Raw genomic sequence first — 57,671 nt, 5'->3', positions numbered from 1 at the left:
GCTCGGTCTCGGGGTCGTTCCCCAATCTCTCTTCGAGGATAGCGAGCAACTCCGTCGCCGACCGTCCGGTGGCGCACACCAGGTATACGTGCCCGAACTGTGCTTCGTACTTGCGATTGGCCTCGGCGAGCTCGGCCAGCACATCCGATCCTGCACTCTGGACAGCCGCCTGCTCGCGCTGGGAGGAGCTGTTGTCCGCCCGCCCGCCGATCCGGGGGTGGCCGTCGAGCGCCTGGTCGATCTCCGCTTCCGGGAGTTCGGCGAGCACTCGATCTGCCCGGTCCAGCAGTTGATCTCGGGACGAGAACGGCCGAGACCCGGCGACCCGTCGAGCCCAGATCGACGACGAGCAACACTCGAACAGAGCATGCATCGCCTGCCGGTCCGACAGTTCGTTGAACCCGTCCAGGCCTATCCATTCGTGTAACAACGCATCTCGCTATCTGTGCTCGGTCAGCCGACCGAAGCGGGCGGCGGCGATGGGGTTGGCGTCGGCGACGAGGTCGTCGAAGCGATAGTTCGCGATCTTGGCGATCTCGATCATCGCAAACGATCGCTCGGCCGCGGCTGCATTCTCCATGCGCGACCACCCATTGGCGAGAACTCTGTCGTAGCGTTCGGTCTCCCTGGCACAGATCACGAGCGGAAATCCGAAGTGCTGCCGGTACTCCGCCGCGAGTTGGACGATGCTGTCGTGCTCGTCTTCCTCCAGATTGGACAGGCCGACGTGATCTGCAGCGTGCAGTGTTCCCGTCGCATCCTCACTGCCGAGGTCGGGGTAACTGTTGATCAGCTCCACCTGCTCCTCCGTCGTCCCGGCCAGCAGAGATTCCTGGAACGCCTCCCGCAGGCTGTGCGCGTCGGCGAACGGTGCCTGCTGGTACGCACGCTCGACCACCCATGGTGTGCCCTGAACCAGACCGCCGAACGTCGAGGCGAATTCGTCGGGAATCATTGCGTTGACCTTGTCCAGGGTGATTCCCTTACCCGGTCCACCTGCCACGGCCTGGCCGCGACCACCGAGATGGAAGAACAACACGTTCAACACGATCGCCGTGACGGCTCCGAGGACGATACCGCTGCCGAAGAGCATCTCGAGCCATGCAGGCACGCCCTGGGACACCGTCGGTTGGATCGTCACCAGCATCGCGAGGCCCAGGCTGGTTGCCACGATGATCAAATTGCGGTGGTCGGTGAAATCGACCTTGGACAGCGTCTGGATTCCCACCACGGCAACCGTCGCGAACAGAGCCAGCGCCGCACCGCCGAGCACGGGCGGCGGAATCGACGCAACGACCGCGGCGGTTTTCGGCAGTAGCCCCAGCAGGATCATGATTGCGCCCGCCGCTGCCACGACCCACCGGCTCCGAACTCCGGTGAGACGCACCAGCCCGACGTTCTCCGAGAATGCGGTGTAGGGGAACGAGTTGAACGTCCCGCCGATCACCGTCGCCACGCCGTCCGCGCGCAGGGTTGCCGCTATGTCGTCCTTCTTGATCCGCTTCCCGACTATTTCGCCGGTGGCATAGACACTTCCGGTGGTTTCGACGGCAATGATCAGCATGACGACGATCATCGAGATGATCGCGATGAAGCTGAACTTCGGCGCGCCGAACAGGAACGGCTGCGTGAAGCCCACCCACGATGCTTCACCGGTGCCGTCGAAGCTCATGTCTCCCAGAACGAATGCGACGGCGCTCCCGATCACCAAACCGAGCAACACCGCGATGGTCGCCATGAATCCTTTGAAGAAGCGCTGAATCAGCACGATGATCAGCAGGGTGCCGATGGCGTACGCCATCCACCGTCCGTTCGTCGGATCCTGCTCGTGCGTAGCGGGATTGGTCACCGCATCGTTGACGGCGACGGGGAGCAGTGCGACGCCGATGATCGTGATCACCGTCCCGGTCACGACGGGCGGAAAGAACCTCAGAAGCTTGCTGAAATACGGTGCCATGAAGAACGTGACGAGGCCCGCGACGATGACGGCTCCGTAGACGTACAGCAACCCCTCGGTGCCGCCGCCGTTCGCCATCGCGATCGCGATCACCGGTGACACTCCGGCAAACGTCACGCCCTGCAGAAGCGGGAGGCGAACGCCGATCTTCCAGAACCCCACGGACTGAATGATCGACGCGATCCCGCACGTGAACAGGTCGGCATTGATCAGGTGGATCAACTGTTCGTTGGTCAGTCCGATCGCGCTGCCGATGATGATCGGCACCAGTACGGCGCCCGCGTAGAACGCGACGACATGTTGAAAGCCGTACGCAGCGAGTTTGGGGACGGGCAACACTTCGTCGACAGGATGAACACGGCGACGCTTGATCGGGAGAACGGACATGTGGACACCTCGCGGTAGCGAACAGGAATCGAAGTCCTGCCACGCTGCAGGAGAAGTGGTAACAGAATCCGCCATCGCGGGAGATGTCGCGAGTCGAGCGGGCACAATAATGATCGGCTGTCCGGCCGTAGTCGTTGTGCGAATGTCCAAACGGAGGGTGCGCAGTGGTTCCAGATGCAGTGGTTCCAGATGCAGTGGGAGTGCTGCTGGCCGCAGGTGCCGGACGCCGATACGGCTCACCCAAGGTCCTCGCCCACGACGGTGACTGGCTGGCAGCGGCCGTCCAGGCATTGGTGGACGGAGGCTGCGCCGAGGTCGTGGTCGTCCTCGGTGCCGCCGACACCGACGTTCCCGCCCCCGCTCGCGCCGTGTATGCAGCCGACTGGCAGGAAGGGATGAGCGCATCGCTGAAGGCCGGGCTCGCCGCGGCAGGTGACGCAGCCTTCGCCGTCGTCCACGTGGTGGACACTCCCGACGTCGGCGAGGAGGTGGTGCGCGCAGTCCTGGCAGCGGCAGACGCCACCGGGCTCGCACGAGCAGTGTTCGACGGTTCCCCCGGTCACCCGGTGGTGTTCGGACGCGAGCACTGGGCCGCAGTCGCCGCCGGCGCAACGGGAGACAAGGGCGCCCGAGAATTTCTCCGCAACCGCGACGACGTCATCGCCGTCGAATGTTCGCGCTGGGCAACCGGTGTGGATCACGATCATCGATGAAGCCGTACCCGGGTTGGTACCGTGATTGCCGTGATTCTCGGCCCCGACGACCCGATTCCATACCAGCCTGAACGAATTCTGGTCGCCGGGACGGCCGGTGCGGGTAAGACCACGCTCGCCGGGCTCATCGGAGAGTGCCTCGGCATCGAACACATCGAGATCGACGCGTTGTATCACGGACCCGGTTGGATCCCGCGTGAGTCGTTCGAAGCCGACGTCGACGCGTTCTCCGCTCGCCCGAGATGGGTCACCGAATGGCAGTACTCCCTTGTCCGCGACCGTCTTGCCGACCGTGCGGATCTCGTCGTCTGGCTCGACCTGCCGCGGCGCGTTGTCATGAAGCAGGTCGTCGTCAGGACCGTTCGGCGGCGGTTGCGGCGAGAGATCCTGTGGAACGGCAACATCGAGCCGCCGCTGCACCGGATCTTCGTCGAACGCGACCACATAGTTCGCTGGGCATGGACCACTTACCACCGCAATCGTTCGAAGGTTCGGTCGATGGCTGTTCGTCGCCCCGACATGCCTGTGGTGCGTCTGCGAAGCCGTGCCGACGTCGACACCTGGGTCGCGGGGGCCTGTGCGGGCACGTCGCGCCGCTAGCCCGATGCTGCGGTTCGGGTGTCGGATGCTTCGCGTTCCTGGATTGCAGAAACCTCGGAGCTCAACCTCGGCTCCGATAGTTTCGACTTCGGACGAGCAACCACACCGAGCCGAGGACGGCTGCGACGAGGGATCCGGTGAGCACACCGACCTTTGCGTGTTCGCCTTCCAGAGTGCCTGTTCCGAAACCGAGATCGGCGATCAGCAGTGAAACCGTGAAACCGATGCCCGCGAGCAGTGCGACACCCACGAGATCGGGCCAGCGGAGGTCGTCGTCGAGCCTGAAACCCGGAAGGCGGGACATCAGCCAGGTGGTGGCCAGGATCCCGACGGGCTTGCCGATAACCAACGCCACGATGATGCCCAGGGCGACCGGGTCACCGTACGCAGAGGCGAGGCCGCTCGCACCGCCGACGTGGACACCGGCTGCGAAGAACGCGAACAGCGGAACTGCGAAGCAGGACGACCACGGTGTCAGGGTGTGTGCGAGTCGTTCGCTGGTGCCACCGCGCACAGGAACGCAGAATCCGAGCAGCACACCGGCGATGGTCGCGTGCACTCCCGACGCGTGCATCAGACCCCACGTCGCCAGGGCCAGGGGGACCAGGATCCACCCTGTAGCGAAGCCGCGTCGGTACGCGAACGCGAACAGCGCTGCCGCGATCAGTGCACCCACGAGAGTGAGTACCGAAATGGACTGGGTGTATCCCAGCGCGATGATGGCGACGGCGATCAGATCGTCGACGACAGCCAGCGTCAGCAGAAACAGTCGGACCGGCGGCGGGAGTTTGGATCCGACAAGAGCGAGGACGGCGACCGCGAACGCGATGTCCGTGGCTGCGGGCACCGCCCACCCTGTCGAGACGCCCTCGGCAGCAGGGATGTTGATGGCAAGGTAAAGACAGGCGGGAACGAGAACGCCGCCCACCGCCGCCGCGATCGGGACGGCCGCGGTTCGCGGATTGCGGAGGTCGCCGGCGACGAATTCACGGGCGAGTTCCAACCCGACGACGAAGAAGAACAGGGCAAGTACCCCATCGGCCGCCCACTGAGTGATCGACAGATGGAGGTGCAGTGTCGACGGGCCGATACTGAAATCGCCCAGAATGGAGTAGCTTTCGGACCAGGCGCTGTTCGCCCAGGTCAGCGCGGCGACCGTCGCGAGTAGAAGGAGCGCGCCACCGGTGGTGTCGCGGCGAAGAATGTGCATGAGTCACCGAAATCCGTGAGTGAAGAGAACGAGGCGTCGGACATCGGTGACTGCGGGGGAGGGCAGCCGGCGAGCAACTGCCCCCACGTGGAGATGTACCCGTTGGTGCCGAGGTGTGTGTGCGCGTCGATCATGTCAGGAATCTCGGCGTCCGAGCACGTCGGCGAGTTCGGTGATCGAGTCGAGGCTGTAGGTCCAGTCCGACTCGGCGATGAGGTCGGTGGTCTGGGACGGACCATGCTCGGTGGGGCGGGCGATGAAGGCGGTCTGGAATCCGCATGCACGCGCCGCGTCGAGGTCACTGTTGTGCGCGGCAACCATCATGCAGTGCTCCGGTGGGACACCGAGGATGTCGGCGGTGCGTAGGTATGCCTCGGGGCTCGGCTTGTAGGCGCGCACCGGCTCGGCGCCGAGTATCGCGTCCCACGGCAATCCTGCGTTCTTCGCCATGTCCAACAGCAGCGAGATGTTGCCGTTGGACAGGGGAGCGATCACGAACTGCGATTTCAACCGCGAGAGCCCGGAGACCGAGTCCGGCCACGGCGTCAGTCGATGCCAGACAGTGTTCAACCTAGCGACGGCCTCGGCGGGCAAGTGCACACCGAACTCGTCGAGTACGGTCCGCAGGCTTTCGAGGTGAAGCACGTCGAGACGGACGAACTCCCGCGCGCCGGATCGGACGTCCTCCATCGATGGTTGATAGAGACTGCGCCAACGGTCGGCGAACGCGTACGAATCGACGTCGCCAGGCAGTGCGTCGGCGCAGTGCGCGGCAACGCTGGTTCTCCAATCGACGACCGTGCCGAAGACGTCGAAGAGAAGTATCTTCGCCGTCACCGATCGCGCCGCCTGGAGCGATCGCCACCGAACAGCAGGGCACCGGTCAGAGGAATGAGAAGGAAGAACAACCAGCTGTTGGACACCGGTACGACGAAGAACAGGATCAGCGCAACGATCGGTGCCGCCGCCATGGTGGCTTTTCGCCAATCCCAGCCGTCCACCACGGCCGGGGCTGCCGGCTCGATCGCAGGCTCTGCGGACTTGGAGATGTCGAGCGGCCGGGACGCCGTAGGAGCCAACGAGGGCGTGGGAAGGTCGGTGAAGACCGAATCCAGCTCGCCGCGGGTTGTCGCTGCAGTCACCACCGCGCTGCGCTCGTCGAATTCCGGAAGCGTCAGGCGTCCGTCGCTCAGGTGCTGACTCAGGTTGGAGAGCGCCTGCTCGCGTTCGGCGGTACCAATGCGAACGTCCGGGTTGTCGGCCATGACAGACAGACTAACCCGGACGTCGCTTTCTTTCGTACTACTTCAGTTCTGCGAGGACGGTGCCCTGGGTGATGGCGGATCCGGGTGTGACGGTCAGGCCGGTCACTGTGCCTGCTTTGTGGGCGTTGACGGGGTTTTCCATTTTCATGGCTTCGAGGACGGCGATGAGGTCGCCTTCGGCGACTTCTTGTCCTTCTTCGACGGCGACCTTGACGACGGTGCCTTGCATGGGTGCGGTGACAGCGTCACCGGAGGCAGCTCCGGCGCCTGCGCCGCCGCGTGTGCGGGGCTTGGGCTTGCGGCGAATTGCACCGTCGGTCGCACCTGCGCCGCCGCCGAGGGAGAACTGGCCGGGCAGGGAGACCTCGACGCGTCGGCCTCCGACCTCGACGACGACGGCCTGGCGCGGCAGCGCCTCGTCCTCGCCCTGCGGCTCGCCTGCGGTGAACGGGGGTACCTGGTTGTCCCATTCGGTTTCGATCCAGCGGGTGTGGACGTCGAAGGATTCTCCGTCACCGATGAATGCGGGATCGGAGACGACGGCCGCGTGGAACGGGATGACCGTGGCGAGGCCTTCGACGGTGAATTCGGCCAACGCGCGACGCGAACGCGCGAGGGCTTCCTCGCGGGTGGCGCCGGTGACGATCAGCTTGGCGAGCATGGAGTCGAACTGGCCACCGATGACCGAGCCGGATTCGACACCGGAGTCCACGCGCACACCGGGACCGGAGGGGGCTACGAACGTGGTGACCGGGCCGGGAGCGGGCAGGAAGCCGCGGCCTGCGTCCTCACCGTTGATGCGGAACTCGAACGAGTGTCCACGCGGGGCGGGATCTTCGGTAATGGAGAGCTCTTCGCCGTTGGCGATGCGGAACTGCTGCAGCACCAGGTCGATGCCGGAGGTCTCTTCGGTGACGGGGTGCTCGACCTGAAGTCGGGTGTTGACCTCGAGGAAGGAGACCAGGCCGTCCTGGCCGACGAGGTATTCCACGGTCCCGGCGCCGTAGTAACCGGCCTCTTTGCAGATGGCCTTGGCGGAGGAATGGATCTCGGCGCGCTGGGTGTCGGTGAGGAACGGTGCCGGTGCTTCCTCGACGAGCTTCTGGAAGCGGCGCTGCAGGGAGCAGTCGCGGGTGCCTGCGACGACGACGTTGCCGTGCTGGTCGGCGATGACCTGTGCTTCGACGTGGCGGGGCTTGTCGAGGTAGCGCTCGACGAAGCATTCACCGCGACCGAACGCTGCGACGGCTTCGCGGGTGGCGGAGTCGAACAGCTCGGGGATCTCTTCGCGGGTGCGGGCGACCTTCATACCGCGGCCGCCGCCGCCGAAGGCGGCTTTGATGGCGATGGGGAGGCCGTGTTCGTCGGCGAAGGCAAGGATTTCCTCGGCGTCCTTCACTGGTTCTGCGGTGCCGGGAACGGAGGGTGCTTTGGCGCGGGCGGCGATGTGGCGGGCGGTGACTTTGTCGCCGAGGTCGCGGATGGATTGGGGGGAGGGTCCGATCCAGATCAGGCCTGCGTCGATGACGGCCTGGGCGAAGTCGGCGTTTTCGGAGAGGAAGCCGTAGCCGGGGTGGATGGCGTCGGCACCGGACTTGGCTGCGGCGCCCAAGAGTTTGTCGATGACCAAATACGATTCCGCCGAGGTCTGGCCGCCGAGGGCGAAGGCTTCGTCGGCGAGGCGGACGTGGGGGGCGTCGGCGTCGGGTTCTGCGTAGACCGCGACACTTCTCAGGCCTGCATCTGCTGCTGCTCTGATCACCCGAACTGCAATCTCGCCGCGATTAGCGACGAGGACCTTGGTGATATGCGCACTGGCATGGCTGGGCACTGAGCCTCCTGTGGTGTCGAGTGTTCCGTGCTGGCCGTTTCGTGCCGCACTGGTACGAGCGTCTCTTCGGAGTTTAAGCACAGCCCCGAAGACAACCGAAACTGGATGGTGATTATGGGGAACCTCCCCAAAAATCGAGTCACTACCTACTGATTGGTAGCAATCGGGCCGGTACTGGACGCGTCGAGGTTGCGCTCACGCCCTGCTCGACCGGAGAGGGCGTAACTGCCGGTATCGACCACCTCGTCGACGATCCGGCGAAGTGCGCCGACGTACTGGTGCACGTTCGACGTCGCTTCCTCGGTGTTGGGGTAGCGCGCGGAGATGTTGATCCCGCGAGGCGTCCGGTTGATCCAGATGTAGACGTCGTGGTCGTACTGCCTGCTGCGCAACGCGCGAGCATTCCAGTCGTGCCAGTTCTCGGCCATGGGGGCGAAGCGCACGTCCATGAAGGAGACGACGAAACGCGGTTTCGCCGACGCGTCGAGCGCCCGGAAGACGCGATCCAGAGGTACCCGGGCTACAGGCTTCGTCGCCGTGACCTGCTCGGTCGCCTGAGCCACGATGGAGCCGAACGCTTCCGCGTCGGCGATGTCGAACGACAGCGGGCACAGCCCGACGAACCAGCCGAGCGAGGACACCCAGTGTGGCTGGTCTCGGGTGTGGACCGGTGTGATGGTGCGAAACCGAGTGTCGCCGGAAAGTTCTGCGCCCGCGACAGCCAACGCCGCGAGCAGGCCGGAGAACAGCCTGTTGCCTGTCTTCCGGCACGCCACCGAGAAAGCGTCGGCTCGCTCCGCATCGAGAATCCACGCCGACAGGCCGCTCTGCGGTGCGTGCACGCCGCCCGGACGACCGATTTCCAGCGGGAATGCCGGCAACTCACCGTTGCCCTCGTCCAAGAAATGCTTCCACGCCAGGACGGCGTCGTGCGTGTTCTCCAGTTCCTCGTGCACCCGCCGCTCGGACACGCCGAAGTCGAGGTAGGAACCTGCCTCGAACAACCCCGCGGGCACCTGATCCTTGGCCTCCGCATACAGGGCCGTGATCTCGTGCGCGACGAGAACGGTGGACAGTCCGTCGATGATCGAGTGGTCCGCGGCGAAGAAGACAGTGACGCGATTCGAGGCTTCCTCGGCCAGCGGCTCGAGCGTCACGAAAGCGTAGGCGGGCCACGCCAGCGGTGACGTGAATTCGTCGAACAGGTACTGAAGGTGCTCGTAGACCTCACTGGACTGAACGCAGCGTTCCTGCTCCACCTGCCAGACGTCGATGGCGCCCTCGGCTGCGGTCACACGAGACAGTGCACCGGAATCCTCGTCGATCGACGCGTGCGAGCGCATCGATTCGTGACGGTCGATCCACGCGAGGACGGCCCGCCGGAACGCGGGCTTGTCCAGCGGGCCGTCGATCTCGAATGCTGCGCCCAGCCAGCTCTCCCGCCCTCGCCTGGGGCTGGCGAGGCTGGAGCGTAGATGCGCCTCGTGGACGTACGACGTGGGTCGGTTGTCGGGCTGCCACCCGGCCAGAACCGGAGTGGTGGCGTGCGGCCCGACGCTGGGAATCCACTCGGTGATGGTTCCAGCGGGAATGGCGTAGTCAGCCAGCTCGGTGAATTCCATGCGGCACTGACCATCTTTCCCGGTGACTTGAACAGACAAGCCGAGTGTACCGAGCCCGAAGTGTATCGATCAAGACGGCCGGTCACCTCAGATGTCGTTTGATGCGAGCCAACATCGCGGACATCCCGCGCAGCCGGAGCGGGCTCACCGCGTCGCCCAACCCGAGCGCCAGATAGAAGTCGTCCGGCACGTCCAGAATGTCCTGCGCACTGTGACCGTCGAGGCCCTGGTGAAGGATCGACGCGAACCCGCGCGTCGTCGGTGCCTCCGGCGGCGCGCTGAAGTGCAGCTGCACATGGTCTCGGTCGTCGGCGTCCACGGAGAGAAACAGTGGGGACTGGCACTCCGGAACGGGCTCCATCGCTGCCTGCTCGAGGTGAGCAGGCAGCTCGGGAAGCTCACGGCTGAACTCGAGCAGTAACTGAAGCTTGTCCTGGCCCCCGACCGCCGCGAAATCCTCGACGATCTCGGCCAGGGTGTCAGGCATGCCCTGAGAATCGGCCACGGCGCTACTTCTTCGCCGGTGCGTCGCCGGGCTCCTCGCCACGGGCGATCGGAACACGAACCGCGTTGCCCCACTCGGTCCACGAGCCGTCGTAGTTGCGGACCGATTCGTGCCCGAGCAGATGCGTCAGAACGAACCAGGTGTGGCTCGACCGCTCACCGATACGGCAGTACGCAATGACCTCGTCGTTCGCGACGACGTCTCCGTAGATCTCGTCCAGTTCCGCGCGTGAGCGGAAACGGCCGTCCGCTGCCGCTGCCTTGGCCCACGGAATGCTCGTGGCGGTCGGGATGTGCCCGCCGCGCAATGCGCCCTCCTCCGGGTAGTCCGGCATGTGAGTGCGTTCGCCGGTGTACTCGGCAGGTGAACGAACGTCCACCAGCGGAACGGAACCGAGGGCCGACAGAACATCCGACGCATACGCCCGGATGGGGGCGTCGTTGCGTTCGACGACCGGGTAATCCGTGGCCGGGTACTCGGGAACGTCGAGCGTCGTCTCACGGATCTCCGCCAGCCACGCGTCGCGTCCACCGTCGAGCAGACGCACATCTTCGTGTCCGAAGAGCGTGAACACCCAGAGCGCGTACGCAGCCCACCAGTTGCTCTTGTCTCCGTAGATCACGATGGTGTCGTCGCGGGAGATGCCCTTCCGGCGCATCAACGCCGCGAACTGCTCGCCGTCGATGTAGTCGCGCGTCACGGGATCGTTCAGGTCCAGGTGCCAGTCGATCTTGACGGCGCCGGGAATGTGCCCCACGTCGTACAGCAACACATCCTCGTCGGACTCGACGACCTTGAGGCCGGGAGTTCCGAGATGTGCGGACAGCCATTGCGTGGACACCAGGCGATCCGGGTGCGCATAGTCGGCGAAGGCGGGGGTGGGATCTGCTGCTATGGGCACTTCTTCTTCGCTCCTACTGAGAATTCGAGAGGGAGATGAGCAGTTCGCCGGGTGACGAGCTGACTGCATCGATCCTATGCGCTCGGGCCGAGAAGCAAGAGGTCACTGGTGTTCACCGGGTCCGATGCCGCGGCACGGACGACCGACTGCAGTGCTCGGACGAAACGCTCGATCACCATGTGCGCCTGCGTCGTGTCCGGAAAACGTGAACGGAGCGCAAGCCCGTCCTGGGTCCGCGACACCCAGAACTGAGCGTCGTCGGCAGTGGTGACGTTGCTGATGTGGTGCGCGTTGCGGCCGGTGGCGTCGGCTCCGGGCAGGCGCCGGTAGTCGACGTAGGAGATCATGAAGACGTCGCCGCGCCCGCGCGTGAGGGTGTCGCCCACGGCTTCGAGGACGCGGGGTATCGGCACGGTCCCGAGCGCGAGTGCGTCCCGAAAGGACGACTGTGCCGAGGCGAGTGTGCCCGCGAACGTCTCGAACACCTCGACGTTCATCGGAGCGTTGGTGGTGAACCATCCGATCGCCTGCTCGTACCGGGCTTCGCGACGGGTGTGCAGTGGAAAGAGCAGCGGGAGAGTACTCGGGCCACCGATGTCCGCCGACGCCTGCGCCATCGCTGCGGCGACTGCGGCGAAACTACCGCCGCCCAGATCTCGACAGGCCTGTTCGAACGCGGCGGCCTCGGCGGCGTCGGCAAGGCGGTGCACGGTCGTGGCCTGAGGTGCGCGAGTACCGGACGGCACGCCGAGGTCGAAAGGAAATTCGGGTGTCCGGTTCCCGCAGCTCGCGAAGAAATTCGCCCACGCCTGCAGGCGAGGGTCCGTGAGATCGACCACGGGAGCGGCGATCTCGGTAGCGCAGAAGTCGACGAAACTCCCGACCTCGGGAAGGGCCGCCGCGTCCTGCACGTGGTGTGCCGCGTAGAGATGCGAGATCTCCTCGGCCGCGACCGTCATCGAGACCGCATCGACGTGAGCATGATCGAAACCGCACACCACGGTCGAGCGGCTCGTACGGCTCACCGCCGCGAGCGAATACGACGGAATGCGGGCGGGGTGGCAGAGGACGTCGAACCGCGCGCGAATGTGCGCGGTGAGCGCTGCGGATCCGTCGACGATCACCGACGTCGGTGTCATGACGTCGACCTCGTCCGGCTCGTACACGCGCCGAGCGACGACGCCGTCTCGCGCGGCGAACGAGGTCCGCAGAGCCGGGTGGCGGCGCACGAACGTACCGAAAGCAGAAGTGAGAGCATCGATGTCGATCGGTCCGTCGACGTCGAAGGCGACCGCGATCCATACCGATGCCGTGTCAGTGCCACTGCCGACCGCAGGCTCGAGTGCGGACGACAGATGGAAGCTCTGATTGAACGACGGCGGAACGGACGACGCAGTACCTGCGCGCATCACGACCGGCCACTCCAGATACTGCCCCGGTGCGGTGTGGAAGTCGGCTATCGAGGTCACTCGCACCGGTCAACCACCGACGACTTCGGCCACCCGTATCGCGTAGTCGCCGTCACGGGCAACCGATTCCAGGATGCTCTGCAGGTGCGAGTGATAGCGCTCGACCGACTCGGCGGCAACCGGATTGTCGGGTACCTGCGCGCACAAGTAGAGGTGGTCTGCGTCGCGGTTGATCCACATCGACGCGTTGGACGTCCTGCCTTCGCCGGTGAAATGCTCACCCCGAGTATCAGCAGGACGGCCGACACCGGGGAACCATCGAAAATCGATGTAGGACAGCATGTTCGGACTCACGGCCAATTCGCTGCCCAATGTTCCGTCGGCAGCAAGCGCGCCGAGGACGGCATGAACGGGTACCGCTGCGATCTTCTTCGAAGCCTCGAATCCGGCGTGAGCCCTGACGGCGACCTCGGAGAAGGCGTCGGCGTCCCCGACGGTGAACGCGACCGGCGCGAAGTTCACGAACCAGCCCTGCGATTGCGCGTAGTCACCGACGTGTCGGGTGCTGAGCACCGTGATACCGAAGTAGTCGGTGCGGCCGGCCAGTTCGAAATCGGCAATGCCGACGGCTGCGAACACGCCGCTGCTGATGCGGGCACCCGCAGCCTTGCACGCCCGGTCGAGCGCAGCGGTGGCGTCGGCGTCGAGCAGATGGCGTTCGACGATCCGCACCGGTCCGCGTTCGCCTTCCTCGAGGCCGAGGGTAAGAGGGAACCGCGGCATTTTCCCGTCGTTGTTTCGAAAGATGCTTCTCCACGCCGCGATCTCGGGGGCGTCGGGGCCGTACGTCGCCGCGAGCGCACGCTCTGCAGTCGCGTACTCGAGGTGGCTGCCCGCTGCCGCAGGTACGGGAGCGTCCTCGCCGATCTCCAGGGCGTACAGATCGGCGAGTTCGCTGATGACGAGCGCCTGTGAACCACCGTCGGTGAACGCGTGATCCGCACCGTAGTAGAGCGTGAAACCGTCGGAGCGATCGACGGCACCGACGACGAATCCCGGCCACTCGAACGCCGTGGCTTCGGCGGAGAAACGGGCACGGACGTAACTCTGGAACTGCTCGTCGGTGTCGAAGCTGCCTGCATCGCTCGGTTCGAACTCGGCGACCGCGTTCGAGGCGAGGTGTCGCACGACGTGCGTACCGTTCACCTCGAACCAGCACCGCAATCCCTCGTGCCGGAGCACGTACGCAGCGATCGCCCGGGAGAGGGCATCCCGATCGAGTGCCCCGTCGATCTCGGTCGCGACACCGGTGTAGGCGTGGTGAACGTCACCGCGAGCGGACGCTGCTGCAGCCGCGACCAGATGGTCTTCCTGCAGAAACGACGGCGGGGCCGAGTGCACCGGGGCTGCCAGCGCAGCGTCCGACGCCGCCCGACTGGGGTGCCACTCCACGAGCGTGCCCGGTCGAGGTGTCCAGTTGCTCAGCGCGGTGATGATCATCGATGCTCCTCCCGGATCTATTCTCGCCCTGCTCCGACGGCGGCGACTGCAGAATCGAGGGTTTCCGTCGGTTCCTCGATCACAGCGGTCACCACGGAGACGAACTCGGTGATGAACCTGTGCACGTTGGTCGTCGACACGTCCGAGCTGGGGAATCGAGCCGAGATGTTCAGGCCTTGCAGGGTGCGGTTGATCCAGAAGTAGACCTCGTCCTCCGCGTGGCACTCGCTGCGCAGTGCGCGGCCCTTCCGTTCCTGCCATTCCTCGCCGTCCGGAAGGAACCTCAGGTCGATGTACGAGACGACGAAGCGAGGAATCTCGGTGGAGGACATCAGGGATGCGATCTTCGAGTACGGCATTGCGGCGAGCCCCTTGTACTCGGTTGCCCCGATGTTGGCCCGATCGATTGCCTCGGCGAAGGTCGTTGCATCGTCCAGCCGGATTTCCATCGGCAGAATCCCGACGTACCAGCCGACGCTCGCAGCCCACTTCTCCGCGTAGCGAGTGTGCATGGGCATGATCGTCCGAAACGTGCCGTTGCCCGTCAATCGCGAGTTGACGAGAGCGAGTGCCGCAAGGATTCCCGCCTGCATGTTCTGGCCGGCGGCTCGGCACTTGGCGTTGAACGCCTCGACCTGCTCGGTGGTCAACAACCAGGAGGACACGCTGCTCTGACGAGTGGCGAGATCGGTCGGCGCCGACGAGTTCTCCGCGCGCAACGGGAGCGGAAACGCCGGGAACCGGCCGTCCTCGGCAGCCAGGAAGCGGTCCCAGGCCAGTACCGCGTCGTGGTCGGCGGTCAGCGATTCACCCAACGCACGTTCGGCTGCGGAGAAGTCCACGTAACTGCCCACCTCGGGGAGTCCGTGCTCGGCACCGTCCAGAACATGTGCGTACAGGCGGTCGAACTCGTTGATCGCGTAGATCTGGCTGTACGCGTCCATCACCGAGTGGTCGGCAGCGAACGCGACGAGGAACTTGTCCTGCTGCGGGACGGATGCGGCCACGTGCGGCTCGGGGACGACGGTCGCCAGAACGAAGTGCGGCCACGTCGTCGGTGAGACGACGTCGGCGAACCAGGATTCGAGATGTTCGAAGACCTGCGACTCGCTCCACGACGACGACTCGGCCCGGTCGTCGACCGTGACGGCGTCCGCGTCGACCGTGTAGCGCCTCCAGGCACCGGTTCGGTCGTCGCGCTCGACGCGTGTGCGGAACGCCTCGTGCCGTGCGATGTAGGCACCGATGGTCCGGCGCATGACCTCGACGTCGTAACGACGATGGATCTCGAAGACGGTACCGATCCACGAACCGTCGTTGCCTCGGCTGCAGTGGTCCTCGTGAGTGAAGGAGATCCCCCGCGGATCCTCGCGCCACGCCTCGGAGGCGACGGCGGGGACCCACTCGGTCAGCTTGCCTGCGGGCAGCGGGTAGTCCGCCAATTCGGTGTATTCCATCGAAAGCATCCAATTCCGAGCTCGGCCAGCAGCTACTGGCAACATGGGTGACGATTCGTGAAGCCGGACTCGACAGTCACAGCGCACGCGCATGACGTGACACCGTGCTTGCCGTTTGTAACGCGCATTCCGTGGTTCTCGCGGATTGTGCATTCGGTATTGGTTTCGCTGACGACACTAAGGCGAATCGTCCGGTAATTCGCTACGCAAAAAAGTGTTGTTCATCACCTGGTCTCGAGTTGACGACGGTGTCTGTTTCTGTCGTCCGAGAGCGTCTCGCCTGGGTGCATTCTGATGGTCGTTCGTAACCCGTTGTTCGGCAATGCAGTTCGACCGACCGCGTCGGCGTGGGCGTCGACTGCCGTCGCGTGATGCGGAGACGTCGGCCTCGCGATTTCAAGACTTTCGGGTCGGTATTGTTATGGCGTGCACCACATATTCGAAACGAACCAATCCGTACGAAGTTCTGTTTCGAATTCGTGAATTCCAATTCTCGACGCTGTTTTCGGTGCTATTCGATCGTCGTCGAACCTGCTCGGCCAATGGCTTTGTAGTAGATTTTCGCAGATGACCCGAATTGGATTTGCGGATCACCTATTCCTCCGAATGCACCATGGAATCGGTAATCCTGTGTTCAATCAGTTCGTGTGGCGGTTCGACGGCCCCGTAGCAGTCGCCGAGCTCGCAAAACTGCACGCGAACCTGTCCGCGGGGCTGCTCTCACGGCGGGTACTACCGCCGATCGTTCCGACGGCCAGGCACCGATGGGTCACCTCGAACGCGTCGCTACCGCTGGACTACTCCACCAACTCGGTCCCGACGGATGCGGTTCGCTGCTGGGCGGAACAGCGAATCTCCGCCGACATCGACCCGGAAGCGGGAACCGGATGGCTGCTGTCCGCAGCTCCGGTCGCAGACGGCGGCACGGTCGTGTCACTGGTCTGCTCGCACATGGTTGCCGACGGCGCGGCGATGGTCGCCGCCGTCGAGCGCGCATTTACCGGTGTGTCGGTGGGAGACTCCGCTCGTCTGGGCGAGAAGCCGTCGCTGGTCGATTCGGTCGCGTCCGACATCGCGGACACCGTGGGCCAGCTCCGGCCGATCGCGACGTGGCTCGCGGGGAAATCCGCGCAGGCTGTCACCTCCGTCGTCCGACCGGCGGCAGACGTGGCACCGTCATCGTCGGAAGCCTCGATCGCGCCCGACGGACCGAGTCGAACCGACGTTCCCGAGACGTCGGAGCCGTGGAGTCCGCCCTATGTCGTGGTCAGCTGCTCGGCATCCGAGTGGGCGTCGGCGGCCGCAGAGTGGGGTGGTACGTCCAACACTCTGTTCATCGCCGTCATGACGTCGGTGTCCGCTGCGCTGGGCCGCGCACGCCCGGGAGAAGAACTGCGGTGGTCGCTTCCCTACAACGATCGGGGCTCGACGGACATCGAGTCGAACTCCACGAAGATCATCGCTGTGCGAGTGCCCGTACCGGATCCTGCCGACCGTGATCTCACTCGTATACGAAAAGCGAGCAAAACCGCATTCCAGGAATTCTCGGCGCGACAGGCTTCGGGCGCGTCCACCCAGGCGGTCCCGTTGAACCTCGTCCAGATGTTGCCCGATGCGGTGGCGAGACGGCTGCCCGTCCCCGCGGACGGCGCCGAGGGGCTGTGTTCCAACCTCGGTCGGCTATCCGAGGACTTCGTCTCCATCGGCGGAGTTCGCGCCACGAGAGTGGCTGCCAGAGCCACGTTCTCGGGAGCGGACGCGGATTTCGCGCGACAGCTCGGCGGTGGCTCCACGGCATGGGCGACCGAGACCGACGCTGCGGTCACGATCAGTATGCACGGGATGGATCCGGACCGGATGGCAAGCGACGAGGACGTTCGAGCAGTCGTGTCGGAGGTTCTCGACCGGTGGGGGATCGGTCACGAATTCTGGTGAACCGCGCCTTCGATCAAGCGCACGGCGGCGCGACGGGTGTCGGCCGGAGATGTCATGGCAGCAGCCAACTGTCGTGCACGTGACGCGGTGTCGGGGCGCATCAACGTCTCGATGCCTGCGGCGAGAATGTCCCGGTCGAGTTCGACGAACTTCGCCGAGCATCCAGCGCCGGTTCTCTCGAGAGCGGCACCCCAGAACGGTTGATCCGCGCTGAACCAGCACACCATGGTGGGTAATCCCGCCCGGACGCTTGCCGCAGTCGTGCCCGCGCCGCCGTGGTGAACTGCCGCGCGACACAACGGGAACAAGGCGCCGTGGTCGACGGAGCCGACGACGGCAACGCTGCTGTCGGCATCGATACGTTCGTCGAGTGTGCTCCAACCCGAGCTCACGACCGCGCGATATCCGCCGCGCGCGCAGACGTCCTCGATCATGCTCACCAACCCCGTCGGATCCTTGACCGGCATGCTGCCGAATCCGAAGTACACCGGCGCAGTCCCGGATTCGATCCAGGATCGGAGCGGTGACCCCAGGATCGAACCGGAATCGAGAACTCCGGTGCTGCCCGAGGATTCGCCTCCGTCCGGCTCGAGGAACCCGACGAACGGTCTCCTGTCCGCCCATTCCTGCCGAAGACCGGGGAAGAACGCGGAGTCGTAGGCCTGGATCTCGATCCCGCCGTACGACGCGATACGTTCAGGGAGGGGGCGCGACGCGTTCTCCAGTCCGAGGGCGCGGCGCTGAGCATTCTCCCGCTTCTTCATCGAGCTCCACCGCATGGACTCGAGGATCCGCCACGTCGCCCGGTTGACGACACCCGGCATCGTACGCGACGGCACGACCGACATCGACCGATTCGAGCGGATGGGGCAGTAATGCAAGGCTGCGAACGGAATCGATTGTGATTCAGCGTAATTGAAGACCAGCTCCTGGCCGAGGGTGCCGGCGATCGCCATGTCCGCGTGCGCACCCATCGACAGCACGCTCTCGGCCATGTCGTCCCAGCCGAAGTTGGCCAGTTCCGCCAACGCGGCCCACCGCGTTCGAAGATTCTTCGACTTGATTCGGGTACGCACCAGATCCGATTCCAGAAGCGCTCGGGTATCCGGACCGAACGGCACCACGGACACGGACGTACGGCCTGCCGTTGCTGCCTCGGCGAACGCGACGAGGTTTGGAGGTGCGCCGAACGTGACTTCGTGCCCACGAGCGGACAACTCGGACGCCAGGACCAGGCCCGGTTGGACATCCCCACGGCTGCCTGTGAACGGCATCACGAACTTCATTTCCGCCCTCCTCGGCCGCGTCGTCGCACGCAGAACTGAAACCTACCGCACGGGTGGGGAACGTCGCGTAACACGCACGGGCGCAATGGTGTTTCGAACCACGCGGGTGTTTCGAACCACGCGTTCTCCGATACCCTTTCCCGGTGACCAGATTGACGTACGACGACGACCTGTTCCTCCGGATGGAGTGCGTCCTCGACGTTCCTGTCGTCAATCAGATCGTCTGGCGCTTCACGGGTCCGATCGACTCCGAGGTGCTGGACTCGACGTGGCGGAACCTCGCAGGCGGGCCGATCGATCGAGCCGTGCACCGAGTGTCGGTTCCGGGTGCACGGGACAGATGGGTGCGAGCCGCGTCGACCCTGCCCCTACTCCGTGGTGCGCGAGCCATTGCCGTGCACGCGCTGGCCGAGTGGATGGAAGAGCGCGCGGCGGTCCCTCTCGACCCCACGAACGGACCGGTGTGGCAACTCGCGTACACGGACCTCGAGACCGGAGGGTCCGCGCTGTCTCTCGTCGCCTCCCATGTAGTCGGTGACGGTGGAGCGCTGACGTCTGCAGCCATAGCAGCGCTGCGAGGACCCTCGGATCCCGACGACTTCGCCTCGGCATTCGACACCGCACCCACCTCCGACCTTCGCGATGCTGCCGGGCAACTCCGCGCCGCGGCGTCCGGCACCGCCAGAGCGCTCGGCCGAACGGTGCGCGGCGTGCTTCCGGGTGCAGGCACCCCGTCCGCTTCTAAGGCGGTCACGCACGCTGCGGCGCACAAGTCACCCGTGGCGGCACAGACAGCGGGGGAGTTCTCGCCCAGCACTGTCGTCGTGGATTGCCCGACGGACGAATGGGTGGCCGCAGCGTCGAGGGCCGGGGGTAGTGCCAACAGCCTCTTGGTGGCCGTCGCGCTGGGCATTCTGGCGGCCGGTGGCCGCGTGGACGAGTCGGATGCAGTCAAGGTGTCCCTTCCGGTGAGCACGCGCATTCCGGGCGACACCCGTGCCAACGCGACGTCGGGTGTATCGATCGTTGTGGACGGAGGCAGGGGCTACCTCGACGATCTCCGGCCCATTCGTCAGGACAGCAAGGCGGCGTTCCGAGCGCTCGCCGACACCACCCGGTCCACCACGTTCGAGCTGACGAAACCGCTGATGCAGATGTTGCCCGACGCCGTCGTCGCGCGCGCCGCCAAGTCGGCAACCGCACCGCTGTGCCTCTGCTCCAACCTGGGTGCACGCGGAAGCGCTCTGCGTTCGGTGGGTGGATCTGTGGCCGAGTCGGTCGCGATGCGCTCGATCACGCAGAACACCACGGCGGAGTTGCTGCGGCGTACCAAGGGCGGCGTGAGTGTCTGGTGGAACACGTGTGGCGAGACGGCGACGCTCTGTGTGACCGGCCTGGACCCGGACCTCTACCCCAGCCGGGAACATCTGAAAAACTTGATCGCCGACGAGTACACCAGGTGGCAGCTGACGCCCACTTTCTGGTGAGGCTATGCTTATCCACCGATTCCGCACCTTTTCGGTGCAGCGCTACGGACGAAGGGGAAGTGAACATGGCAGTAGTCGTGTTGTTCGGTTCGGAGACCGGTACCGCCGAGGAAGTGGCAGACAAGATTGCCGACATCCTGGTGGACCACGACGCCGAGGTACGCGACATGCTCGAGTACGAGGTCTCGGAGATCGACACCGACGCCTTCCACGTCATCATCTGCTCCACCTACGGTGACGGAGAGCTGCCCACGGGAGCCGAGCCCTTCTACGACGCACTCGTCGAGGACGCACCGGATCTGTCCGGGCTCAAGTTCGCGCTGTTCGGCCTCGGCGACCGCATCTACGAGGACACGTTCAACCGTGGCGGCGAGATCATCGCGGAGAAGCTCGTCGAACTCGGTGCGGTGCAGGTCCACGAGCATGCTCGCCACGACAGCTCGTCCAACATCAAGCCGAAAGCTCTGGCCGAGGAGTGGGCTCGCGAGCTCACCGGACTACTGCCGGGCTGACCACACATCGGACATCGTCACGCCGACCTCGTTCAGCAACCGCCGAACGAGGGGCAAGCCGATGCCGATGACGCTGGACGGGTCACCCTCGATGCGGTCGACGAACCACCCACCGAGACCGTCCAGCGTGAAGGATCCCGCGACCTCCAGCGGTTCCCCGGACGCGAGATACGCCTCCAGGTCGGCCTCCGAGGGCGTCGCGAAGTGAACAGTCGTCGAATGGCACGCACCGACCACTGCCGTCGCCTTACCGTGATGGACGCGAACGACCGAGTGGCCGGTGAGGAGCTCACCCGACGTCCCGGCCATGGCCTGCCACCGTCGACGTGCGACATCCACGGTGTGGGGTTTGCCCTGCAGCTCCCCGCCGATCGACAGCATCGAATCGCAGCCGACAACCACGGCGTCGATCGAGGGGGCATCGGTTCCCTCACCGCTCAGGCTGTTCACGACGGCCTCGGCCTTGGCTCGTGCCAGCGCCACGACGACATCCTCGGGCGACGCCGATTCACCGAGTGATGCCGTCAACGCATCCTCGTCGACGCCGGACACCCGAACGATGGGGTCGACGCCCGCCGCGCGGAGAACCCCCAGCCGAGCTGGGGACGCCGAAGCGAGAACGAAGGTCGTCATGGTGTGTCCACGTCCCGAGGCACGTGCCTCAGTAGCGGCGCGACGCAGCGAACGAGTACGGCGAGAACGGCGCGTGCGTGCGGTGCATGGTGACGGGAGATCCCCACAACTCTGCAGGACGCGTGTCCGCGGGTGCCGACCCCGAGCTCTGCGCGGCTGTCAGAACCGCAACCAGTGCGGCGATCTCCTCGTCGGAGGGATCACCCTTGACGATACGGATCGCCGACGCCGCTGCGGCGGTGTCGGCGCCCAGTTCTGCGGACTCGATCAGCTCGTCGGCGACGGTCAGATCTGTTTCACGTGCGGGTGCACTCATCTGTGCAAGCTCACTTCCGGTGGTCTTCGTAAGACGTGTCAGAGCGGGATGTTTCCGTGCTTCTTGGGAGGCAGGGTGACTTGTTTGCGTTCGAGCAGGCGCAGGGCGGAGACGATCTGTCCGCGGGTGTGGCTGGGGGGGATGACGGCGTCGAGGTATCCACGCTCGGCGGCGACGTAGGGGTTGACGAGGGTGTCTTCGTATTCCTGCTGCAGCTTCAAGCGCAGTGCGTCGACGTCTTCACCGTTCTTGGCGGCTTCGAGGAGTTGTTTGCGGTAGACGAATCCGACGGCGCCGGAGGCGCCCATGACGGCGATCTGCGCGGTCGGCCACGCGAGGTTGACGTCGGCGCCCATGTGCTTGGAGCCCATGACGTCGTAGGCGCCGCCGTAGGCTTTGCGGGTGATGACGGTGATCTTCCCGACCGTCGCTTCACCGTAGGCGTAGAGCAGTTTCGCGCCGCGGCGGATGATTCCGTTGAACTCCTGTCCGGTACCGGGCAGGAATCCGGGGACGTCGACGAGGGTGATGATGGGGACGTTGAACGCATCGCAGGTGCGGACGAATCGTGCGGCTTTTTCGGAGGCGTCGATGTCGAGGGTGCCGGCGAACTGGGTTGGTTGGTTGGCGACGATGCCCACCGAGCGGCCGTCGATGCGTCCGTAGCCGATGATGATGTTGCGGGCGCGGCCTTCCTGGACTTCGAGGAATTCGTCGTCGTCGAGGATGCGGCGGATGACCTCGTGCATGTCGTAGGGGGTGTTCGGTGAATCCGGGATCAACGTGTCGAGTTCGAGGTCCTCGTCGGTGAGGTTGTCTTCGATGGCGCCGTCGATCGGATCGCTGGGGATCGCGCGTGGTGCTTCGGCGCGGTTGTTGGACGGCAGGTAGCCGAGGAGGTCCCGGACGTAGTCGAGGGCGTCTTGTTCGCCGGAGGCGACGTAGTGGGCGACGCCGGATTTTTCCATGTGGGTGTGGGCGCCGCCGAGTTCTTCCATGGTGACGTTTTCGCCGGTGACGGTTTTGATGACGTCGGGTCCGGTGACGAACATCTGGGAGGTGCCGTCGACCATGACGACGAAGTCGGTCAGGGCGGGGGAGTAGACGTGTCCGCCTGCGGCGGGTCCCATGATCAGGGAGATCTGGGGGATGACGCCGGAGGCTTGGACGTTGCGGTGGAAGATTTCGCCGTAGAGGCCGAGGGAGACGACGCCTTCTTGGATGCGGGCGCCTGCGCCTTCGTTGATGCCGATGAGGGGGCGTCCGGTTTTGAGGGCGAGGTCCATGACTTTGACGATTTTCTCGCCGTAGATTTCACCGAGGGAGCCGCCGAAGACGGTGGCGTCCTGGGAGAAGATGCAGACTTCGCGTCCGTCGATGGTGCCGTAGCCGGTGACGACGCCGTCGCCGTAGGGGCGGTTGTCGGCGAGGCCGAAGTTCTGGGAGCGGTGGCGGGCGAGGGCGTCCATCTCCACGAAAGAGCCCTCGTCGAGCAGTGCGGTGATGCGTTCGCGGGCGGTGAGCTTGCCTTTGGCGTGCACCTTCTCGATTGCGGCGGCGCCTGACGGTGCCATCGCTGCCTCACGGCGGCTACGGAGGTCGGCGAGCTTGCCTGCCGTTGTATGAATATCGGGCTTGGCGTCCGTACCCTGCGCAGTCGAATCCTGAACACTGGTCATGAGGAAACACTTTAACCACGGGTGTGACCGGAGCCCTACCGAGGGCCACGTACCGGTTGGTAGCCCGAGCCGACGTCACCGGCCGTCGGACCGACGAGCCCATATGCTCTTGAGTCATGTGGACCAACCTCGATCGCCCCCCGCTCGACACCGCCGCTCTCCGACGGGCACTCGTCGACGGGCCACAAGCCTCCTGGTCCAGGCTCGATGTGGTCGAGCAGACCGGTTCGACAAACGCCGACCTCATTGCCAATGTGCACGGCCTCGCCGACCGGACTGCCCTCGTCGCCGAACAACAGGACAGCGGACGCGGACGACACTCGCGGCCGTTCGTGGGTCCACCGAGATCACAACTTCTGTTCTCGGTTCTCGTCAAGTTTCCAGGCATCGATCCGGCAGTTCTCGGATGGCTTCCGCTGCTCGCCGGTGTGGCCGTGGTCGATTCGCTCCGCACGGTCGCGGCCGTGGACGCGGCACTGAAGTGGCCGAACGACGTACTCATCGAGGGCCGCAAGGTCGCGGGCATCCTCGCCGAGGTGGCCGAGCACGGCCCCAACCCCTCCGTCGTCGTCGGAATCGGCCTCAATGTCACCATGACGGAAAGCGAACTGCCGGTCCCGACGGCAACGTCGCTTGCGCTCGAGAACGCCGCCGTCGTCGACCGCAGCACACTGCTGCGGTCGATACTCCGAGCGATAGGCGCGGAGATCGACTCCTGGCGTAACTCCAACTGGAACACCGAACACCTGGCCCACCGCTACCGCGAGCGGTGCGACACCATCGGCCGCCGGGTGCGCGTCGAGCTGCCGGGAGACCGCACGATGATCGGCGAGGCGACCGACGTCGACGATCAGGGCCGGATCGTCGTCCGCACCGACGACGCCGACACCGGAACCGTCGCGGTCGCTGCCGGCGACGTCACCCACCTACGAGCTGTCGACACCGACTGACCTCTCGAACGGCTTCCGATCGGCCACCGTTCGGCAGCGCGGTCGTGGCAGGATCACGGCGGAACCGGAGAAGGAGAGCGATCCGCATGGGCTATCCGCAGGATGCGTTGGCAGACGAAGAAGAGCTGCTACTGCATCACCACCCTCACTGGAAGATGCTCGTCCTTCCGGCGGCGACTTTCATCGTCGTCACCGCCCTGGCCGGATTCGGGATCGGAGTCGCCTCCGCTCGATTGGACGGCACTGCGTCGACGACCGCGGTCATCGTCGTCGCCGTGGTGTGGGCAGCCCTGGTCGCGTGGCGCTGCATCGCACCGTTGATCAGCTGGAAATGCACGCACTTCATCGTCACCGACCGCCGCGTGCTCATCCGACAGGGTGTCATCACGCACTCGGGGATCGACATCCCGATGAGCCGCATCAGCAACGTCCAGTTCCGGCACGGACTGGTCGACCGGATGCTCGGCACGGGCACGCTCATCATCGCGTCGGCGTCCGACGATCCGCTCGAGTTCGACGACATCCCACGGGTGCAGCGGGTGCACTCGCTGCTCTACCAACAGGTGTTCGACTCCCTGGAATTTCGGCGGTCCGGGGAATTTCGGCGGTCCGGGGAGTATCGGCCGGGGGAATACCGCAGTTCCGGCGACATCGACGGAGACGAGCTCGGCCACGAGGTGGACGGGCCGTCACCGGACGGTGCCAGGCCTGGTTGGCGGGCCGGTCGGCGTCGATGACGGTGCCCGCGCGACGGTAGCGGTTCCGTGGAGCGCGGGTGTGCGCGGGTAAATACATCATTCTCACAGTTTCCGGCCGTACGCTCACCGAGTGACCGATGTGCTCCTTGCCGAAGACGACGAAGCTATTGCCGCGCCACTGTCCCGCGCCCTCGGCCGCGAGGGGTACACGGTGACGGTCGAACAGACAGGCCCCGCTGCACTGCAGCGTGCTCTCGACGGCAACTACGACCTCCTGATTCTGGACCTCGGCCTTCCCGGGATGGACGGTCTCGAGGTCTGCCGGCAGGTACGGGCCAACAGCTCGGATCTGGCGGTGCTGATGCTCACCGCACGCACCGACGAGGTGGATTTCGTCGTCGGGCTCGACGCGGGCGCCGACGACTACGTCGGCAAGCCGTTCCGGTTGGCGGAGCTCATGGCGCGGGTACGTGCGCTGCTGCGCCGACGAGGAACCGGCGAGGACGGACCGATCGAGGTAGGCGACATCAGGCTCGAGCCTGCTGCTCGGCGCGTGCTCGTCGGTGGCAACGAGATCTCGCTCGCCAACAAGGAATACGAGCTGCTGAAGGTGCTCCTCGAGCATGCAGGCCAGGTCGTTCCCCGCGAAACCATTCTGCGCGAGGTGTGGGGTGACGCCGAACTGCGCGGTTCGAAGACACTCGACATGCACATGTCGTGGCTGCGCCGCAAGATCGGTGACGAGGGTTCGGTCGCCGAGCGTCGCATCGCGACGGTGCGCGGAGTCGGGTTCCGGATCAACAGCGACTAGTCGTAACGAAGCCGAGCAGCCGACACCATGCGTCGTCGCATACTCCAATCCATTCTGGCCGTGGTCATTCTCACGGCGCTCCTGCTCGGCCTTCCGCTGATGTACACCGCGTGGCTGTGGGTCGAGGACTTCACTCGCGACGACCTTCAGCGTCGACTCGATCGAATGGCGTCGGAGATCCTCTCCCAGGAGGGTGAAGCGGGAATGGTGATCGGCGACCTCGACATCGGGTCGCTGCGGCTGGCCATTCCGCAGTCCGGGCGCCTCGTCGTGGTGTTCCCGACCCCGCAGGATGCCGCGTCGCGGGTCGACATCGGCGAACCCTTCGTCTCACGTCCGCTGGTCGAGTCCTTGTCGATGGGGACGTCGGGCTCACTACGGCTCGAGGTGCCGTCCGACGACATGCGAACACTGCAGCGGCAGGCGGTAGGAGCCGTCGGGCTGGTGGTGCTGGCCTCGATCCTCGCGGGCACGGCCATCGCGGTCCTCACCGCGAAACGGCTCGCCGACCCACTGCAGGACGTGGCGCGGCGAGCCGCGCGACTCGCGGAGGGTGATTTCAGACCGGATCCCACCCGTCACGGAATCGCCGAACTCGACCGGGTGTCCGAGGTGCTCGACTCCGCGACGGTGGAGATCTCCGGACGCCTGCAGCGTGAACACTCCCTCGTGGCCGACGTGTCGCATCAGCTGCGAAGCAGGCTCACCGCCGTCCGCCTGCGCCTCGACGAATTGTCGGTCCACCCGGACCCGGACGTCGTGCAAGAGGCGGACGAGGCGATGGCTCAGGTGGACCGACTGACACTGGCGATCGACGAATTGGTCCGGTCGTCGCGTAGTGACGGTTCGGCCGGAGCCGAAGAAGTTCCCGTGATCGCCGAGCTGACGGGTCTCGTCGCCGAATGGCAGCGCAATTTCGACGACGCCGGACGCGAGCTGGTTCTGCGAGGCGACGCGGGGGTGACGGCGTCGGTGACCGGATCGCGGCTGCGAGAAGCGGTGTCCGTGCTGGTCGACAACGCCCTGTCGCACGGCGGCGGTACGTGCACGGTGGCTGTTCGCCTCGTGCCCGCGGTGGACACCGCCGAGCGGCGACGGGAAGCTCTCGCCTGTGTGGAGGTGTCCGACGAGGGGGACGGCGTCAGCAACGACATGGCGCCGCACATCTTCGACCGAGGATTCTCCGGTGCGGGATCCACCGGCGTCGGGCTCGCGCTCGCTCGGGCATTGGTGGAGGCCGACGGTGGTCGACTGGAACTGCAGCGTCGACGCCCCGCGATGTTCTCGGTGTTCCTGCCGGCCTCGCGGGATCAAAGCATGGGAGCGCCCCGCACTCGAGAGCCCCGGTAGCCGGCGGGACGTCAGCTGTGGCCGAGTTGTTCCTCGGCGGCTTCTTCCTCGGTGGGGTCGTAATCGGTGGATCCAGCGGCTGCTCCGCGCGCGTTCTCTTCCGGGAAGGCGAACTTGCGCAGCGCCCAGAATCGGAACGCCATCTGCATCAGGTTGCCGATGATGTAGTTCAGCACGAAGTCGACGATCACCAGCATGGTGAGGCTCGTGTGGCCTTCACGGATGTCGAACAGGTTGTTCGCGATGAACAGAGGCGCCGCGGCAAGAATCACGCCGATGCCACTGATCGTGAAGAACAGGAGCGCCTCATGGTGCCGTTCGCGCCCGCCTCGGTTCTTGAACGCCCACTCACGGTTGAGGATGTAGCTCAAGATCGTCGCCATCACACCGGAGATGACCTTGGCGACCACCGGCTTGGGTTCGAGCACCGTGAGGCTGAGCGAGTAGAAGATGGCGAGGTCGAACACCATCGTCGTGCCGCCGACGATTGCAAATTTGATCAGTTCGCTGTGACGAATCGCCAGCTCCCGAATTGGACCGGGGAGGCGGTGAATCACACTGTCGATCGAGGGCACAACGGAGAAGTCTACGAAACGACACCTCGATTTCACGAACCGGCGCGCAGATCATCAGACTTCTCTCAGGCCAACGACGGTCGAATCCTCCTCACATGACACGATAGGAAGCCGTGACCGGTCCACATTTCCCCTCCGACGCGGCGAACCCGCGTCCCAGTACTCCGCGTCCGTCCACCAACGGAATGCCTGTCGTGGCGATGATCGGTGGCGGCCAGCTCGCGAGGATGACCCACCAGGCAGCCGTTGCTCTCGGACAGACGCTTCGAGTGCTGTCCGCCGGTGCCGACGAGCCCGCTGCACAGGTCAGTGCGGACGTGGTGCTCGGACACCACGACGACCTCGACGCGCTGAGGGCCGCTGCAACGGGTTCGAACGCGGTGACGTTCGATCACGAGCACGTGCCCACCGAGCACTTGGAGACTCTCGTCGCCGAGGGGGTGAACGTGCAGCCACCGCCGTCGGCGTTGATCTACGCGCAGGACAAGCTGAAGATGCGCCGCAAGCTCGCTGATCTCGGTATCCCGAGCCCCGAGTTCGCGGAAGTGACCTGGGCCGGCGACGTTACCAAGTTCGGCGAAGAACACGGCTGGCCGGTCGTGGTCAAGGCAATTCGGGGTGGATACGACGGTCGAGGCGTGTGGATGCCCGCCGACGCCGAGGAAGCCGAGGAGATCGTCGGTCGACAGCTCGATCTCGGTGTGCCCCTGATGGTCGAGACCAAGGTCGATCTGCGCCGCGAGCTGTCCGCGATGGTCGGGCGCTCGCCGTTCGGCCAGGGTGCGTCGTGGCCCGTCGTCGAGACGGTTCAGCGACACGGACAGTGCGCCGTGGTGATCGCGCCCGCGCCAGGTCTCGACGAGGACACGGCCATCGACGCCGAGCGCATGGCTCTCGGCCTGGCCGCAGAGTTGGGCGTCGTCGGATCCATGGCGGTGGAACTCTTCGAGACGACGGACGGACGGATCCTCGTCAACGAGCTCGCGATGCGTCCGCACAACTCCGGGCACTGGACCATGGACGGCTGCCGGACCTCGCAGTTCGAGCAGCATCTGCGAGCCGTTCTCGACTATCCGCTCGGCGACACGTCCCCCGTGGCGCCGGTGACGGTGATGGCGAACATCCTCGGCGCACCCGAGGCGCCCACGATGAGCATGGACGAGCGGCTGCACCACCTCTTCGCTCGGATGCCCGACGCCAAGGTGCACCTGTACGGCAAAGGCGAACGCAAGGATCGCAAGATCGGCCACGTCAACGTGCTCGGCGCGGCGGGCGGACGCGCCGACGACGCAGCCTACGTGGCCGCGATCAGAGAAAAAGCAGAGCGTGCCGCACATTGGATGTCGCACGCGGAATGGACCGACGGATGGGATCCGCACGCATGAGCGACAACTCGACGGGCCCTCAGGTCGGCCTGATCATGGGAAGCGACTCGGACTGGCCGACGATGGAAGCCGCGGCGGAAGCCCTTGCAGAATTCGGTGTCCGCTTCGAGGTCGGCGTCATCTCCGCGCATCGCACTCCGCAACGCATGATCGACTACGCGAACACTGCCGCCGAACGCGGACTGAAGGTCATCATCGCGGGAGCCGGGGGAGCTGCTCACCTTCCCGGCATGGTGGCGTCGGCGACGCCGTTGCCGGTCGTGGGCGTTCCGGTGCCGCTGAAGTATCTCGACGGAATGGACTCGTTGCTGTCCATCGTGCAGATGCCTGCAGGTGTTCCGGTGGCGACGGTGTCCATCGGCGGCGCGCGTAACGCAGGCCTGCTCGCCGTACGCATCCTCGGCGCATCCGACGCTGCTCTCCGTGAGCGGATGGCCTCGTTCCAGGCCGGGCTCGAGCGGATGGTCGAGGACAAGGACGCGGCACTGCGCGCCAAGCTGCTGGGATAGTGCGGCTCTCGCTCCGGGCGCGCGTACGCCGAGCCTCACGCGGTCGGCGCCAGGTCGTCGTCGTGACCTGGCTGGCGCTTGCGTACGCGGGCCTGTGGCGAGCGAGAGTCGAGTTCGACGAACCGAGTGCACTGTTCGTCGCGTCCGGGATGCGGTACGGCTTCGGGCGCGGCGGGACGACGATCGGCGGTGTCTACCTGACGAACTCCAACGTGTCTCGTCGGGTATTGCGTCACGAGGCCGTCCACGCCGATCAGTGGGCGCGATACGGCATCGCCTTCGCGGCGCGTTATCTCGTCGAAGAGATCCGTCGACCGGGCGCGAAGAACAGATACGAGATCGAGGCAGGCCTGGCCGACGGCGGCTATCGCACCTGACGACCGGAGTCAAAAGGAAAGCCAGCTAGAGGGTCTTGGTGACCTTCTCCGTCGCGACGCGGCGTTCGGTCTTCGAGTCGTCGGGCGAGCTCACCTGAACCAGGGATGCGCCGGCGGCGAGCACCGAGAGCAGCCCGTCGATCAATTCGTCGGCCGTGGTCCACGGCAACGAGGACAGCACGCGGTCTCCCACCGCGATCGAATGCGCCTCGGCGCGGGCACGTGCGGCGCCGAGCACCTCGTCGACCGAACGACCGTCCAGAGCGCCCGATTGTCCCGACGGCCGAAACTGATCCCCGTGCACACGGACCGACGTCGCGTAATCGGTCACACCCACCGGTAGATCCGGGACCGGTCTACCGAAGGCGTCGAGCGACAGTGCCACGACCTCGGGCACGTCGCCTGCATCGTCGATGCGTCCGCCGTGTACCAGTGCGACCTCCACGTCGGGGTCCGCGCTCAGGGTGACGTCCGCGCCTGCCCACCACGCCCCGAGGAGCACTGCCGCCGTCTGCCAATGAGCGGGAAGCAGTACCGACACTCGTGTCCCCGGTTCCACACCCAGCTCGTCGCGGAGAAAGTTCGCAGTCTTCGCAGCCCAGTTGGCCAGCGTCACACCGGAGACCTCGACCCGCTCGCCGGTGGCGTCGTCGTAATACGTCACGCGCGGGCCGGCTGGGTCGGTTGTCAGGATGGGGTCCAGAAGTTCCTGCGTCAGAGTCGAAGCCACGCAGGGAACACTACCGCCTCAGTTGACGCACGCGGGGCCGGTGGAACCGGCGTCGATGGGGGGAGCGGGCGACTCGCCTGCCGAGCTGCCCGCAGTTTCGGAGGCAGCGGATGCGCTCGTCGCGGCCGGGGCGCCTGCCGTACCCGGTCCGGAGTAGTCGGACGCGAGGACCACGCGCACGGTGCCACTCGCCAACGAATCGTCGCCTGCCACGCTGACACCGCCGAGCGCGGCAGCGACGGCTCTCGCTTCGTCGCTCTCGGGATCGGCGGCCTGAACCGTGGTGGTGGACACCGTCGTTCCCTCGTAGTTGCCGACGGTGCCGCCGACGTACCCGAGCTCGCTCAACGTGGAGGCAACCCCGCCGGCCAGTCCGTCGATGCCGCTGTCGTTCGCGACATCGACCGTCACCGAGGACGGATCGACCTGCGGCGCATCGGTTGTCGGGGCATCGCTCTCGTCCTCCGACGAGCCGTCCAGAAGGCCCTCGACGTACCTCTTCACTGCGGCGGGATCCACCTCGACGATGGACTCGCCGTAATCGGTCACCCCGTTGATGTCGACCGCGGGAATCGTCTCGAACTTCACCTGGCCGCCTGCGAGATCCTGCAGGCGAGTTGCGAATTGCAGTATGTCCCAATCGGAGTCGAGCACCACCGACCGTTGTACCGCCGCGCTCAACTGGTTCAGTTTGCCGGGATTGCTCAGTGTCTGTGCACTCAGCACACTGCGCACGAGCGACGCCATGAACACTTGCTGCCGCACGATGCGATCCAGATCACCGCGCGGCAGATCGTGGCGCTGCCGCACGAAGCTGAGTGCGTCGGCACCGGACAAGGTCTGCTCGCCGGCAGGGAAATTCGCACCGGACAGGGGCTCGTCGACCGGAGCGTTGAGGCACACACCGACCCCGCCGACCGCGTCGGTGAGGAGAACGAAACCGAGCAGACCGACCTCGGCGTAGTGGTCGACGGTGATGCCTGTCAGATCGGCCACCGACGTGATGAGCGCCTCGCGGCCCGCCTCGGTGGACTGGGACTCGGCGTCGGCGTCGGACACGCCGCTCTCGACGAGTTCGAGGCGCTTGTTCTCCTTGGTGGCGCCGTACGCGGCGTTGATCTTCGACATCCCGATGCCGGGCACCTGAACATAGGAGTCGCGGGGAATCGAGATCGCCGTCGCCGACGACCCGTCGTTGGGAACGCGGATCAACACGATGGTGTCGGTGTTCGACGCCACCTCCTCGCCCGCGCGCAGTGAATCGAGTTCCGCCTGCGACAGTGCGTTTCCGTGCGCATCGGTGCGACTGTCGGTGCCCACCATCAGGATGTCCACGGCGCCGTCGGCTCCGCCGCCGAGGCCGAGCGCGCCTGCCGTCGCGATGTTGGAACGAAGGCCGTCGATGCTTCGCCACGCGAAACCGGTGACCACCAACACCATCACGGCCAGTGCCGCGACGAAGATCTGTGGTGCTCGCATCGTCTTCGCGGATCGCGCGGCAGGGGTCGACGGGTCCCGATGTGCCGGGCCGGGTCGACGGCGGTCCGTACGCTCCGTCGCGGGCCGGCCGGTCCGGCGCGGTTCGTCCTCACGGCGACGACGAGGAATCTCGCTCCTGCTCCGGTCGGCTCGTGACCTGCGGGACCCGGCCCGAGAATCACTCCGGGGCTCCCGGCGGGCACGGGACTCGTCGGAGCGACGGCGATACTCGTCGCGGCCGGGGCGTGGGAAGTCCCCTGGCTCGTCCGACTGACCTGGCACCTGAGCGGTTCCTTCCGTTGTACGACCTTGTTCGACGATCCTGGTTCGGATCCAGGCTACTTGTGAAATCTCACTGCCTCGCTCAAGCACGGACGGCGTGCCACACTTTCCGACTGTGACGAACATTCTTGTGACCGGCGCCGGGGGGCAACTCGGACGACAGATTCTGAAACGAGCCGAGCTGGCAGGGGTACAGGTGACGGGCGTCACCAGCGCCGAACTCGACATCACCGACAGGGACGCGGTCGGGGCTGCCGTGACCGCGGGGTCGATCGTGATCAATTGCGCCGCGTACACCGCCGTCGACGCAGCCGAGACGGACGAGGACCGCGCACTCTCGGTCAACGCCGTCGGACCTGCGAACCTGGCTCAGGCGTGTGCCGAGGCCGGGGCGCGGCTGGTGCACGTGTCGACCGACTACGTCTTCGACGGCACCTCCGACGTCCCGTACCGGCCTGGTGACCCCACTGCACCGCGCAGTGCGTACGGGCGCACGAAACTCGCGGGCGAGCACGCCGTTCTCGACGCGCTTCCGACGGCGACCGTCGTCAGGACCGCGTGGGTGTACACGGGCGTCGGTTCGAACTTCGTGTCCACGATGCGCAGGCTCGAACGCGAACGAGACACCGTGCGTGTCGTCGACGACCAGGTGGGGTCGCCCACCTACTCGTGGGATCTGGCGGGTGGACTGCTGGAACTCGCCGCCGCGGACTCGCCGATGCCCCCGATCCTCAACCTGACGAACGCAGGCACCGCCAGCTGGTTCGAGCTCGCCCGCGCGGTGTTCGCCGGAGTCGGAGCCGATCCGGAGCGGGTGGAGCCGTGCTCGAGTGCGGAGTTCGTCCGGCCCGCACCTCGGCCCTCGTACTCGGTCCTCTCACCCGATGCGTGGAGCGAGTCCGGTCTGACGCCGCTGCGGGACTGGCGTGACGCACTCGCCGATGCCTTGGACGTCGCGGTGCACGTGGACCGATAGGGTTGCCCGCGTGAGTTCCAAGCTGGCCGTCGTGACGGTGACCTATTCGCCCGGTGAACACCTTGACCAGTTCCTGACGTCCTTGGCGACGGCGACGTCCGAGGACCCGCAGGTCATCATGGCGGACAACGGCTCGACCGACGGTGCGCCGGAGGCCGCCGAGGCGAAGTACCCGAACGTGCGACTGTTCCGGACCGGCGCCAACCTCGGCTACGGAGGCGCGGTCAACCGAGCCGTCGCCGAGATCGACGACGGCGTCGAGTTCGTCGTCGTGGTCAACCCAGACGTCCGGTGGCATCCGGGATCGCTCGACGGACTTCTGGGCGCAGCCGAGCGATGGCCGCGCGCAGGCGCGCTCGGACCTCTGATTCGTGAGCCGGACGGTAGCCGCTATCCCTCGGCGCGGTCGGTTCCGGATCTCACGTCCGGCGCGGGTCACGCGCTTCTCGGGAAGGTGTGGCCGAACAACCCGTGGACTCTGCGATACCGGCAGGACAACGAAGCAGCCACCGAGCGGGCCGTCGGGTGGCTGTCGGGGTCGTGCCTGTTGCTGCGCCGTGCCGCTTTCGACTCCGTGAACGGGTTCGACTCGCGATACTTCATGTACATGGAGGACGTGGATCTGGGGGACCGGCTCGGAACCGGCGGATGGCTCAATGTGTACGTGCCGAGTGTGGAAGTGACCCATTCCAAAGGGCATGCGGCAGGTAGGCATCCGGAACTCATGCTTCCGGCCCACCACGCGAGCGCGTATCGCTTTCAAGCGGATCGCCACCCTCATCTGTGGCAAGCTCCCATACGATGGGCGTTACGCGCAGGTTTGGCGGCGCGCTCGAAGGTTGTTGTGGCTTCGGCACTTCGATCGCGACAGACAGACGACACTCGACCGGACCACGACAGAGAGGCCGACAATGCCAGCTGACACGGGCAAGACCACCGATGCCGTAATCCTGGTGGGAGGCAAAGGGACTCGGCTCAGGCCGCTGACGCTGTCGGCCCCGAAACCGATGCTCCCGACCGCGGGATTGCCGTTCCTCCATCACTTGCTCGCACGCATCAAGGCCGCCGGGATCACCCATGTGGTGCTCGGCACGTCGTTCAAAGCCGAAGTCTTCGAAGAGCATTTCGGCGACGGCTCCGAGCTGGGCATCGAACTCGAGTACGTCACCGAGACCGAGCCGCTGGGCACCGGTGGCGGAATCCGCAACGTACTGTCGAAACTGCGTGCCGACAACGTGGTGGTGTTCAACGGCGACGTGCTCGGTGGAACCGACCTGACCGCGGTGCTCGACACCCACGCCCGTACCGAGGCGGATGTGACGCTGCACCTGGTTCGCGTCGGTGATCCGCGTGCGTTCGGTTGCGTTCCCACCGACGAGGACGGACGGGTCACGGCATTCCTCGAGAAGGCTCAGGATCCACCGACCGACCAGATCAACGCCGGCTGCTACGTCTTCAAGCGCGACATCATCGAAACCATCCCCGCCGACAGGCCCGTGTCCGTCGAGCGCGAGGTGTTCCCCGCACTGCTCGCCGAGAACAAGCGCGTCTACGGCCACGTCGACAGCGCGTACTGGCGAGACATGGGAACACCCGAGGATTTCGTGAAGGGCTCGTCGGACCTGGTGCGCGGTATCGCCCCGTCACCTGCCCTGAGCGGCCCCCGCGGTGAGTTCCTCGTGCACCCGAGTGCCGGTGTGGCTCCGGGGGCGCTGCTGATCGGTGGCACGGTCGTCGGCCGCGGCGCCGAGGTGGGTGCAGGTGCCCGTCTCGACGGAGCGGTCGTGTTCGACGGAGCCGTCATCGAAGCAGGCGCGGTGGTGGAGCGGTCGATCATCGGCTTCGGCGCTCGCATCGGACCTCGCGCGTTGGTCCGCGACGGCGTGATCGGAGACGGGGCGGACATCGGCGCACGGTGCGAACTTCTGCGAGGGGCTCGCGTGTGGCCGGGCGTCAAACTCCCCGACGGCGGAGTGCGTTTCTCCACCGACGTCTGACCGGGTACGTCTGACCGGGGACGTCCCCGGTCAGCGCGCAGCCGCGAGGTCGACGAGGTGGGTGATGGTGTCCACCTCGGCGGACTCCGGCAACTCGTCGATCGGCCACCACCTCAGGTCCGTCGACTCCTCGCTGCGCACTGCTGTTGCACCCGCGGGAGCGCGCACGAGGAATCTGAGGTCCAGATGGCGCGTCGGCTTGCCGAGTGAACAGGTGATCGGATGCGTGTCCGCGGACAGCAGCACAGGATCGATCGTCAGATCGTCGATGCCGGACTCCTCGCGCGCTTCCCGGAGCGCGGCATCGACGACGGTGCTGTCGGACGGTTCGCAGTGACCACCGAGCTGGATCCATCGTCCGACGCGTGGATGAAGCGTCAGCAGTACCTGCTGTCCCGAGGAATCGAGTACCAGCGACGACGCCGTGATGTGGCCGGCTTCGTTGGAGCGAAGGCAGCCGTCGGGGCACGCCGCGAGAAACGCGAGCATGGTGTGCCGCAGCGCATCGTCGCGGGTGTCGCCGACAGGCCAGTCCTCCAGCACACGTCGAGCGGAGTCGTGCAGTGAGCGAGCGCTCACCTCACATCTCCAGCAGCTCGGAGCCCGGTGCAGTGCGCACGCGAGGTTCCGACGGTTCGGCCGGGTGCCCGATTGCGATGGCGCCCATGGCTTTCCAGTCGGCGCGCAAGCCCAGTTCGGTCCGGACGAGGTCGGAGACGAAGATGGTCGACCCTACCCAGCAGCTGCCGAGACCCCGCGCTGCCAACGAGACCAGCAGGCCTTGCACGGCGGCGCCGACCGCGACGGTGAACATCGTCTCCTCGGCTGCGGTCCGGCGGGCGTCGGCATAGGTGTGCGCCCCGTCGGGAACGCAGAACGGAATCACTATCTCCGGTGCGTCGACCAGGATGTTGCCGCGAGCGACTCGTGCATCGATCGCACTCGGGGTGAGGCCGTCCGACTCGAGATCCGTCCGCCATGCCTTCTGCATTTCGCTCAGCAGTCGGGTGCGCAACGCAGGAGTTCTGACCCACACGAATCTGACGGGGTGGGTGTGGTGCGGTGCCGGTGCGGTCAGAGCGTCGGCCACGGCTTCGCGAACCATGTCCGGGTCCACCGAGTCCGGAGCGAACGATCGAACCGAACGACGCGACGGGACGGCCTCGCGCCTGCCGCGTGCGATCGACTCCTCCGTCCCGAGCCAGAACAGATCGTCCTCGCCCGGGCGCACGAGATCGCGTGCACGCGAACCGTTGTCGACCGGAGTCAGTCCGCGGACGACCGCCACCGGAACCGAACCGAGCTTGCCCTTGACGAGATCGCCGGCCGCAGCGATTTCGTCCGCGACGGCGACCTCGGTGACCACGAGTTCGTTTCCCTGACTGTCCTCGGCACCGGCGTACGCGTGTACCACGGCGAGGCCTGCACTTCCGATGGCCGCGTCCGTCTGCCCGACCCGCCACGCACGCCCCATCGTGTCGGTCACCACGACACCGACCGTGACACCGAGAGACTCCGCCAGGGCAGCCCGAAGACCGGCCGCGCTCGCGTCGGGATCCTCGGGGAGAAGCGCGAGTTCCGTCCGGTCCACGTTGGACCCGTCGATCCCCGACGCGGCCTGGACGATGCCGAGACGGTTCTCGGTGATGAGTGTGCGGCCCTTGCGCGCGACGACCCGAACGGCTTCCTGATCGACGAGCACACGCCGCGCGGCATCGCGTTCCTCCGGATCCAGCGGAGCGGCGACCAGTCGACCCTCCACCTTCGAGAACGCCTTGCTCGTCACCACGAGAACGTCGTCGTCGCGGATCCACGGCGCGGCCGTCGCGATGGCCGCAGCCAGGTCGTCGCCGGGGCGGAACTCGGGAAGTCCGGTGACCGGCAGGATCTCGATGCCGCCGCCCGGAGCGTGATCGCCGGGCACACGGGAGGCCGCCTGTTCGGTCACAGCGTCAGCCCTGCCGAACGTAGAGCAACGGCAGCCATCTCGGCCGTGGTGGCCGGATCGGTCATCAGCAGAGGCACGCTGAGAACGTCGACGCCGGGAATCACTGCCGTGTCGGTGGAATGGATCATCCAAGAATCGAGGATGCCCGTGTCGGTACGAGCGCCGTAGTACTTGCCGACCGCCTCGGCAGTGGTCTCGACGCCGATGACCGACAGGCACTCGTCGGCCATCCCGCGCAGGGGTTTGCCGTCGACGACAGGGGACAGGCCGACGACCTTGGCCTTCGTGGTGCGCAAGGCGCTGCGGATCCCGGGAACGGCAAGGATCGCCCCGACGCTCACGACCGGATTCGACGGAGCCAGGATGACGGCGTCGGCGTCGGCAATGGCGTCGAGCACGCCGGGGGCAGGACTGGCCTGCTCCGCACCGATGTGGGCGAAACTGTGCGTCGGGATCCGAGCCCGGTAGCGAACCCACCACTCCTGGAAGTGAATTGCGCGCTGACTCTCACCCGACTCGTCGTCGGGGTCGGTGACGACGACGTGCGTCTCGCTCCGGTCGTCGGAGACGGGAAGGAGCCGCACTCCGGGTTGCCACCGGTTGCACAGCGCTTCGGTGACGGCGGAGAGCGGGTACCCGGTCCTCAGCATTCGGCTTCGGATCAGGTGTGTGGCGATGTCGCGGTCGCCGAGACCGAACCAGTCCGGGTCCGCTCCGTACGCGGCGAGCTCGTCGCGCGCGTGCCACGTTTCCGCGATCCGGCCCCATCCGCGGTCGGTGTCGATGCCCCCGCCGAGTGTGTACATGCAGGTGTCCAGATCGGGGCAGATCCTGAGCCCGTGCATCCACACGTCGTCTCCGACGTTGACGATCGCGGTGATGTCACCGCCACCGCCGAGCAGTTCTCTGAGGCCCTGGAGAAATCGCGCTCCACCGACCCCACCCACCAAGACAGTCACTTTCACAGATGAGGAGCCTATGCCTTGCCGGACGCCTGCGTGTGGGCGCCTCGTGTGCGGACGTGCTCGAGGCATGGTTAGCTGCCTGTTCACGGGGACGACACGCGCGAAACGGCCGTGTATTCGGGGTGTCGGCCGATTTCGGGTCGTAGATGGTATTGGAAATGTGCCCATCAGCTTGACCGCACCACTGTGCGGCGTGTCTAATCACATGTATGTCATTCCAGGGTTGCCGAGCGAGTTTGCTTGGTGCCGACCTTGATTCGAACACGCGTTCCCATGTGGCGCCATTTCGTGGATACGTGTAGTAAAGGTCGAGAGTTCAGAGTGATTACGAATACCGGCGTGGGGCAAGGTGTTCGGACCGACCGGATGTATCTGCGCTAGAAGAAATGGTGAGGAGGCGGAAGCGATGTATGACCAGCACGTGACACGTGAACAACAGGGCGAGGCTCTTGCTCACCTCAGCGCAGTCGACGGCGCGCCGCAGACCGATTCCCAAGCGGGCGCAGCACGAAGTGACTGCGACAACACAATTCAGAACAGTGCTCGAGGAGTCGAGGTCGTTCCGGTGGACGCGGGTGCCGCGTACGTCGATGCGACGCCGACCGACGACACCGCGTTCGTCGACGCCGATTCCAGCGAGACCGATTCCGGCGAGACCGATTCCGACGAGACCGATTCCGATCTCGATGTCGTTCGGGAGCCGGTGAAGCCAGTACTCAGCTTGATCGCGGGCTTCGACCAGATGTTCGAGGAAATCGAGGATCAGTGGCAGGAGCGCGCACTGTGCGCTCAGACCGATCCCGAGGCTTTCTTCCCGGAGAAGGGCGGCTCCACGCGTGAGGCGAAGCGTATCTGCCTCGGCTGCGAGGTGAAGGACGAGTGCCTCGAGTACGCGCTAGCCAACGACGAGCGCTTCGGAATCTGGGGCGGACTGTCCGAGCGTGAGCGCCGACGCCTCAAGCGCGGCATCGTCTGACCCTGCCGCGATCCACAGCGGCTGTCTGCACCGACGTCCGGGTCGCTCCGGGTCTGCGCCGGTGATCCGTCAGTCCTCGTCGGGCAGCGGGTCCACCACATCCGGGTCGACGCCCAGGTAGGTGGCGACCTGCTCCACCAAAATGTCGAACAGCAGATCTTCCAGGTCCTCGGGATGTTTCGCACGTCTCTCCAGCGGACGGCGGAACAGCACTATCCGAGCGCGTGTGGTTTCTCCGCGCTTGTCGATTCCCGCCGGTACCAGCCGAGAGAGCGGCACCGGCCCTTCTGCTACCACCTCGGGTGGCCAGTTCACCGATTCCGGGTCCTTCGCGCGAATCTTCGGGACCTCGTCCACTGCTATGTCGAGACGTTCGAGCTTGTCGTGCCACCGGTGGTCGATGCGCGCGAATGCTTCGAGGACTGCGCGGTCGAACTTGTCGGCTCGTGATCGATGACCGGGAAGCGACGCGGGGAGAATCGGACCGCGAATACCGCGGCCTCGTCGTGATGCGGATCGGGAGGTCGTTCTGCGTCCGGAGCCGGTTCGAGCCATGCCGAGAGGCTATCGGTGCCGTTGCGCGGTGTGTCGAGCGGCTCGGCGTCGGAGTGGGGGACTACTCTCTTGCGTGTGAGATCTATGCGTGGATGCTGCCGCCCTGGGTGCAACCGATCGGCCGTTGCGACGCTCACGTATGTCTACTCCGATTCCACCGCCGTCGTCGGACCACTGGCCACCGTCGACGAGCCTCATTCCTGGGATCTGTGCGAGGTGCATGCCTCGACCACCACGGCACCCAAGGGATGGGAGATGGTTCGGTACGAAGGCGGGTTCACCACGTCGACTCCCGACGAGGACGATCTGACGGCGCTGGCGGAGGCCGTCCGCGAAGCAGGCCGCGGAGATCGCGTCCGCGACGACGTCCCCGGACCCCGTTCCGGTGTCCGGTCCGCTACGGAGTCCACGCAGGACCGCCGCGCAGCCTCGCCCGTCAGAACCGGGCGACGCGGCCATTTGAGGGTGCTTCCCGATCCGACGGCTTGATCGGTAGCCCGAAACTGCAATTGCGGTCCGCTGCTTTGTCGTTCGGATGATCGACCCAGGCATCATTTCTGTCACATCTGGTGTGAGTCATCGCGACGTCCACCTCCATCTGTGACACATTCGTAGGTGAGTGCGGCCTCGATTCGCGCTCGCAGTTGAACCATTCGAAACCCCGAGGAGTCGTTCGTGGCACGCACTGCCGAAGCCGTCAATGCAGTCATCAAGGCCTACGACGTGCGGGGGGTGGTCGGCGAGCAGATCGATGCCGAGTTCGTGCGCGACGTCGGTGCTTCCTTCGCTCGTCTGGTGCGCGAACCCGGCGTCACGCGCATCGTCATCGGCCACGACATGCGGGCATCGTCACCGGAATTGTCGCGTGCGTTCGCCGACGGCGTCACCTCGCAGGGCCTCGACGTGGTGTTGATCGGTCTCGCGTCGACGGATCAGCTGTACTTCGCTTCGGGATCGTTCGACTGCCCGGGCGCGATGTTCACGGCGAGTCACAATCCGGCGAAGTACAACGGCATCAAACTCTGCCGTGCCGGTGCCAAGCCGGTCGGTCAGGACACGGGTCTCGCGACCATCAAGTCCGAGCTCGTCGAAGGCGTCCCGGCATACGACGGGACGCCGGGCTCGGTCACCGAACAAGATGTTCTCGTCGACTACGCGAACTTCGTCCGAGGCCTTGTCGACCTTTCTCAGGTGTCCGGAGTCAAGATCGCTGTCGACGCGGGCAACGGAATGGGCGGCCACACGGTTCCAGCCGTGTTCGACGGATTGCCCGTCACCGTCGAACCTCTGTACTTCGAGCTGGACGGCACGTTCCCCAACCACGAGGCCAACCCTCTCGATCCGGCGAACCTGGTGGATCTGCAGAAGTTCGTGCGGGAGACCGGCGCGGACATCGGGCTCGCCTTCGACGGAGACGCCGACCGATGCTTCGTCGTCGACGAGAACGGCGACCCGGTGTCGCCGTCCGCCGTCACCGGCCTCGTCGCCGAGCGTGAACTGCGCGGCGAACCCGGAGCGACGATCATCCACAACCTGATCACGTCGAGAGCGGTGCCGGAGCTGGTGACCGCGCTCGGCGGTACCCCTGTGCGTACTCGCGTCGGTCACTCGTTCATCAAGCAGCAGATGGCGGAGACCGGAGCGATCTTCGGCGGAGAACATTCCGCGCACTACTACTTCAAGAACTTCTGGGGCGCCGACTCCGGCATGTTGGCTGCGTTGCACGTCCTCGCGGCACTCGGTTCACAGGACCGTCCGCTCAGCGAACTCATGCGCGGGTACGAGACGTACTCGGCGTCCGGGGAGATCAACTCCACCGTCGACGACGCCGCAGCACGGACGTCGGCCGTGCTCGACGCGTTCGCCGAGCGCACCGCGGGCGTCGATCGGCTCGACGGAGTGACGGTGGATCTGAACGGAGGTGCCTGGTTCAACCTGCGTGCGTCCAACACCGAGCCGCTTCTCCGGCTCAACGTCGAGGCTCGTACCTCCGACGAAGTGGATGCCTTGACGACCGAGATCCTCGGCATCGTCCGAGGCTGATCGGCGGAGTATCACCTCGAGCCCGAACTGTATTAATGGACGCGGCGGTGGGTATGCGGGCACCATCGGTGGGAGAAACGGCGAGTCGGATCAGGAAGGACGGTGGCACGCGATGACCACTCTTACGCCTGCACTGGATCTGGACGACTCGGACGCCCTCGCCAAGGCCGACGTCGAAGGCTGGTTGCGCAGCGCGGCGCTGGCCGGCGCACAGACCCGCGCGACGATGTCCTCCTACGAGGACGTCGTCGGTGACCGATTGTCGGATCTCCGTCCCCGCAGTGTGGTGTTCGTGGCCGGCGGCGGCCGAGCCCGCCGAGCCACCGCGATGGTCGTCGCTGCCGTGGGCGCCCGTATCGGCGTCCCGTTGGTCGTGTCGGACGGCACACCGCCGTGGGTCGGACCCCTCGACGTCGTGGTGATCTGTGGAGACGACGCTGGAGATCCCCGGTTGTCCGAGGCCACGTCTGCCGCCGTGCGCCGCGGCGCGGAAACCGTACTCGTCACTCCCGACGAGGGGCCGCTCCGTTCGGCGGCGGCCGGACGTGGGCTGTTCCTGGCGCCGCGCGTGTCGGTGCGTGAACCCAACGCACTGATGCGCTACGTCGCTGCTGCGGTGTGCGTTCTGGGCGCGTTGTCGTCCGGCGCCTACCGAGCGTTGCTTCCCGATCTCGCTCGCCTCGCCGATGCGTTGGACGAGGAAGCGTCGCGAAATCACCCTCGGCACGAGGTCTTTCACAATCCCGCCAAGTCCATCGCGTCGCGCATCTCAGGGCGCCGGGCGGTGTTCACCGGAACGAGCGCACTCGCGGTGGAGACGGCACGGCACGGCAGCGAAGTGCTGTTCCGCGTAGCGGGGGTGGCGGCGGCCTCCGGCGATCTACCGGACGTGGTGGCAGCCGGAGTGCAGGCCACCGGTGCCTCGTCCGAGATGCCGGCCGATTACGACCCGTTCTTCCACGACGACCAACTCGACGGTCCGAAGCCGCAACCCGGCGTCCGGGTGTTCGCGGTGGCCGCGCCGACGGGTGCCCTGGACACGGACCGTCGCACCGCGGCGCTGGACGACGTGGACATTCTCGTCGCGGGGGGCGACGACGCCGTCACGGCGTCCGTTCCTGCAGCGGGCCCTGTCTCCGATCGGGTCGGTCCGCAGACTCCACTGCCGTCCGGGACGGTCGGGGAACTCGAATCGATGACATTGGTGGCCACGCGGCTGGAGATGGCTGCCGCGTATCTACATCTGATGGGCGGTAACTAGTGCAACCACTGCACGGTGCAGTTCGGTCGTACGCGTGGGGATCGAGAACCTCGCTTGCGCAGTTGCAGGGACGGCGAGTGCCGTCCGAGCATCCCGAGGCGGAGATCTGGCTGGGTGCACACCCCGCCGACCCTGCTCGAATCGGGCCGGGTGATTCCGCTCGGTCGCTGCTGGCCGTCATCGACGACGATCCGGACCGTGAGCTCGGAGCTGCCACCTCGCAGGAGTACGGAGGCCGGTTGCCGTTCCTGCTGAAGTTGCTCGCCGCCGACGAACCCCTGTCCCTGCAGGCGCACCCGAGTTCCGTTCAGGCGAAAGAAGGTTTCGCGCGCGAGGAGGCACGTCGAGTACCGATCGATTCTCCCGTCCGTAACTACCGAGACGCGTCGCACAAGCCGGAACTGATCGTCGCACTCACCGAATTCCATGCGCTGGCAGGCTTTCGGTGCCCCAGGCATACCGTCGAATTCATCGACGCGCTCGGCGTCGACGCTCTCTCCGGCTACCGGTCTCTACTCGCCGACCAGCCGGATCAAGCGGGTCTGCGCACCGTGTTCACGTCGTGGATCACGTTGCCGGGTCCTGCCCTCGACGCGCTCCTCCCTCTCGTGGCCGAGGGATGCATCCGGTACCTGTCGACCTCCGCGCACGACGACGACGGCAAATTCGTCGACGAAGCACGAACCTTGTTGGAACTGGGGGAGTCCTACCCCGGCGATGCAGGCGTTCTCGCCGCGCTTCTGCTGAACCGTGTGACGCTGTCACCCGGGCAAGGTCTCTACCTGGATGCCGGCAATCTGCACGCGTACCTGTCCGGCACCGGCGTGGAGATCATGGCCAACTCCGACAACGTTCTCCGTGGCGGACTGACGCCGAAGCACGTCGACGTCCCGGAGCTGCTGAGAGTCCTCGATTTCGAACCCGCTGAGGTGAACATTCTCGATCCCGAGGTGTCCGGTGAGTCGTCGACGATCGTCTACGACACGCCTGCACCGGAGTTCGCGTTGTCCCGCACGGCGTTGGCCGACGGAGCGTCCGAGATCCTCGACAGCGTGGGCCCGCAGATCGTGTTGTGCACGGAGGGTCGGGTGGCCGTGCAGGACGGTGAGGTCGAGCAGATCGTCGAACGCGGGTCGGCAGTGTGGGTCTCGGCAGCGGAAGCCGCCCCGACCGTGACCGCTCGGTGGGGTGACGCCGAGGTGTTCCGCGCGACGGTGGGCAACTTCCGCGTCTGAGGCACGCGTTCGCTCGAGTTGCATCGGGCCGACGTGTCTACGCCTTAGGGTGTTACCGAAGGTGTTCGAGTGACACACACCCGACGGTATCGACAGGTGGAAGCAGAGAAGATGGAACAAGAGCGTTCGACCGGACCCGCTCGCAGAACTGGAATCTTCCGAACGAAATCGGTCGAGGATTCCATCCGCGACACGGACGAACCGGACACCAAGCTGCGCAAGGATCTGAACTCGTGGGACCTGACCGTCTTCGGCGTCGCCGTCGTCATCGGTGCCGGAATCTTCACGTTGACTGCGCGTACCGCGGGCAATGTCGCGGGCCCGTCCGTGTCGCTGGCCTTCGTGCTCGCTGCGGTCGCCTGTGGTCTCGCGGCGCTGTGCTACGCCGAGTTCGCCTCGACCGTTCCGGTGGCAGGTAGCGCATACACGTTCTCCTACGCCACGTTCGGTGAGTTCATCGCCTGGATCATCGGCTGGGACCTGATTCTGGAGTTCGCGCTCGCCTCGTCCGTCGTCGCCAAAGGCTGGTCGTTGTATCTGGGGGAGGTGCTCGGATCCTCGTCGCCGATCGTGACCATCGGCTCGTTGGACGTGGACTGGGGCGCGTTCCTGATCGTCGTCGTCATCACCGTCCTGCTGGCGAGCGGTACCAAACTCTCCTCCCGGGTGTCGTTGGTGATCACCGCGATCAAGGTCGCTGTGGTGTTGCTCGTCGTGGTCGTCGGAGCCTTCTACATCAAGGCCGAGAACTACTCGCCCTACATCCCACCCGCCGAGGAAGGATCGACCGGCGAGGGAATCCATCAGTCCCTGTTCTCCTTCGTCACCGGAGCAGGTGGCAGCACCTTCGGCTGGTACGGACTTCTGGCCGCCGCAAGTCTCGTGTTCTTCGCGTTCATCGGATTCGACGTCGTCGCGACGACCGCCGAGGAAACCAAGGAACCGCAGAAGGCGTTGCCGCGCGGCATCCTCGGATCTCTGGCCATCGTGACCGTCCTGTACGTCGCCGTGACACTCGTTCTGACCGGAATGGTCAAGTACACCGAGTTGGCAGGCGACAGTTCCACATTGGCGACGGCCTTCGATCTGAACGGTCTGACATGGGCCAAGAACATCATCTCGTTCGGTGCTCTCGCCGGTCTGACAACCGTCGTGATGGTGCTGATGCTCGGTCAGACCCGCGTACTGTTCGCGATGTCGCGCGACGGGTTGGTGCCGACCTCGCTGGCGCACACCGGCAAGCGCGGCACTCCGGTTCGCATCACGATCCTCGTCGGTGTGGTGGTCGCGGTACTCGCCGCGTTCTTCCCGATCGGCGTACTCGAAGAGATGGTCAACATCGGCACCCTCTTCGCGTTCGTGCTGGTGTCCATCGGCGTCGTGGTGTTGCGGCGCACCAGACCGGATCTGCCGCGTGGGTTCAAGGTCCCGCTCATGCCGGTCGTTCCCACCCTCGCGGTGGTGGCCTGCCTGTGGTTGATGGTCAACCTGTCGGTCGAGACCTGGCTCCGATTCATCGGTTGGATGGTCATCGGTGTGGTGATCTACTTCGTCTACAGCAAGCGCAACGTGGAGAAGACTCTGCGCGCCCGTGAACAGGCTCGTTCGTCCAAGTAAGAATTCGATCGACGAACCCCTGTTTCGGAACTTCCGCCTGCTATAGGCTTGCCGAACAAACCCGAGGTTTTCTTTTCAGGGGGGATCGAATGAAACGCGCCGGTCACTCGTCCACGGCCGTGGACGAGTCAGCCGGGGGTGGCGTGTCGGGGGACGCGACCGTCGAGCCAGCACGAAGCACCAATGTCGTTCACAAGCGGCGGGCCGGGAAGCGAGCGTTGTGGCTTCTCGGCCTGCTGGCACCCGCGTCGGCCCTACTGCCGTCGCAACTGGTTCTCTGGACCGGAATGCCCATCTTCTGGTGGAGCGGTGTGATGGTGTTCTTCGTCGTGATCCCCGTCATCGACATGCTGGCGGGCGAGGACGGAGACAACCCGTCCGACAGCGACGCCGAGCACATGCAGGAGGACCGGTTCTACCGGTGGTGCACCTATCTTTTCCTCCCCGTCCAATTCGTGACGTTGCTGGTCGCGTGCTGGATGTGGGCGTTCGGTTCACTCGCCGTCATCGACAAGATCGGGCTCGCTGTGACGGTCGGGCTGGTCGCGGGCACGGGAATCAACGCGGCTCACGAGCTCGGTCACCGGATCGAGGAGCACGAGCGGTGGCTTGCGAAGGTCGCGCTGATGCAGACCCTCTACGGTCACTTCTTCGTCGAGCACAACCGCGGTCACCACGTCCGCGTCGCCACCCCCGAGGACCCGGCAAGTGCTCGGTTCGGCGAGAACCTGTACACGTTCCTGCCTCGAAGCGTCGTCGGGGGACTCCTATCCGCGTGGCGGCTCGAGAATCAGCGCCTGCATCGGCGCGGGATCCACCGATGGAGCCCGCAGAACGCCCTGCTGCACACGTGGGCGATGAGCGTCGCACTGTTCGGCACGCTGGTGCTCGTGTTCGGGCTGTCGATCCTGCCGTACCTTCTGCTCCAGGCCGTCGTCGGTGTCCTGCTGCTCGAGACGGTGAACTACGTGGAGCACTACGGTCTGCTTCGAGAGAAGAACGAGCGGGGGCGCTACGAGCGGTGCTCGCCGCGGCACAGCTGGAACAGCGACCGCCTGTGCACCAACATCTTTCTGTACCACCTCCAGCGGCACAGCGACCACCACGCCAATCCGGGCAAGCGCTACCAGACCTTGCGCAGCTGCGACGAGGCCCCGCAGCTACCGGCCGGCTACGCGTCCATGGTGCTCGTCGCCGCCGTCCCTCCGCTGTGGCGTCGAGTGATGGATCGCCGGGTGCTCGCTCACTACGACGGTGACATCACCCGCGCCAACATCCTGCCCCGACGTCGAGACAAGGTTCTCGCCCGACATGGGCTACTCGCGGCGCCCGAGTCGCAGAACCGGACAACTCGTACGGCCGCCTGATTCCGAACGAGGGCGGCGCCACCTGGCCCGAACCCACCGCGAGTCGACCCGATAGCCTGGTGCGGAAACGCAACGCACAACAGGAGAGGCAAGATGACGACCTCAGCACATGCCGGCGGCAGTTCGGCCGCCGGATCGGCACTCACCGCGGACCACCGGGGTGGAATCGACTTCAAGGTCGCAGATCTTTCGCTCGCAGAGTTCGGCCGCAAGGAAATCCGGCTCGCCGAGCACGAGATGCCGGGTCTGATCGCACTCCGACGTGAATACGCGGAGGTGCTCCCGCTCAAGGGCGCCCGCGTCTCCGGGTCACTGCACATGACCGTACAGACGGCCGTTCTCATCGAGACGCTCGTTGCGCTCGGCGCCGAGGTGCGGTGGGCGTCGTGCAACATCTTCTCCACCCAGGACCACGCAGCAGCAGCTGTCGTCGTCGGCCCCCACGGAACCGAGGAGGAGCCCAAGGGCGTCCCGGTGTTCGCGTGGAAGGGCGAGACCCTCGAAGAGTACTGGTGGGCTGCCGAGCAGATGCTCACGTGGCCGGGCGAACCCGCGAACATGATTCTCGACGACGGTGGCGACGCGACTATGCTCGTGCTGCGTGGCGCCCAGTTCGAGAAGGCAGGCGTCGTACCGCCGACCGACGACGATCACGACTCCGACGAGTACAAGGTGTTCCTAGGATTGCTGCGTCGCTCGCTCGAAGAGTCGAAGACCAAGTGGACGGCCATCGCGGAGTCGGTCAAGGGTGTCACCGAGGAGACCACCACCGGCGTCCTGCGTCTCTACCAGTTCGCAGCGGCAGGCGAGCTCACGTTCCCGGCGATCAACGTCAACGACTCGGTCACCAAGAGCAAGTTCGACAACAAGTACGGCACCCGCCACTCGTTGATCGACGGCATCAATCGCGGCACCGACGTTCTCATCGGCGGCAAGGCCGTCCTCGTCTGCGGTTACGGCGACGTCGGCAAGGGCTGCGCCGAGGCACTCAAGGGTCAGGGCGCACGCGTCACGGTCACCGAGGCCGACCCGATCAACGCGCTCCAGGCCCTGATGGACGGATTCGACGTCCGCACCGTCGAGGAGTACATCGACAAGGCCGACATCGTCATCACCTCCACCGGCAACCTCGGCATCATCACCTTCGAGCACATGAAGCGGATGAAGCACCAGGCGATCCTCGGCAACATCGGCCACTTCGACAACGAGATCGACATGGCCGGGCTCGAGAAGGCCGCGGACGTGACGCGTATCAACATCAAGCCGCAGGTCGACGAGTTCCAGTTCAAGGACGGCCACTCGATCATCGTGCTGTCCGAGGGCCGGTTGCTCAACCTCGGCAACGCAACGGGTCACCCGTCGTTCGTGATGAGCAACAGCTTCTCCAACCAGGTCATCGCCCAGATCGAACTGTGGACGAAGCCGAGCGAATACGACAACGAGGTGTACCGCCTGCCGAAGCACCTCGACGAGAAGGTCGCTCGCATTCACGTCGAGGCACTCGGTGGCACCATCACCAAACTGACCAAGGAGCAGGCCGAGTACATCGGCGTCGACGTCGAGGGCCCGTACAAGCCCGAGCACTACCGCTACTAGGTCCCGTCGTGGGCCGTTTGATCGTCATCGAGGGAGTCGACGGCGCGGGCAAGAACACGCTCGCCCGTCGGCTCGTCTCGGCGTGGGAACGCGAACATCTCGAGGTGGTTCGCATCGGCTTTCCGAGGTACGACGCCTCGGTGCACGCCGATCTCGCCGCGGAAGCGTTACGAGGTGAACACGGCGACACCGCGCAGAGCGTCCACGCAATGGCGTTGCTGTTCGCGCTCGACCGCAGGTCGGCCGCGGAGGAGCTACGAAACGCGCTCTCTCACAACGACATAGTGCTGTTGGATCGTTATGTCGCGTCCAACGCGGCGTACACCGCCGCGAGGCTCGACCAGTCCGCGGACGGCGAGGCGGTCGAATGGATCCGCGCCCTCGAATTCGATCGATTCGAGGTACCGATCCCGGACACTCAGATCTTCCTCGACGTGTCGGTGGAACTGGCCGCCTCGCGCGCGGAGTCACGCGAGACCGCGGACGCCTCGCGGACGCGGGATGCCTACGAGCGCGACGGATCGCTGCAATCGCGAACCGCTGCGGTGTACGACGAACTGGCGGCGTCGAACTGGATGTCGCCGTGGCAGGTCGTCGGCGCCGACGTCGACCCCGATCGACTCGCCGCCGACGTGTTCAATCAGCCAACTGACGCCGGGAAAGTGACAACATAGGTCCATGAAGCCTCGGATTCTTGTAGTCGACGACGATTCGGCACTCGCCGAAATGCTGACCATCGTCCTTCGCGGCGAGGGTTTCGAACCGTTCGTGGTCGGCGACGGCACACAGGCGTTGTCCGCGGTACGAGAGAATCGTCCGGATCTCGTGCTGCTCGACCTGATGCTGCCCGGGATGAACGGCATCGACGTGTGCCGTGTTCTACGGGCCGACTCCGGGGTTCCCATCGTGATGCTCACCGCGAAGACGGACACCGTCGACGTCGTGCTGGGTCTCGAGTCCGGCGCCGACGACTACATCATGAAGCCGTTCAAGCCCAAGGAACTGGTCGCTCGTGTGCGAGCACGTCTGCGGCGCACCGAGGACGAGCCGGCGGAGTTGCTCTCCATCGCGGACATCGTCATCGACGTTCCCGCGCACAAGGTCAGCCGAGGGGACGAACTGGTGTCGTTGACGCCGCTCGAATTCGACCTGCTGGTGGCCCTCGCGCGCAAACCGCGTCAGGTGTTCACCCGAGAGGTGCTGCTCGAGCAGGTGTGGGGTTACCGCCACGCCGCGGACACCCGCCTCGTGAACGTCCACGTGCAGCGGTTGCGCGCCAAGGTCGAGAAGGATCCGGAGAATCCTGAGGTGGTGTTGACGGTGAGGGGAGTCGGCTACAAAGCCGGACCGCCGTGATCTGGTCCAACCGTTCGCGGCGTCGAATCAACGGAACGTTCACGCCGCTTCTGCGCTGGTTCAGAGCGCTCACCACATCGATCGGCCATGCGTGGCGCCGGTCGCTGCAACTGCGTGTGGTCGTCTCCACACTCACGTTGTCTCTCGTCGTCATCACCATTCTCGGCGCGGTGCTGACGAGCCAGATCACCGATCGACTCCTCGAAGCGAAGATCACTGCTGCCACGGAGGAACTCGAACGTTCCCGGATGACCGTGGAGGGCGCGCTGGCGGGCGCCGAGGAAACGACGGGTCTCTCCTCGCGTCTGGAACGCGCTCGTGCGCAGCTGACGAGCGGCGGAGTCGACTCCGGGCAGAGCACCGGATCCGCCGGTACGTTCGATCCCGTGCTCATCGTCGATGGAGACGGCATCAGGACGGACTCGTCCATCGGCCCGTCGTCTCAGATCCCGGAGAGCCTTCGGAATTTCGTCCAGGAAGGCCTGATCAGTTGGCAGTACGCCACGGTCAGCGACGCCGAGCAGGGTGACTACACCGGTCCGGCCATCATCTTCGGTACGCCGACCGCGTCGGACATCGCCGACCTGGAGCTGTACCTCGTGTTCCCGCTCGGGAGCGAGGAGCGCACCCTCTCGCTCGTGCGGGGGACGCTGCTGATCGGCGCCGTGGTCCTGCTGGTGTTGCTCGCTGCCATCTCCATGCTGGTGGCCAGGCAGGTCGTGCTGCCGATTCGCTCGGCATCGCGTATTGCCGTTCGATTCGCCGACGGCAGGCTCAAGGAACGGATGCCGGTACGCGGAGAGGACGACATGGCGAGGTTGGCCATGTCGTTCAACGAGATGGCGGAGAGTCTGTCCAAACAGATCACCCAGCTGGAGGAGTTCGGAAGCCTGCAACGAAGGTTCACCTCCGACGTCAGCCACGAGCTACGAACCCCGCTGACGACCGTCCGCATGGCCGCCGATCTGATCCACGACGGCTCGGCCGACCTGGATCCAGCGCTGAAACGATCGTCGGAACTACTGGTCAACGAGCTCGATCGGTTCGAGACCCTCCTCGGCGACCTCCTCGAGATCAGTCGCCACGACGCAGGCGTCGCCGAGCTGGCGTCCGAACAACTCGACCTCCGCATGTGCGCACGGGCCGCGGTGTCCACCATTCGGCATCTCGCGCGGGAGAGCGCGACCGAAGTGATCGTCGACATGCCCGATCACGCGGTCGTCGCCGAGGTCGATCCCCGTCGCGTCGAGCGCATCCTTCGCAACCTGCTGGCCAACGCTCTCGATCACGGCGAAGGCCGCCCGGTTCTGATCCGGCTCAGGGCCAACACCGACGCCGCGGCGTTCGTCGTCAGGGACCAGGGCATCGGCCTGCGTCCGGGCGAAGAGAAGCTGGTGTTCAACCGCTTCTGGCGCTCGGATCCGTCGAGAGTCCGCAGATCCGGTGGCACCGGCCTCGGCCTGGCGATCAGTGTCGAGGACGCCCGGCTGCACGACGGCAAACTGGAAGCCTGGGGAGCCGTCGGCGAGGGGGCATGCTTCCGCCTGACTCTGCCGCTGGTGCGAGGACACAAGGTGATCGGCAGTCCACTTCCGCTCAAGCCGAGCACGCGCAGATACACCCAGGGACAACCGCTTCCGTCCGCGACGGATCGCGCGGACGAACCGAGAGGACCCGGTGCGTCGATCGATTCCGCCGGTTCGATCGGCGCGGACACGGGCGGAGGTCGGTCCACATGACGACGCAGCGCCGACGCACTCGGTTCTCACGCGTCAGCCTCGTGGTCGCTGCGCTGACGAGTCTCGTTCTGATACTGGGCGGATGCGCGAGCCTCCCTGAATCCTCCAGTCCACAGGCAATCGGGTCGCTCACCGCAGGTGCGGCGTCGACAACTCCGCCCCCGCCTGCTTCGGGCCGCGAGCCGGACCTGCTGCTGCGAGATTTCGTGACCGCAAGTGCGGCATCGGCGAACCGACATCAGGCCGCTCGGCAGTTCCTGACCGCCTCGGCGTCGAGTAGCTGGGACGACAGCGCGAAGACCGTCGTCGCCGACAAGATCGATCTCCTCACCGGCATGCGCACCGACACCGAGGCGCAGTTCACGCTCCGATCCAACACCGTCGGTCTCGTGGCACCCGGCGGTGACTACCAAGCAGGAGCAGGCACGGTCGACTCGAACATCAGGATGATCAAGGTCGACGGGGAGTGGCGCATCGACGAACTACCCCCCGGCGTCGTCATCGATCGTTCGCAATTCTTCGGCGCATATCAGCGCAAGTCGCTGTTCTTCGTCGACCCGCTCGGCGCGGCCCTCGTACCCGACGTGCGGTGGGTGAGCGGCGCAGCCGATCAGATGGCCGATCAACTGGTCCAGTTGCTGATCGACGGACCGAAGCCGAGCCTGGCTCCCGCCGTGTCCAACGAACTGGGCAACGGCGTCGGAATTCGCGGGCCCATCACCAAGGCCGACGGGCGAACCTCGCAGGAGGCCATCGGGTCCGGCGGCGGCGTACGGATCGACTTCGGGGGCCTGCAGGCCGTCGACGCCAAGAACCGCGAACTGCTCGCGGCCCAGGTGGTGTGGACGTTGGCGTCGGCAGACATCGCGGGACCGTACGTGCTTCTCGCGGACGGTCAACCCCTCGACAACTCCAAACCCGACGGATGGACGACGGCGGACGTCGGCACCCTCGACCCACTGGCCTCGCCGGAGAACGACGTCGGGTTGCACGCGCTGGTGTCCGGCCGCTTGGTGTCCGTCGACGACAGCGGCACGACGCCGGTGCCGGGCTACTTCGGCACCGTGGAGAATCTGCGGAGCGCAGCGCTGTCGACGGACGGAACTCTCGTCGCAGGTGTCGCCGACACCGGCCGTCCCGCACCCGAACCGTCGTCGGCGTTGATGATCGGCGGCTACGACAGCGGAGCGTTCCCGGTGGCCGAGGGACAGTCGATCACCCGGCCCACGTGGGGAGTGGACAACAACGCGGCGTGGGCGGTCATCGACGGCACCAATGTCATTCGCGCAGCGCGAGATCCGGCCAACGGTCAGGTGTCGGTGCTTCCGGTCGACGCGGGTGCCGTGACGGCTCTCGGATCGCGAATCACCGATCTTCGGCTCTCCCGAGACGGCGTCCGGGCGGCCATGATCGTCGACGGCTTGGTGTACGTCGCGACAGTCGTGCGCCAACCCAACGGAACGTACTCGCTCGTGTCGCCGAAAGCGGTTGCCAACGGACTCGGTAGCGATGCGCTCGCGTTGGATTGGAGTACCGGCGACGCGGTGGTCGTCGTGCGTATCGCGACGGACGTTCCGGTGGTTCAGGTGACCACGGACGGCTCGCGGCTCGATGCGCTGCCGAGTCGAAACCTGACCGCACCTGTGTTGTCGGTCGATGCGTCGACGACGGCCGAGTACGTCGCGGATTCGCGCGCGGTGTTCCAGCTGAACAACAACGATCCGGCGGGGGATCGGTACTGGCGTGAAGTCGCCGGCCTGGCCGGGGTGAAGGCGACTCCGGTACTGCCCGGCTGAGCGCATCGTGTCTGTCGGACCGATCGGTCATACTCCCACGCATGAGCGGTGTGTTGGCGGCGATGTTGGACCTGGCCCTTCCACGTGAATGCGGTGGCTGCGGCCGACCTGGCGCTCAATGGTGCGCGCGGTGCGAGGACGAGTTGGCGAGCCCGCCGATCGCGCTGACTCCACGCGTGGACCCGTTCGTGCCGTGCTGGGCGCTCGGCACGTACGTCGGCGCCCGCCGGGCGGCGGTGCTCGCCCTCAAGGAGCGCAATCGACACGACCTGGCGGCGCCGATAGGCCGAGCCGTCGCGGCAGCGCTACACCACCTGAGGGTGTACGGGCATCTGGATCCACCGGAACTGGCTCGCCTCGTGCTGATACCCGCCCCGACGCGGGCGCGTGCCGCGCGCAGTCGTGGCGGTGATCCGGTGCGCCGGTTCGCCGCCGATGCCGCAGCTGCGCTGTGGCCGGAACCGGTGTCGATGGTGCCTGCACTCGCGATGGCGCACGGCGTACGGGATTCCGTCGGTCTCGGTGCCGCACAGCGCGCGGCCAACATCTCCGGCAGGATTCGAGTGCGTCGCGGTGCGCCTGCTCTCGAACTCGGCTGCGGCGCAGGCTCGGCCACCTCGGTGCTGCTGATCGACGACGTGATGACCACGGGTGCAACCGCCGCCGAATCGGTAAGAGTGCTAAAGGAATTCGGAGTCCCGGTCGACGGAGTCCTGGTGGTGACGGCAGTCTGAGACTCCCATGGACTGCTCCATCCGTGATGGGACCGCGACGTGACTGAACAAGTACTGAGAATGTCGGCGAATTCCGCGTGAACGGTGGCACACCGGCGGATGACCGACTAACGTCGCAGTCACGTACTTGCAGAGCAAGAACCGGTGGTTCCGCTGTGTGAGGCGATGCGACTTCTCGTTACGTGGAGGTGATGCGGCTGAATCTGATGCCGGTTGGTTCCCCACTCGGCATGAGCACTTGCCGCGTCGCACCGGCGGCGTGGCCGATATCGGGAGGTACGCGTGACGACCCCTTCACAAGCTTCGGTTTTCTTCGACGAGAAGCCTTCGGACGAGTCCACCAAGACCCATGCCGACGTTGTGGTCAAAGGCCGCAACGTCGAGATCCCAGACCATTTCCGGATCTACGTATCCGAAAAACTCGCCAGGCTCGAACGTTTCGACCCCTCCATCTACCTGTTCGACGTCGAACTCCAACACGAGCGAAATCGCCGACAGGCCAAGGCATGTCAGCGCGTGGAAATCACCGCGAAGGGCAAGGGCCCCGTGGTTCGTGCCGAGGCATGTGCCGACAGTTTCTATGCAGCCCTGGAATCGGTGACCTCGAAACTGGAAAGCAGGCTGCGTCGCACGAAGGACCGTCGCAAGGTCCACTACGGAGAGAAGCGTCCCGTCTCGGTGGCCGAGGCCACCGCCGAACTCGCCGAGGACGACGATCTGGCGATCGACCCGGACATCAAACTCGACACGTTCGAGGACGAGCCGTCGGGCCCCGGTCAGATCGTGCGCACCAAGGTTCACTCCGCAGCCCCGATGAGTGTGGACGACGCACTCTACGAAATGGAACTCGTCGGCCACGACTTCTTCCTGTTCCACGATTCCGCGACCGACAGACCGTCGGTGGTGTATCGCCGTCACGCGTTCGACTACGGGTTGATCAGGCTCACGTGAGCTGAGAATTACGTAGGAACACCCTGAGACGAAGCAGGCCTCACCCGGAAAACACCAGGTGGGGCCTGCTTTGGTACGTGGGTCTGTGGGCCCTGACGGTCCAGCGCCTACCATGGTTGCGTCAGGTCGCATCGGCAGGTCGCATCACCAGAGCTCGTCGCGACGTCGGAGGGGCCTGCACCGCCAACCTGTCGACCGAATACAAGTAACCGAGGATCGAGGACGAGAAAGCCCGTGCCTTCGCTGTCGTTTTCCAAGCTGCTCCGTGTCGGTGAGGGTCGCATGGTCAAGCGACTCAAGAACATCGCCGACCACGTGTCCACCCTGTCACCGGACGTCGAGGGCTTGTCCGACGACGAGCTCAGGGCCAAGACCGTCGAATTCAAGGAGCGCTACGCCAAGGGCGAAACGCTCGACGAACTCCTGCCCGAGGCCTTCGCCGTTGCGCGCGAAGCATCGTGGCGCGTCTTGAGCCAGCGGCACTTCGACGTCCAGGTGATGGGCGGAGCGGCCCTGCACTTCGGCAACGTCGCGGAGATGAAGACCGGTGAAGGCAAGACCCTGACCTGCGTCCTCCCGGCATACCTCAACGCGCTGTCCGGTGACGGAGTGCACGTCGTCACCGTCAACGACTACCTCGCCAAGCGCGACTCGGAGTGGATGGGACGAGTTCACCGTTTCCTCGGCCTCGAGACCGACGTGATCCTGTCCGGCATGACCCCGGCCGAGCGTCGTACCGCGTATGCCGCCGACATCACGTACGGAACCAACAACGAGTTCGGCTTCGACTACCTGCGCGACAACATGACGCACTCGCTCGACGATCTGGTCCAGCGGGGGCACAACTTCGCCGTGGTCGACGAGGTCGACTCGATCCTGATCGACGAGGCCCGCACGCCACTGATCATCTCGGGCCCGGCCGACGCGTCGTCCAAGTGGTACGGCGAGTTCGCCCGCATCGCACCGTTGCTGAAGAACGACGTCCACTACGAGGTGGACATCAAGAAGCGCACGGTCGGTGTGCACGAGGCAGGCGTGGAGCTGGTCGAGGATCAGCTCGGCATCGACAACCTCTACGAGGCCGCCAACTCGCCGTTGGTGAACTACCTCAACAACTCGATCAAGGCCAAGGAGCTCTACACCAAGGACAAGGACTACATCGTCCGCGACGGTGAGGTCATCATCGTCGACGAGTTCACCGGTCGTATCCTCGTCGGCCGCCGGTACAACGAGGGCATGCACCAGGCCATCGAGGCCAAGGAGAAGGTGGAGATCAAGGCCGAGAACCAGACTCTCGCCACGATCACGCTGCAGAACTACTTCCGGCTCTACGACAAGTTGTCCGGCATGACCGGTACCGCGCAGACCGAGGCCGCGGAGCTGCACCAGACCTACGGCCTCGGTGTGATCCCGATCCCGACCAACCGCCCCATGGTGCGGGTGGACAACGGCGACCTCATCTACAAGACAGAGGAAGCCAAGTTCGACGCCGTCGTCGACGACGTCGTCGAGCGACACGGCAAAGGTCAGCCCGTGCTGATCGGTACGACGAGCGTCGAGCGTTCGGAGTACCTGTCCAAGCAGTTCACCAAGCGCGGCGTCGTCCACAGCGTGCTGAACGCCAAGTTCCACGAGCAGGAAGCGACGATCGTCGCCGAGGCCGGTCGCCACGGCGCCGTCACGGTCGCCACCAACATGGCAGGGCGTGGTACCGACGTCGTGCTCGGCGGTAACCCGGACATCATCACCGACGTGCAGCTCCGCAAGCAGGGCCTCGATCCCGTCGAGACGCCCGATGAGTACCAGGCAGCGTGGGACTCCGCTCTCGAAACGGTGAAGGCTCAGGTCAAGGCCGACGCCGAGACCGTGCGCGCCGCCGGCGGCCTGTACGTCCTCGGCACCGAGCGTCACGACTCACGCCGTATCGACAACCAGCTCCGTGGTCGATCCGGTCGTCAGGGTGACCCGGGCGAATCGCGCTTCTACCTGTCGCTCGGTGACGAATTGATGCGCCGGTTCAACGGTGGTGCGCTCGAGTCGATCATGACCCGGCTCAACCTCCCGGACGACGTTCCCATCGAAGCCAAGATGGTGTCGAAGGCGATCAAGAGTGCGCAGACCCAGGTCGAGCAGCAGAACTTCGAGATCCGCAAGAACGTCTTGAAGTACGACGAGGTGATGAACCAGCAGCGCACCGTCATCTACGAG

The 57,671-nt window shown here is 65.6% G+C and carries 53 protein-coding genes (2 of these 53 cut by a window edge); 30 read left to right on the top strand and 23 right to left on the bottom strand.

All coding sequences use genetic code 11. The annotated features are described in order from the left end of the window. Positions 1-430, bottom strand: partial view of a 2-oxo-4-hydroxy-4-carboxy-5-ureidoimidazoline decarboxylase gene (uraD, locus tag H292_RS0116985; protein WP_019666165.1) — the 5' portion only. The gene continues 74 nt to the left of window position 1, outside the view; the window shows 430 of its 504 coding nt (coding positions 1-430); its start codon is at positions 428-430; its stop codon lies beyond the left edge, outside the window. A 9-nt stretch (positions 431-439) separates the two neighbouring features. Further along, positions 440-2,344, bottom strand: coding sequence for a solute carrier family 23 protein (locus tag H292_RS0116980; RefSeq protein ID WP_020112149.1), 1,905 nt, complete (start codon positions 2,342-2,344; stop codon positions 440-442). A 179-nt stretch (positions 2,345-2,523) separates the two neighbouring features. Between H292_RS0116980 and H292_RS0116975 the strand changes: the two genes are divergently transcribed. Next, positions 2,524-3,057, top strand: a complete 534-nt coding sequence (locus H292_RS0116975; protein WP_020112148.1) for a nucleotidyltransferase family protein — start codon at positions 2,524-2,526, stop codon at positions 3,055-3,057. A gap of 30 nt (positions 3,058-3,087) precedes the next feature. Beyond that, a complete protein-coding gene (locus H292_RS0116970) occupies positions 3,088-3,657 on the top strand; it encodes an ATPase AAA (protein ID WP_037181927.1) in 570 nt (189 codons plus the stop codon). 61 nt (positions 3,658-3,718) lie between these two features. Here H292_RS0116970 and nhaA read toward each other — a convergent pair whose 3' ends face one another. The 10 genes from nhaA to H292_RS0116920 form a co-directional block, all read right to left on the bottom strand. Continuing rightward, the gene (gene nhaA, locus H292_RS0116965; protein ID WP_020112146.1) at positions 3,719-4,867 is read right to left on the bottom strand and encodes a Na+/H+ antiporter NhaA; all 1,149 of its coding nucleotides are present in this window, start codon (positions 4,865-4,867) and stop codon (positions 3,719-3,721) included. Positions 4,868-5,002: 135 nt separating this feature from the next. Continuing rightward, positions 5,003-5,704: a haloacid dehalogenase type II gene (locus H292_RS0116960; RefSeq protein WP_020112145.1), complete on the bottom strand. Its 702-nt coding sequence runs from the start codon at positions 5,702-5,704 to the stop codon at positions 5,003-5,005. Further along, a complete protein-coding gene (locus H292_RS0116955) occupies positions 5,701-6,132 on the bottom strand; it encodes a DUF1707 SHOCT-like domain-containing protein (protein ID WP_020112144.1) in 432 nt (143 codons plus the stop codon). The genes H292_RS0116960 and H292_RS0116955 overlap by 4 nt, the downstream gene beginning before the upstream one ends. Positions 6,133-6,169: 37 nt before the next feature. Next, on the bottom strand, positions 6,170-7,963 hold the full coding sequence (locus H292_RS0116950; protein ID WP_020112143.1) for an acetyl/propionyl/methylcrotonyl-CoA carboxylase subunit alpha: 1,794 nt from the start codon (positions 7,961-7,963) through the stop codon (positions 6,170-6,172). A gap of 146 nt (positions 7,964-8,109) precedes the next feature. After that, complete coding sequence (locus tag H292_RS0116945) at positions 8,110-9,585, bottom strand: condensation domain-containing protein (RefSeq protein WP_020112142.1); 1,476 nt, start codon at positions 9,583-9,585, stop codon at positions 8,110-8,112. Between the two features lie 82 nt (positions 9,586-9,667). After that, on the bottom strand, positions 9,668-10,072 hold the full coding sequence (locus H292_RS0116940) for a SufE family protein (RefSeq protein ID WP_020112141.1): 405 nt from the start codon (positions 10,070-10,072) through the stop codon (positions 9,668-9,670). 22 nt (positions 10,073-10,094) lie between these two features. Next, positions 10,095-10,991 carry a sulfurtransferase gene (locus tag H292_RS0116935; protein WP_020112140.1) on the bottom strand — a complete coding sequence of 299 codons (897 nt, stop codon included), beginning with the start codon at positions 10,989-10,991 and terminating at the stop codon, positions 10,095-10,097. A gap of 74 nt (positions 10,992-11,065) precedes the next feature. Further along, positions 11,066-12,466 carry a condensation domain-containing protein gene (locus tag H292_RS0116930; RefSeq protein WP_027498877.1) on the bottom strand — a complete coding sequence of 467 codons (1,401 nt, stop codon included), beginning with the start codon at positions 12,464-12,466 and terminating at the stop codon, positions 11,066-11,068. Between the two features lie 3 nt (positions 12,467-12,469). Beyond that, a complete protein-coding gene (locus tag H292_RS0116925) occupies positions 12,470-13,900 on the bottom strand; it encodes a condensation domain-containing protein (protein ID WP_020112138.1) in 1,431 nt (476 codons plus the stop codon). Between the two features lie 17 nt (positions 13,901-13,917). Beyond that, entirely contained in the window at positions 13,918-15,357 is a 1,440-nt protein-coding gene (locus H292_RS0116920; protein ID WP_020665459.1) for a condensation domain-containing protein, read from the bottom strand. Positions 15,358-15,987: 630 nt separating this feature from the next. Here H292_RS0116920 and H292_RS0116915 point away from each other — a divergent pair. Next, positions 15,988-17,292, top strand: a complete 1,305-nt coding sequence (locus tag H292_RS0116915; protein WP_020112136.1) for a hypothetical protein — start codon at positions 15,988-15,990, stop codon at positions 17,290-17,292. Here the strand turns inward: H292_RS0116915 and H292_RS0116910 are convergent. Further along, the gene (locus H292_RS0116910; protein WP_020112135.1) at positions 17,277-18,578 is read right to left on the bottom strand and encodes a glycosyltransferase; all 1,302 of its coding nucleotides are present in this window, start codon (positions 18,576-18,578) and stop codon (positions 17,277-17,279) included. The two genes, H292_RS0116915 and H292_RS0116910, sit on opposite strands and share 16 nt — an antisense overlap. A 143-nt stretch (positions 18,579-18,721) precedes the next feature. On the opposite strand from H292_RS0116910, the gene H292_RS0116905 reads away from it, so the two are divergent. Continuing rightward, the gene (locus H292_RS0116905; protein ID WP_020112134.1) at positions 18,722-20,065 is read left to right on the top strand and encodes a hypothetical protein; all 1,344 of its coding nucleotides are present in this window, start codon (positions 18,722-18,724) and stop codon (positions 20,063-20,065) included. 65 nt (positions 20,066-20,130) lie between these two features. After that, positions 20,131-20,577 (top strand): flavodoxin domain-containing protein, encoded by a 447-nt coding sequence (locus tag H292_RS0116900; protein ID WP_020112133.1) that lies wholly within the window; start codon positions 20,131-20,133, stop codon positions 20,575-20,577. On the opposite strand, the gene H292_RS0116895 is transcribed toward H292_RS0116900, so the two are convergent. Genes H292_RS0116895 through H292_RS0116885 form a run of 3 tightly spaced genes read right to left on the bottom strand, consistent with a single transcriptional unit; the run spans position 20,563 to position 23,205 of the window. After that, entirely contained in the window at positions 20,563-21,210 is a 648-nt protein-coding gene (locus H292_RS0116895; RefSeq protein WP_019666147.1) for a Maf family protein, read from the bottom strand. The two genes, H292_RS0116900 and H292_RS0116895, sit on opposite strands and share 15 nt — an antisense overlap. A gap of 28 nt (positions 21,211-21,238) precedes the next feature. Continuing rightward, positions 21,239-21,526 (bottom strand): acyl-CoA carboxylase subunit epsilon, encoded by a 288-nt coding sequence (locus H292_RS0116890; RefSeq protein ID WP_020112132.1) that lies wholly within the window; start codon positions 21,524-21,526, stop codon positions 21,239-21,241. Between the two features lie 38 nt (positions 21,527-21,564). Further along, positions 21,565-23,205, bottom strand: a complete 1,641-nt coding sequence (locus H292_RS0116885) for an acyl-CoA carboxylase subunit beta (RefSeq protein WP_020112131.1) — start codon at positions 23,203-23,205, stop codon at positions 21,565-21,567. Positions 23,206-23,321: 116 nt separating this feature from the next. Here H292_RS0116885 and H292_RS0116880 point away from each other — a divergent pair, with 116 nt between their 5' ends. The 4 genes from H292_RS0116880 (at position 23,322) to H292_RS0116865 (ending at position 27,014) form a co-directional block, all read left to right on the top strand. After that, entirely contained in the window at positions 23,322-24,155 is an 834-nt protein-coding gene (locus H292_RS0116880; RefSeq protein ID WP_019666144.1) for a biotin--[acetyl-CoA-carboxylase] ligase, read from the top strand. An 86-nt stretch (positions 24,156-24,241) separates the two neighbouring features. Further along, a complete protein-coding gene (locus tag H292_RS0116875) occupies positions 24,242-24,892 on the top strand; it encodes a PH domain-containing protein (RefSeq protein WP_020112130.1) in 651 nt (216 codons plus the stop codon). A gap of 91 nt (positions 24,893-24,983) precedes the next feature. Next, positions 24,984-25,664 (top strand): response regulator transcription factor, encoded by a 681-nt coding sequence (locus H292_RS0116870; protein WP_019666142.1) that lies wholly within the window; start codon positions 24,984-24,986, stop codon positions 25,662-25,664. A 27-nt stretch (positions 25,665-25,691) separates the two neighbouring features. Then, positions 25,692-27,014, top strand: a complete 1,323-nt coding sequence (locus H292_RS0116865) for a sensor histidine kinase (protein WP_020112129.1) — start codon at positions 25,692-25,694, stop codon at positions 27,012-27,014. A gap of 11 nt (positions 27,015-27,025) precedes the next feature. Here H292_RS0116865 and H292_RS0116860 read toward each other — a convergent pair whose 3' ends face one another. Next, positions 27,026-27,589 carry a GtrA family protein gene (locus tag H292_RS0116860; protein WP_019666140.1) on the bottom strand — a complete coding sequence of 188 codons (564 nt, stop codon included), beginning with the start codon at positions 27,587-27,589 and terminating at the stop codon, positions 27,026-27,028. A gap of 185 nt (positions 27,590-27,774) precedes the next feature. Between H292_RS0116860 and H292_RS0116855 the strand changes: the two genes are divergently transcribed. The 3 genes from H292_RS0116855 to H292_RS0116845 all read left to right on the top strand — a co-directional run bounded on the left by H292_RS0116855 (position 27,775) and on the right by H292_RS0116845 (position 29,860). Next, the gene (locus tag H292_RS0116855; protein ID WP_230595742.1) at positions 27,775-28,974 is read left to right on the top strand and encodes a 5-(carboxyamino)imidazole ribonucleotide synthase; all 1,200 of its coding nucleotides are present in this window, start codon (positions 27,775-27,777) and stop codon (positions 28,972-28,974) included. Beyond that, the gene (gene purE / locus H292_RS0116850) at positions 28,956-29,483 is read left to right on the top strand and encodes a 5-(carboxyamino)imidazole ribonucleotide mutase (RefSeq protein WP_019666138.1); all 528 of its coding nucleotides are present in this window, start codon (positions 28,956-28,958) and stop codon (positions 29,481-29,483) included. Before H292_RS0116855 ends, purE begins: the two co-directional genes overlap by 19 nt. A 62-nt stretch (positions 29,484-29,545) precedes the next feature. Further along, positions 29,546-29,860, top strand: coding sequence for a hypothetical protein (locus tag H292_RS0116845; protein WP_019666137.1), 315 nt, complete (start codon positions 29,546-29,548; stop codon positions 29,858-29,860). A 25-nt stretch (positions 29,861-29,885) separates the two neighbouring features. On the opposite strand, the gene H292_RS0116840 is transcribed toward H292_RS0116845, so the two are convergent. Together H292_RS0116840 and H292_RS0116835 are read right to left on the bottom strand one after the other, a co-directional pair. Further along, positions 29,886-30,590 carry a TIGR03089 family protein gene (locus H292_RS0116840; RefSeq protein WP_019666136.1) on the bottom strand — a complete coding sequence of 235 codons (705 nt, stop codon included), beginning with the start codon at positions 30,588-30,590 and terminating at the stop codon, positions 29,886-29,888. 18 nt (positions 30,591-30,608) lie between these two features. Beyond that, a complete protein-coding gene (locus tag H292_RS0116835) occupies positions 30,609-32,069 on the bottom strand; it encodes an LCP family protein (protein ID WP_019666135.1) in 1,461 nt (486 codons plus the stop codon). Positions 32,070-32,466: 397 nt separating this feature from the next. Between H292_RS0116835 and rfbD the strand changes: the two genes are divergently transcribed. The 3 genes from rfbD to H292_RS0116820 are packed head-to-tail and all read left to right on the top strand — an operon-like array spanning position 32,467 to position 35,324. Continuing rightward, positions 32,467-33,327: a dTDP-4-dehydrorhamnose reductase gene (rfbD, locus tag H292_RS0116830; protein ID WP_020112128.1), complete on the top strand. Its 861-nt coding sequence runs from the start codon at positions 32,467-32,469 to the stop codon at positions 33,325-33,327. A 10-nt stretch (positions 33,328-33,337) separates the two neighbouring features. Beyond that, positions 33,338-34,249, top strand: coding sequence for a glycosyltransferase family 2 protein (locus tag H292_RS0116825; RefSeq protein ID WP_020112127.1), 912 nt, complete (start codon positions 33,338-33,340; stop codon positions 34,247-34,249). Continuing rightward, positions 34,239-35,324 carry a sugar phosphate nucleotidyltransferase gene (locus tag H292_RS0116820; RefSeq protein WP_020112126.1) on the top strand — a complete coding sequence of 362 codons (1,086 nt, stop codon included), beginning with the start codon at positions 34,239-34,241 and terminating at the stop codon, positions 35,322-35,324. The genes H292_RS0116825 and H292_RS0116820 overlap by 11 nt, the downstream gene beginning before the upstream one ends. A 30-nt stretch (positions 35,325-35,354) precedes the next feature. Here H292_RS0116820 and H292_RS0116815 read toward each other — a convergent pair whose 3' ends face one another. The 3 genes from H292_RS0116815 to cofD are packed head-to-tail and all read right to left on the bottom strand — an operon-like array spanning position 35,355 to position 38,237. Further along, entirely contained in the window at positions 35,355-35,903 is a 549-nt protein-coding gene (locus tag H292_RS0116815; protein ID WP_026347955.1) for an NUDIX hydrolase, read from the bottom strand. A 1-nt stretch (position 35,904) separates the two neighbouring features. Then, the gene (locus H292_RS0116810) at positions 35,905-37,272 is read right to left on the bottom strand and encodes a coenzyme F420-0:L-glutamate ligase (RefSeq protein WP_020112125.1); all 1,368 of its coding nucleotides are present in this window, start codon (positions 37,270-37,272) and stop codon (positions 35,905-35,907) included. Further along, on the bottom strand, positions 37,269-38,237 hold the full coding sequence (gene cofD, locus H292_RS0116805) for a 2-phospho-L-lactate transferase (RefSeq protein ID WP_019666129.1): 969 nt from the start codon (positions 38,235-38,237) through the stop codon (positions 37,269-37,271). Before cofD ends, H292_RS0116810 begins: the two co-directional genes overlap by 4 nt. Positions 38,238-38,979: 742 nt before the next feature. Here cofD and H292_RS0116800 point away from each other — a divergent pair. Then, positions 38,980-39,213, top strand: a complete 234-nt coding sequence (locus H292_RS0116800) for a WhiB family transcriptional regulator (RefSeq protein WP_027498876.1) — start codon at positions 38,980-38,982, stop codon at positions 39,211-39,213. 69 nt (positions 39,214-39,282) lie between these two features. Here H292_RS0116800 and H292_RS0116795 read toward each other — a convergent pair whose 3' ends face one another. Then, a complete protein-coding gene (locus H292_RS0116795; protein ID WP_019666127.1) occupies positions 39,283-39,768 on the bottom strand; it encodes a metallopeptidase family protein in 486 nt (161 codons plus the stop codon). Between the two features lie 84 nt (positions 39,769-39,852). On the opposite strand from H292_RS0116795, the gene H292_RS0116790 reads away from it, so the two are divergent. The 14 genes from H292_RS0116790 to secA form a co-directional block, all read left to right on the top strand. Continuing rightward, positions 39,853-40,257, top strand: a complete 405-nt coding sequence (locus H292_RS0116790; RefSeq protein ID WP_020112123.1) for a DUF3499 domain-containing protein — start codon at positions 39,853-39,855, stop codon at positions 40,255-40,257. A gap of 186 nt (positions 40,258-40,443) precedes the next feature. Continuing rightward, positions 40,444-41,811: a phosphomannomutase/phosphoglucomutase gene (locus tag H292_RS0116785; protein WP_020112122.1), complete on the top strand. Its 1,368-nt coding sequence runs from the start codon at positions 40,444-40,446 to the stop codon at positions 41,809-41,811. Positions 41,812-41,923: 112 nt separating this feature from the next. Then, complete coding sequence (locus H292_RS0116780) at positions 41,924-43,072, top strand: hypothetical protein (protein WP_020112121.1); 1,149 nt, start codon at positions 41,924-41,926, stop codon at positions 43,070-43,072. Next, positions 43,072-44,307, top strand: coding sequence for a mannose-6-phosphate isomerase, class I (gene manA / locus H292_RS0116775; protein ID WP_026347952.1), 1,236 nt, complete (start codon positions 43,072-43,074; stop codon positions 44,305-44,307). The genes H292_RS0116780 and manA overlap by 1 nt, the downstream gene beginning before the upstream one ends. Before the next feature lie 111 nt (positions 44,308-44,418). Beyond that, complete coding sequence (locus H292_RS0116770) at positions 44,419-45,924, top strand: amino acid permease (protein ID WP_027498874.1); 1,506 nt, start codon at positions 44,419-44,421, stop codon at positions 45,922-45,924. A gap of 89 nt (positions 45,925-46,013) precedes the next feature. Next, the gene (locus H292_RS0116765) at positions 46,014-47,291 is read left to right on the top strand and encodes an alkane 1-monooxygenase (protein ID WP_020112119.1); all 1,278 of its coding nucleotides are present in this window, start codon (positions 46,014-46,016) and stop codon (positions 47,289-47,291) included. 93 nt (positions 47,292-47,384) lie between these two features. Beyond that, entirely contained in the window at positions 47,385-48,887 is a 1,503-nt protein-coding gene (gene ahcY / locus H292_RS0116760) for an adenosylhomocysteinase (RefSeq protein WP_019666120.1), read from the top strand. An 8-nt stretch (positions 48,888-48,895) separates the two neighbouring features. Further along, a complete protein-coding gene (locus tag H292_RS0116755; RefSeq protein ID WP_019666119.1) occupies positions 48,896-49,561 on the top strand; it encodes a dTMP kinase in 666 nt (221 codons plus the stop codon). 4 nt (positions 49,562-49,565) lie between these two features. Continuing rightward, positions 49,566-50,243, top strand: coding sequence for an MtrAB system response regulator MtrA (gene mtrA / locus H292_RS0116750; RefSeq protein WP_008717777.1), 678 nt, complete (start codon positions 49,566-49,568; stop codon positions 50,241-50,243). Continuing rightward, entirely contained in the window at positions 50,240-51,982 is a 1,743-nt protein-coding gene (gene mtrB, locus H292_RS0116745) for an MtrAB system histidine kinase MtrB (RefSeq protein WP_020112118.1), read from the top strand. The genes mtrA and mtrB overlap by 4 nt, the downstream gene beginning before the upstream one ends. After that, positions 51,979-53,778 (top strand): MtrAB system accessory lipoprotein LpqB, encoded by a 1,800-nt coding sequence (gene lpqB, locus H292_RS0116740; RefSeq protein ID WP_020112117.1) that lies wholly within the window; start codon positions 51,979-51,981, stop codon positions 53,776-53,778. Before mtrB ends, lpqB begins: the two co-directional genes overlap by 4 nt. A 41-nt stretch (positions 53,779-53,819) precedes the next feature. Beyond that, positions 53,820-54,512, top strand: coding sequence for a ComF family protein (locus H292_RS0116735; RefSeq protein WP_019666116.1), 693 nt, complete (start codon positions 53,820-53,822; stop codon positions 54,510-54,512). 282 nt (positions 54,513-54,794) lie between these two features. Beyond that, a complete protein-coding gene (gene hpf / locus H292_RS0116730) occupies positions 54,795-55,463 on the top strand; it encodes a ribosome hibernation-promoting factor, HPF/YfiA family (RefSeq protein ID WP_019666115.1) in 669 nt (222 codons plus the stop codon). A 234-nt stretch (positions 55,464-55,697) separates the two neighbouring features. After that, positions 55,698-57,671 carry the 5' portion of a preprotein translocase subunit SecA gene (gene secA / locus H292_RS0116725; RefSeq protein ID WP_019666114.1) on the top strand. Its footprint extends 966 nt past the window's final position, so only the first 1,974 of its 2,940 coding nucleotides appear in the window; its start codon is at positions 55,698-55,700; its stop codon lies beyond the right edge, outside the window.

The sequence above is a fragment of the Rhodococcus sp. 114MFTsu3.1 genome (genome assembly GCF_000383555.1).
In the GTDB taxonomy this organism is placed as follows: domain Bacteria; phylum Actinomycetota; class Actinomycetes; order Mycobacteriales; family Mycobacteriaceae; genus Rhodococcoides; species Rhodococcoides fascians_E.
This window is presented reverse-complemented; position numbering and strand designations above follow the sequence as displayed.

Coding starts and splice junctions, on each gene's coding strand:
- H292_RS0116980 (WP_020112149.1), bottom strand. CDS start 2,344: ATGTCCGTTCTCCCGATCAAGCGTCGCCGTGTTCATCCTGTCGACGAA.
- nhaA (WP_020112146.1), bottom strand. CDS start 4,867: ATGCACATTCTTCGCCGCGACACCACCGGTGGCGCGCTCCTTCTACTC.
- H292_RS0116955 (WP_020112144.1), bottom strand. CDS start 6,132: ATGGCCGACAACCCGGACGTTCGCATTGGTACCGCCGAACGCGAGCAG.
- H292_RS0116945 (WP_020112142.1), bottom strand. CDS start 9,585: ATGGAATTCACCGAGCTGGCTGACTACGCCATTCCCGCTGGAACCATC.
- H292_RS0116940 (WP_020112141.1), bottom strand. CDS start 10,072: ATGCCTGACACCCTGGCCGAGATCGTCGAGGATTTCGCGGCGGTCGGG.
- H292_RS0116925 (WP_020112138.1), bottom strand. CDS start 13,900: ATGATCATCACCGCGCTGAGCAACTGGACACCTCGACCGGGCACGCTC.
- H292_RS0116920 (WP_020665459.1), bottom strand. CDS start 15,357: ATGGAATACACCGAATTGGCGGACTACCCGCTGCCCGCAGGCAAGCTG.
- H292_RS0116910 (WP_020112135.1), bottom strand. CDS start 18,578: ATGAAGTTCGTGATGCCGTTCACAGGCAGCCGTGGGGATGTCCAACCG.
- H292_RS0116900 (WP_020112133.1), top strand. CDS start 20,131: ATGGCAGTAGTCGTGTTGTTCGGTTCGGAGACCGGTACCGCCGAGGAA.
- H292_RS0116895 (WP_019666147.1), bottom strand. CDS start 21,210: ATGACGACCTTCGTTCTCGCTTCGGCGTCCCCAGCTCGGCTGGGGGTT.
- H292_RS0116890 (WP_020112132.1), bottom strand. CDS start 21,526: ATGAGTGCACCCGCACGTGAAACAGATCTGACCGTCGCCGACGAGCTG.
- H292_RS0116885 (WP_020112131.1), bottom strand. CDS start 23,205: ATGACCAGTGTTCAGGATTCGACTGCGCAGGGTACGGACGCCAAGCCC.
- H292_RS0116880 (WP_019666144.1), top strand. CDS start 23,322: ATGTGGACCAACCTCGATCGCCCCCCGCTCGACACCGCCGCTCTCCGA.
- H292_RS0116875 (WP_020112130.1), top strand. CDS start 24,242: ATGGGCTATCCGCAGGATGCGTTGGCAGACGAAGAAGAGCTGCTACTG.
- H292_RS0116865 (WP_020112129.1), top strand. CDS start 25,692: ATGCGTCGTCGCATACTCCAATCCATTCTGGCCGTGGTCATTCTCACG.
- H292_RS0116855 (WP_230595742.1), top strand. CDS start 27,775: ATGCCTGTCGTGGCGATGATCGGTGGCGGCCAGCTCGCGAGGATGACC.
- purE (WP_019666138.1), top strand. CDS start 28,956: ATGGGATCCGCACGCATGAGCGACAACTCGACGGGCCCTCAGGTCGGC.
- H292_RS0116835 (WP_019666135.1), bottom strand. CDS start 32,069: ATGCGAGCACCACAGATCTTCGTCGCGGCACTGGCCGTGATGGTGTTG.
- H292_RS0116820 (WP_020112126.1), top strand. CDS start 34,239: ATGCCAGCTGACACGGGCAAGACCACCGATGCCGTAATCCTGGTGGGA.
- H292_RS0116800 (WP_027498876.1), top strand. CDS start 38,980: ATGTTCGAGGAAATCGAGGATCAGTGGCAGGAGCGCGCACTGTGCGCT.
- H292_RS0116795 (WP_019666127.1), bottom strand. CDS start 39,768: ATGGCTCGAACCGGCTCCGGACGCAGAACGACCTCCCGATCCGCATCA.
- H292_RS0116790 (WP_020112123.1), top strand. CDS start 39,853: ATGCGTGGATGCTGCCGCCCTGGGTGCAACCGATCGGCCGTTGCGACG.
- H292_RS0116780 (WP_020112121.1), top strand. CDS start 41,924: ATGACCACTCTTACGCCTGCACTGGATCTGGACGACTCGGACGCCCTC.
- H292_RS0116770 (WP_027498874.1), top strand. CDS start 44,419: ATGGAACAAGAGCGTTCGACCGGACCCGCTCGCAGAACTGGAATCTTC.
- H292_RS0116765 (WP_020112119.1), top strand. CDS start 46,014: ATGAAACGCGCCGGTCACTCGTCCACGGCCGTGGACGAGTCAGCCGGG.
- ahcY (WP_019666120.1), top strand. CDS start 47,385: ATGACGACCTCAGCACATGCCGGCGGCAGTTCGGCCGCCGGATCGGCA.
- mtrA (WP_008717777.1), top strand. CDS start 49,566: ATGAAGCCTCGGATTCTTGTAGTCGACGACGATTCGGCACTCGCCGAA.
- lpqB (WP_020112117.1), top strand. CDS start 51,979: ATGACGACGCAGCGCCGACGCACTCGGTTCTCACGCGTCAGCCTCGTG.
- H292_RS0116735 (WP_019666116.1), top strand. CDS start 53,820: ATGAGCGGTGTGTTGGCGGCGATGTTGGACCTGGCCCTTCCACGTGAA.